This is a genomic window from Aliirhizobium cellulosilyticum (assembly GCF_014198105.1).
GTDB classification, from domain to species: domain Bacteria; phylum Pseudomonadota; class Alphaproteobacteria; order Rhizobiales; family Rhizobiaceae; genus Neorhizobium; species Neorhizobium cellulosilyticum.
On sequence record NZ_JACIGW010000005.1, the window covers coordinates 56,483 to 114,153 of the forward strand.

The window sequence follows — 57,671 nt, forward strand, 5'->3', positions numbered from 1 at the left end:
GGGTGACGCTTCCATCAGTGTTGGACGGTTATGTGTTGTTTTTCTTCCATGACCGTCCTCCGGGTGGATGAACGGCATCAAACTATCCATCACAGAATATCGTAAAGCCTGACAATCCAACTTACCTGATAGGCGATTGCGGCAACGACCAGAACCAGCTGGCCTCGTCTGGACCTGATGAACATCGCAATGATCGATATCGCGACAAACGCCGCCTGGCGAATGGGATATTCCATGCCAAGCGAGTGGAAATAGTCTTCACCCTTGGCCATGGTATCGCCGATATCAAGCAGGGCCGCAAAGGCAAGAAGCCCGAAAAACCAGCGTTTTCTTTGTTCGAAATAATCCTCGAAGCCCCTGTAGTCGGTCATCTGGTCGGGAAACAGCAAGGCTGTCAAAGCGGCGAAAATCATCGTGTAGAAGATCAGGAACCCGTAGAGCGGAAATGTCCAGACGGGGACGAACATCAGGTGAAACTCGTACCACCAGAAATGCACGATGGTGATGAGCAGAAAGACGACCCAGCCGAGATGAACCGGATAGACCTTGATCGTTCCCGGGTGCTGGACGAAACGCGTCAGGCCATTGACGAGACGCGCAAGGCTCAGCGCCAGAACCATGCCGATGATGGTGCGCACATGTCCGAAATATTCAGCATGGGTCGGCGGGAGTTCCATGCGATCGCCCTCTGTTTCAGCCGTCCGGCATGATCGTAGCATTCCCTGCGCCGGGCAAGCGGCGAGACGCGATCAGACATCCCTCGACATGAGAGCCCACGGGCACTCACCGGACGGATCGCCGCAGAGCAATCTTGGAAAGGGCATATCTGCTAATTGATTGCTGATCGCCGATCGATATAACCGGCAAAAAACACTTGCCTATTGTTCAGGAAACAGCGCTCCAAAGTACAAGAACGCGATCCTGACTGCCGTGATGGATTGATGAACGGTGTAGCTTTTTTCCTGGGCGTGAATTTCGTCGTTGCGGTTTGCTTCAGCGCGGTCTTCGCCGTTGTTGCCACCCGAAGCCGCTCGCGCCGGGCTGCGCTCTGGCTGGCGGCGGGGTTCGGCGTCGCATCACTGTCTGCGGTCTGCGAGCTTCTGGTCGCTTATACGGACACCCCAAAGATATGGGCAATTGGTGCATTCGCGACGGTTCTGATCGGCATGATGCTGCTGCGGATCGGAATTGGACATCTCTATGGGCGCAGGCTCGACAAGCGTATCGCTGCGTTTTTCGTCAGCGCAAGCATCATCTTGTGTTATGTGATCTATGACATGCCCCGCGGAACGCTGATACAGGCCGTCTCCTATCAGAGCCCGTTCGCAATCGTGCTTCTCGACAGCGCCTTTGTCATCCTCGCCTCCCGCGGGCGGCAGATGATCGATCGCTTTCTCGGAATGCTCACGCTGTTCACCGGCCTGCATTTCTTTGCCAAGGCCGGTCTGGCAGTTCTGGTCGGCGCAGGCTCTGCCGCCAAAGACTACATTCACACCAACTACGCGCTGATCTCACAGAGTGCCACGGCCATCTTGGTGGTGGCCGTGGGACTGACGCTGCTGGCAGCTCTTGTGCTTGAGATCATGGCGGACCAGCGGAGTGAATCGGAAAGGGACACCCTGTCGGCGATCGCCAACAGGCGCGGGTTCAACCGGCAGGTTCAATCCATCCTAAGTGCAGCATCGCATGGCAAACATGCCGTCATTCTCTGCGACCTCGACCATTTCAAGCGCATCAACGACACGTATGGGCATCATGTGGGAGACATGGTGATCCAGAGTTTTGGGCAATTGATGAACGACAGCGCGCCCAAGAGGGCAGCACTCGGCCGCATCGGCGGCGAAGAGTTCGCGATATTCCTGCCCGACACCGATATCAGCGCCGCGGCGCTGTTTGCTCAGGCGCTGCGGGCCGCAACAATGACATTGCCCGATCTGCCCGATGGCCTGATCGTCACCGCGAGTTTCGGCGTATCTCCCGTGACCTCGGCTGCCAGACTGGCCGAGGCCTACCGGCAGGCGGACCAGGCGCTTTATGCGGCGAAGAATGCCGGGCGTAATCAGGTCAAGCTCACGGGCCTCGACGAGGCCGAGGCAAGTGAACAGCATGGAGAAAGCCGTCTCTAGGATCGGCCTCCACGAACGCTCAGCTCTTTCCGGTCAGCCAAAGTAACCGAGCCTGCTACTGGACGAGTTCGACATCCAGCACACCGGGCGCGGCCTTGAGTGCGGCTGCCATTTCCGGCGAGAGCCGATATCTCTGCGTAAGCTCCACCTCGATCTCGCGGCGGCCGTCTTCCTTGATGACAATGAAATAAACCAGGCCTTCGCCACGCATGTTCAGATGGTTGGCGACGGTCTTCAGCGGTCCTGCATCTCGAACAAAGACACGCAGTGCCTTCTGCATACGGATCGACTGTTCTTCCAGCGACTGAGCCGTCTGGATGCGCAGGCCGATGCCTTCCGGCCGCTCGTCGGCCTGGACGGTGATGACCAGCGACCTGCCGGGTTCGAGCAGGTCTCGGTATTGCGCCAATGCCTCGGAAAACAGCACCGCTTCGAACTGGCCGGATGAGTCCGAAAAAGTGATGATGCCCATCTTGTTGCCGGTCTTGGTCTTGCGCTCCTGCCGACCTGTCACCGTACCGGCCAGACGCCCGGCGGTCGCTCCTTGGCGGACAGAGGCAGCAAAATCGGCAAAGGTCTGCACCCTTAGTTTCGACAGGACGTCCTTGTAGGTATCGAGCGGGTGGGCCGACAGATAGAAGCCGAGAACCTGATATTCGCGCATCAGCATTTCCGACGGCATCCACGGATTGAATGTCGGCAGGATCAGTTTTTCGGGGCCACTGCTGGAGCCGGAACCGAAGAAATCGGACTGGCCTGAGACCTTCTCTTCCTGCGCGCGCTGCGCATAACCGATGATCCGGTCGAGACCGGCGATCAACTGGGCTCGGTCATGGCCGAAGCAATCGAAAGCACCAGCGGAAATCAGGCTTTCCAGAACGCGGCGGTTGATCTGCTTGGGGTCGATCCGCATGCAGAAATCCTCGATGCCGGCGAAAGGCTTGTCGCCGCGAACTTCCGTGATGTGCTCGACAGCCGATTCACCGACGCCTTTGATGGCGGCGAGTGCATAATAAATCTTCGCCTCGCCCGTCTCGAAATGGCGGAACGAGGTCTGAACCGACGGCGGGAAAACCTTGATACCGAGACGGCCGGCATCCTCGCGAAAATCGTTGAGCTTTTCGGAGTTGGCCATATCGTAGGTCATGGTCGCGGCGAGGAACTCGACCGGATAATGCGCCTTCATATAGGCCGTTTGGTAAGAGACGATAGCGTAGGCTGCGGCGTGAGACTTGTTGAAGCCGTAGTTGGCGAACTTGGCGAGCAGTTCGAAAATGTTCTTCGCCTGCGGCTTCGATACGCCGTTCTTGACGGCGCCATCGACAAAGCGCTCGCTCTGCTTGTCCATCTCCTCCTTGATCTTCTTACCCATGGCGCGGCGCAGAAGATCGGCCTCGCCGAGCGAATAACCCGACAGGACCTGGGCGATCTGCATGACCTGTTCCTGGTAGACGATAACGCCCTGGGTCTCCTTCAGCAGGTAGTCGATCGACGGATGAACCGATTCGACCTCCTCCTCGCCATGCTTGCGGGCATTGTAGGTCGGGATGTTTTCCATCGGACCCGGACGATAGAGCGCCACAAGCGCGATAATGTCTTCGATACAGTCGGGCTTCATGCCGATCAGCGCTTTGCGCATGCCGGCACTTTCCACCTGGAACACGCCGACGGTTTCGCCGCGCGACAGCATTTCATAGGTCAGCTTGTCGTCGAGCGGTATTTTGGCCAGATCGACATGGATGTCGCGCTTGCGGCAGAAATCGACCGCCGTCTTCAACACGGTCAGCGTCTTCAGGCCGAGGAAGTCGAATTTGACCAGACCGGCCTGCTCGACCCATTTCATGTTGAACTGGGTGACCGGCATGTCCGAGCGCGGGTCTCGATACATCGGCACCAGTTTCGACAGCGGGCGATCGCCGATGACGATACCGGCGGCGTGGGTCGAGGCGTGACGGTACAGGCCTTCGATCTTCTGGGCGATATCGAGAAGACGGCCGACGACCGGCTCCTTGTCCACCTCTTCCTGGAATTTCGGCTCTTCCTCGATTGCCTTGGAGAGCGGTGTCGGGTTGGCCGGATTGTTCGGCACCAGCTTGCAGATGCGGTCGACCTGGCCATAGGGCATTTCCAGCACGCGGCCGACGTCGCGCAATGCCGCGCGCGCCTGCAGCGAACCGAAGGTAATGATCTGCGCCACCTGCTCTCGGCCATATTTCTGCTGCACGTAGCGGATCACCTCTTCGCGGCGATCCTGGCAGAAGTCGATGTCGAAGTCGGGCATCGAGACCCGTTCCGGATTGAGGAAGCGTTCGAACAGAAGCGAGAAGCGCAGCGGATCAACGTCGGTGATGGTGAGCGCGTAAGCGACGAGCGATCCTGCACCGGAACCACGGCCCGGACCGACCGGGATATTGTGCTGCTTCGCCCATTTGATGAAGTCGGCAACGATAAGGAAGTATCCCGGAAACTTCATCCGTTCGATGATCGACAGTTCGAAATCGAGACGTTCGCGATAATCCTTCTCGGTGAAACCGGCACTCAGCCCAAGTTCTTCAAGCCGATGATCCAGCCCCTCGACCGCCTGGCGGCGAAGCTCGGCGGCTTCCTTGCGTTCGTCCTCCTCCGGATGATCACTGACGCCGGTGAAACGCGGCAGGATGGGATTGCGTGTCTTCAGGATGAAGGAGCAGCGGCGGGCGATCTCGACGGTGTTTTCCAGCGCTTCGGGCAGGTCAGCGAAAAGCTTCGCCATTTCGGCGCGGCTTTTCAGGTAATGATCCGGTGTGAGGCGAAAGCGGCTGTCGTCGGAAACGATCGCGCCATGGGCAACCGCCATCAGCGCATCATGGGCATCGTAATCAGCCTTGGAGGGAAAAAAGGCCTCGTTGGTCGCGACCAACGGGATATCGTGCTCATAGGCGAGATCGACCATGCGATGCTCATGGCGGCGATCATAATTGCCGTGTCGCTGCAGTTCGAGATAGAGCCTGTCGCCAAACAGGGTTTTGAGGCGCAACAGTCTTTCGACAGCCAGTCCCGCATGCCCTTCCTTGAGCGCCCGATCCACCGGGCCGGAAGCGGCACCGGTCAATGCGATCAGACCTGCAGTGCCAAGCTCATCCAGCCAGGAGGCGCAAATATGGGTTTCGCTTACCCCTTCGCCGCCGAGATAGGCCCGGCTGACGAGATCGACCAGCCGTTCATAGCCTTCGGCATTGGCGGCGAGGAGAACGATGGCGGGCAGCTTGGCGAGCTGGTTGCCGCGACGATCCTCTTCCTGGTCCTGCATGTCGATCGACAGCTGGCATCCAATGATCGGCTGCAGACCGTCTCCCGTCGCCTTTTGGGCGAATTCAAGTGCAACAAACAGATTGTTGGTATCGGTGATGGCGATCGCGGGTTGATTGTCCGCGACGGCCTTGCCGAGGACCTTCTTGAGCGGAAGCGCACCTTCGAGCAGCGAGTAGGCCGAATGCAGGCGCAGATGGACGAATTGCGGGGTCTCCCCGAGGATTTCGTCTGCCGATCCTGTCTTTGCCTGTTCCGCCATGTCTATCGCCGTACCTGTGATTCAATCGCTCTATTTTCAAGCGCACGACGGCTCAAGTCCAGTTTTGAATTCACCGGTCAACGGTTTTCGGCAGCGAACTCCAGAGGCGGCAGCGCCCGGTGCGGGCGCCGAAGCAAGGTTACATGGCAATCATCAACATCGACAGCGTGGCGACGAAGGTTGCGATGGACGCGAAAGCGGCAATATCACGAAGAAGGTCAGTCATCGTTGTCTCCCGTGTTCGTTATGTTTTTAATTTGTTCTCTTTTTGTACGGGAGTCAATAACAGAACAAAAAGGAAACGAATTTTGCGCCATATCCCCGCCCCGATAGTAAACACTTTCCTAAAGCGGACAGACTTGAAGGCGGATTTCGCCCTCGGTACCTGGGCTTTTTTGTTTCGGTAGGGGCACGTCGGGTGCCTCGAATTGAATTTTTTTCTATGTGACGCTCGGCGTGTCCCGTTCGGTGTGTTTTTCGGCGCAACTCCGGTCCGTCAGCGGCGGTTGGGCGTCCGGCAGGATTGTGCGACACACGCACGCCTTATTCAGGGGCCGGCCATTTCTGCGCAGCCCGTCTGATCTGCATGCATAAGGGCGGGTCACCCGGTCACTGGTTCCGCCTCGCCTGTTATGCGGACCGGTGTAGCCGAAGCGGCACGGGGCATTGTAGGCACGGGCTTTGAGTGCGGGATGGAAGATTGATAAATGGTTGGGATTGTTGGAGCGGGAGGGAGAAACGTCCCCGGGCGTGAATAGCCCCTCTCTCGCAATTTCTGAAACCTAGTCTTTGGCTAAGATTTCGACATTGCTTTCTCTCCCGCAAGGGGAGGGAAACAATCGCGGCGCTAAACAAATCAACGTCTTAGCCAAAAGGCTAAGTGCTAAACTTCTTAAGGAGAGGCAAGGTCTCCGAGCCGTTACTACCTCACAGTTGATAGCAGGAGCCAAGCAATCCTCAGAACTCCACCACTTTGCCGGCTTCCAGCGTCACACGACGGTCCATACGGGCGGCGAGTTCGTGGTTGTGGGTGGCGATCAGGGCAGCAAGGCCGGACTGGCGCACCAGGGCTTCCAGCGCGTCGAAGACGTAAGATGCGGTTTTCGGGTCGAGATTGCCGGTCGGTTCGTCGGCCAGAAGCACGCGGGGCGCATTGGCGACCGCGCGGGCGATCGCGACACGCTGCTGCTCGCCGCCGGAGAGTTCCGCCGGGCGATGTTCGGCGCGATGGCCGATGCGCATGTAATCTAGAAGCTGTGCTGCCCTCTCCTTCGCCTCGGCCTTGGACAGGCCGCCGATCAGCTGCGGCATCATGATATTCTCGATCGCCGAGAATTCCGGCAGGAGATGGTGGAACTGGTAGACGAAGCCGATTTCCGAGCGACGGATGGCGGTGCGCTGGTCGTCCGGCAAATCGTTGCAGGAGCGGCCACCGACAAAGACTTCGCCACTATCTGGATGTTCGAGCAGGCCTGCCAGGTGAAGGAGCGTCGACTTGCCTGTACCCGAAGGCGCTACGAGTGCGACGATCTCGCCGGTTCTCAGCTCGAAATCGGCGCCTTTCAGAATAGAAAGCGTCGTTTCTCCCTGGCCATAATGACGTTCGACATTTGCAAGCTTCAATACGGATTTACGCGGTGCCATGAGGTGATGGGATCCTATTCGTAGCGAAGCGCCTGGACAGGATCGAGCCTGGAAGCTCGCCATGCCGGGAAAATGGTGGCGATGAAGGATAGGACCAGCGCCATGGTGACGACGGAAACGGTCTCGCTGACACTCATTTCAGCGGGCAGTTCGCTCAAGAAATAGAGTTCCGGGTTGAACAGAACTGTGCCGGAAAGCCAGGAAAAGAACTGCCGGATACTTTCGATATTGAGACAGACGACAACCCCGAGGACGACGCCCGCAAGCGTGCCGACAAGACCGATCGCTGCCCCCGTCATGAAGAAGATGCGCATGATTGCGCCGGAACTTGCTCCCATGGTGCGCAGGATGGCGATGTCGGAGCCTTTGTCCTTTACCAGCATGATCAGGCCGGAAATGATGTTCAAGGCAGCGACAAGCACGATCAGCGTCAGGATCATGAACATGACGTTGCGTTCGACCTGCAGCGCGGAGAAGAAGGTCTGGTTGCGCTGGCGCCAGTCGGTGATGAAGATCTGACGGCCGGCGGCCTCCTCTATCTTCGGGCGCAGCTCATCCACGGCTTCCGGGTCGTTGATGAACAGCTCGATCGACTGAACGATGCCTTCGGCATTGAAATAGAGCTGCGATTCTTCGAGCGGCATGTAGATGATCGTCGCGTCATATTCCGACATGCCGATCTCGAAGATGCCCGAGATCGTGTAGGACTTGACGCGTGGATTGACGCCCATCGGGGTTACATCGCCTTCAGGCGAGATCAGCGTGATCTGGTCGCCGGCATTCAGCCCGAGTTGTGCCGCAAGCCGGGACCCGACCAGAACGCCCTGCCCCGAGGCAAACCCGACGATATCGCCCTGCTTGATATTGCCGGCGACCTCGGTGAGCTTTTCCAGATCCTCGGCGCGGACACCACGGACCAACGCGCCGGAACCTGCGCCACCGCGACCGGAGGCAAGCGTCTGGCCTTCAACCAGCGGCAGGGCCATCTTTACGCCCGGCACGGCTGAAAATTTCTTTGTCAGTTCGGCGTAATCATTCAGCGGCGTGTCGACCGGCTGGACGATCATGTGGCCGTTGATGCCGAGGATGCGGGAAATCAGCTCGGTGCGGAAACCGTTCATCACCGCCATGACGATGATGAGGGTGGCAACCCCCAGCATGATGCCGATGAAGGAAAACCCGGCGATGACCGAGATATAGGCTTCCTTGCGGCGCGAGCGCAGGTAACGCCAGGCAACCATGCGCTCGAAGCCTGAAAAGGCGCCGGCACTCGGAGCCTTTTCGACTTTCTGCTTTTCTTGACCCGCCGCGACGCTTGCCATTCACGTTTCCTCGTCTTGATCGGCGCCGGATCAGGCCATTCCGGCCTGTCCAGCACCCAATTCTGTCATCCGGCCGGAAACCCGAACGGCAGTATTATCAGCCGGTTGCCCGGTTCAGTGCAGCCTCGAGCGTCATCACTTCGCGGGCACCGGTCTTACGGTCCTTGACCTCGACCTCACCTGCGGCTGCAGAGCGCGGGCCGACGATGATCTGGACCGGCACGCCGATCAGATCGGCGGTGGCGAACTTGGTGCCGGCGCGATCGTCGCTGTCGTCGTAAAGCACGTCCTTGCCGGCATTGCCGAGCGAGGCGTAGAGCTTTTCCGAAATATCGTCGCAGGCGGCATCGCCCGGCTTCATGTTGATCACCACGACATCGAAGGGTGCGACCGATTCGGGCCAGATGATGCCGTTCTCGTCATGCGATGCTTCGATGATGGCGGGAACAAGGCGTGTCGGGCCGATACCGTAGGATCCCATGTGGACAGGATGTTCCTTTCCATCCGGTCCCTGCACCTTTGCGCCCATCGGCTCGGAGTATTTTGTGCCGAAATAGAAGATGTGGCCGACCTCGATGCCGCGGGCAGACAGCCGGTCACCTTCGGGAATGGCGTTGAACGCTGCCTCGTCGTGCATTTCCGACGTTGCGGCATAAACCGAGGTCCACTTGTCGAAGATCGACTGCAGGCCTGCGACATCATCGAAATCGGTGTTTTCTCCCGGGATCTCGAAATCGGTAAATGCCTTGTGGCTGAAGACTTCCGATTCACCGGTGTCGGCGAGGATGATGAATTCGTGGCTGTGGTTGCCGCCGATCGGGCCGGTATCGGCGCGCATCGGGATGGCGCGCATGCCGAGCCGCGCAAAGGTGCGCAGGTAGGCGACGAACATCTTGTTATAGGAATGGATCGCATCTTCGCGGGTCATGTCGAAGGAATAGGCGTCCTTCATCAGGAATTCGCGCGAGCGCATGGTGCCGAAGCGCGGACGGATTTCGTCGCGGAACTTCAGCTGGATATGGTAGAGGTTGAGCGGCAGGTTCTTGTAGGACTTGACGTAGGACCGGAAGATGTCGGTGACCATTTCCTCGTTGGTCGGACCGTAGAGCATCGGACGCTCCTGGCGATCCTTGATGCGCAGCATTTCCTTGCCGTAAGCCTCGTAACGACCGCTTTCCTGCCAGAGTTCGGCAGACTGCAGCGTCGGCATCAGCAGCTCAATGGCGCCTGCACGGTTCTGCTCTTCGCGGATGATGGCGTTGACCTTGTCCAGCACCTTCTTGCCGAGCGGCAGCCAGGAATAGATGCCCTGGCTCTGCTGGCGGACCATGCCCGCGCGCAGCATCAGACGGTGGGAGACGATTTCCGCTTCCTTGGGATTTTCCTTCAGGATGGGCATAAAATAGCGGGACAGGCGCATGGTGATTTCCGACTTTTGACTGGCCTCCCGCATCTCGCAGGAATCGGCCGATTTGAAGACCATTTGCGTGGCTTATTACCGGTTCCCAGACGCCAAGGAAACCCGGCTCCTATCGAAAAGCCCGTGGATGACCGAAGCGAAAATCGGCAAGGACTTGCGGAAGATGTGATTTTCGTGAAGGCAGGGGTGCGACAAATGCGCCAAAGGCAATTTTTTCCACACCTGTCACAAAAATACAAAAAAAGAGGATGACAAAGCCCAACCTATGAGCTAGTTTCAGCCCATAAAACAGGCATGAAGTTCAAATTCATGCCAATCGCGGTAAAGTCTTGGGAGGATCAGATCTTAGGCGCGCTAGACGCTGCCCCGGAAACGGTTAGGATCACGCGAAACTGAAAAACAAGGCTTCAATGCCTTGTTTTTTTTTGCCTTTCGACAGGCAACAATGCTTCCAGAGCGCCTTTCAGATTACAGTTTTCCGATGATATCGACGCGATCGCAGGTGCCGGTTGCAGGTATCACATCCAGCTTTTGGCCAATTTCATGGCGGTGACGCCCGCGATCGATCTCCTTTTCCGTCCTGCATGTGACGATCTGGCCGTTTGCCTCACGGGTAAATTCAAGAAGACCGATGATCGCGATGTATGCCCGGATCGCCCGCCATCTCGTTCTTCCTCCCTTATTTCAAGGATCGTCGCAACCGAATGGGGAAGCGTGTGGCGGCGATAGGCCTGAATGCCAAAAAGCATCGCAAAGGCAAGTGCCGCGACAGTGTAGACCATACCCAGAACGATCCGCCGCTCCCTGGTATCCCGAAACTCTCCCACCCGCATCGGCATCGATCCTTACTTGGTACCGCAGGATTATTTGAAGCTCGGCATGATGTTCGGGATGCTGCCGATACCGAAGCCGAAATAAACCGATGCAAAATGATAGGCGAGATAGATCGCTGCCGAGATGACGGTGGTGAGCAGAATGACGCGCCCGCCACGAAATTTCGCAGGCGCACTCTCGACAGTTCCGAGCGTCACCTCGCCCTCGTCACGTTGGCTACGGTAGCCGAGCGGCAGAACCATGAAGAGGACAGTCCACCATAGGATGAAATAGATCGCGACGATTGTCAGGATTGGCATGCGGACGCTCCATCCTGGCGTTTGATCATCGGAACAGGCGGTTGAAGCCGCTGATAAAATGATTCCGATCTTTCGGCAGAGTCATTGATTTTATTCGCCATTGCACGCCGCATCAGACTTCCTCCAGCTCGATCAGCGTGCCGTTGAAATCCTTTGGGTGGAGGAAGAGAACCGGCTTTCCGTGGGCGCCGATTTTCGGTTTTCCATCGCCGAGAATACGCGCGCCGGCGGCACTCAGCTTTTCGGCGGCAGAGAGGATATCAGGCGTTTCGTAGCAGATGTGGTGGATGCCGCCTGAGGGATTGCGTTCGAGGAATGCGGCAATCGGGGATGCATCGTCGAGCGGTTCGAGCAGCTCGATCTTGGTATTTGGAAGCTCGACAAAAATGACGGTGACGCCGTGTTTGGGCAGCGATTGCGGTTCGGAGACTTTTGCGCCGAGCGTGTCTCGATAAATCGCGGCAGCCTCTTCGAGGATCGGGACGGCGATGGCGATGTGGTTTACTCGGCCGAGCATGTGTTCCTCCTCTTTCGGGCGCCTGCTTTCGGCAGGCAGCCGCTCCTCATTCGCCTGCCGGCACCTTCTCCCCTTAGACAATTTAGAGCACGACGCCCGGCTTGACGTCGGGGCGGTGCGGGGCTGAGTGGCGGGACCTGCACTCTGGCCGTCATGCCCGCAAACGTCTCAATCGCCCGATGGCAGGTTGAATATCTGACGGCTGACGATTTTCAGGCTTCGATCTGGCTGTATCCGGTAGCGTTCAACAACGCGGTTACCGAAACTATTGTAAAACTCATGATCGAAGCTGCTGCCGACGGGCGCTTTGGTGAGACGGCTTCTAGGTTGACCGCCGTATGTGATGCTACCCGAGATTGGCGCAATGTCGGATCCGTAGTCGCGCGCGACCAATTCGGGATCGGCAGTAGCACTGCACGCGGTCAGCGTTGCAACGGCCAAGGAAATTAACGTTTTTCTCATCGTGCTCATCTCCTCCTTGGAGGCTGACGGGGCAAAGAACGTCTGCCGAGTTCCACTATGACTGACGCCCATGACCGAGTGAAGCGCTAAAGCATATCGCGATCCTGCGGATCCGCTCGCGGAGTTTTAGGTCTTTGTTTTATAGCATGTCTGTTGCGCAAAACTGCTGCACATTTTTGCGCAACAGGCTCGATATACGCGCACCAGGAAGGTGCCATCGCTAGCGACGTGACATACCTCTCCGGGGGAGATGCGGAGTGCAGCTCGCTACACTCCGCATAAGCACCCCCCCTACTGAACCCTTGTTACGAACACCGTGACCACAGGCTTCTTGCCCCAGGCGATATTGGCGGCCGAGCGGACGGCGCGGCGAACGGATTCGCGTACGGTGTCGAGATCCTTGCGGCGGGCGCGCGGGATGCTTTCAACGGCGCCGAGTACGGCGTCATAAAGACCGTCGTCCATGTCCTCGCCCTCGTCGTCGAATTCCGGCAGGCCGAAGGAGACGAGATCGGGGTCGGCGAGGAATTCATAGCGCTGGTCGAGCAGGATATTGACCGAGACATGGCCGACAAAGGAGAGCTTGCGACGATCGCTGATGCCCATTTCGTCCAGATCGCCGATCAGCTTGCCATCCTTGTAGATGCGGCCGAAGGGAGCGTCGTCGATGACTTCCGCCGGACCGGGCGCAAGGCGCAGGATGTTGCCGTTACGGACGCGCGGGATCTCGCCAATGCCGGCGGATGCACCAAGTTCAGCCTGTGCCGTCAGGTGGGCCGCCTCGCCGTGAACGGGAACGAGGATCTGAGGCCTTGTCCACTCGTACATTTTCAGAAGTTCGTTGCGGCGCGGGTGGCCGGAAACGTGCACGAGCGCATCGGCATCGGTGACGATCTTGATGCCCTGTTCGATCAGCGCGTTCTTGATCTCGATGATCGGCTTTTCATTGCCCGGAATTGTGCGAGACGAGAAGACGACCGTATCGCCCTTGGTGAGTGCCACATGGCGCATCTCATCGCGGGAAATCTTCGCCAGCGCCGCGCGGGACTCGCCCTGGCTGCCGGTCAGGATGACGACGACCTTGTCGCGCGGGATGTAGCCGTATTCGTCTTCGGCGAGGAAGGGTTTAAGGCCTTCCATGATGCCGATGTCCTGCGCAACATTGACGACGCGTTTCAGCGACGAACCGAGCAGCAGAACTTCACGGCCGGCTGCGTTTGCGGCTTCAGCGATCGAGCGGATACGGCCGACATTAGACGAGAAGGTGGTGACGGCCACCCTGCCCTCGGCTTCCTCGATGACCTTCTGCAGGCCGGCAGAGACTTCTTCTTCAGATGGCGAAACGCCTTCGCGCAGGGCATTGGTACTGTCGCACATCAGCGCCAGCACGCCCTCGTCGCCGATGGCGCGGAAACGCGCCTCGTCTGTGAGCGGACCGAGTGTCGGCTTGGCATCGATCTTCCAGTCGCCGGTGTGGACGACATTGCCGAGCGGAGTGCGGATGACCAGCGACATCGGCTCGGGGATGGAGTGGTTGACGCCGACGGCCTCGATCTCGAATGGTCCGACATTGATACGGTCGCCGGCCTTGAAGATGGTGATCGGGATCTCGGCACGGTCGCCTTCATACTTGCGCTTGGCTTCCAGCATGCCGGCGGTAAAGGGCGAGGCATAGACCGGTACGTTGAGGCCCGGCCACAGATCGTTCAGCGCGCCGTAATGGTCCTCATGCGCATGGGTGATGATCATGCCCTTGAGATTGTTGCGCTGCGAGGCAAGGAAACGGATGTCGGGAAGAACGAGATCGACGCCCGGAAGATCGGGACCCGGGAAGGTCACGCCCGCATCGACCATGATCCACTGACGCTTCTGAGGCGGTCCATAGCCATAGAGAGCGAGGTTCATGCCGATCTCGCCCACGCCGCCCAGCGGCAGAAACACCAGTTCGTCTTGATTAGCCATTCTTCTTCTTATTCCGTTTTCATAAAGAATACATCACCTGCCGCGATCGGCAGGTCTTGTCCACCCCCCATGTCGAGTAACAGCAGGCCGCCGTCGTCGATTCCGGCAAATCTGCCCTCCAGCGACCTGTCGGGAAGATTGACGGTAATACGCTCGCCGACGCCGCAGGCGACCTCCCGCCAGCGGCGCACGATTTCGGCGGTGCCCCTTCCCTCATCCCACAAATCGAGCGCCAAAGCCATGGACTGATAAAGATGGGCGAAAAGTTCATCCGGCGAAATCGCCGCACCGTGATCGGAAAGACGGGTGACGCCATAAGGCGCGCTGTCGGGCATATGGCGGATATTGACACCAATGCCAATGACCAGAGCCCGCTTTCCGCCGGCAAGCGGCTCGCCCTCAAGCAGGATACCACAGGTCTTTCTGCGATTGATCAGGATGTCATTCGGCCATTTGACCTGCAGGGCGGCGTCGCCGGGCGGCAGGATCGCCTTGACGGCGTCATGGACAGCGACCGCCACCGCGAGCGGCAAGGAGGCCACGCGCTCCATGGGGGCAGGATCGATCAGCAGCAGCGAGGCGTAGAGATTGCCCGGCTCGGAGGTCCAGGCGCGGCCGCGTCGGCCACGCCCTTCGGTCTGACGGGCAGACGTCACCCACAACAAACCGGGATCGCCCGCGCGAGCGCGGGCGAGACATTCGCTATTGGTTGATCCTATGTCGTCGAAGGCGACATGACGGAAAGCTTCGAGCGAGAAGCGGCTCTTCTCTCCCGCCATTCTCAGAAGAACGACCGTGCAGCCGCATCCGCCGCGGAGCCGATCGGGCCGCCATAGAGGATGTAGGTGGTGATCAGCAGGCCGGAAATGCCGAAGATGAAGCGTAGTTCTCCGGGTGTGCGCTCGAATTCGCCCTTCGGATCATCGAACCACATCAGCTTGACGATGCGCAGGTAGTAGTAGGCTGCGACGACAGACATCAGGAAGCCGATGACGGCAAGCGTGAAGAGACCTGCTTCGACGGCCGCCAGGAATACGTAATATTTGGCGAAGAAGCCTGCGAGCGGCGGAATGCCTGCCATGGAGAACATCTGCGCGGTCAGTACCACCGCCATGAACGGCTTTCTGGCAAAGAGGCCAGCAAGCTCGTCGATCTCCTCGACATAGGTGCCATCCGGGCGGCGCATCGACATGATGCAGGCAAAGGTGCCGAAGGACATCATCATGTAGATGAGCATGTAGAGGGCGACACCGGAAACGCCGCTTTCGCTGCCTGCCGACAGGCCGACAAGCGCGAAGCCCATGTGGCCAATGGAGGAATAGGCCATCAGGCGCTTGATGTTCTTCTGGCCGACGGCGGCAAAGGAGCCGAGCGCCATGGAGGCAATCGCCACGAAGACGATGATCTGGCGCCAGTCGCCGATGAGCGGCAGGAAGGTCTCCGAGGTCAGACGGATGAGGATCGCCATGGCAGCGATCTTCGGGCCGGCTGCGAAGAAGGCGGTAACCGGGGTCGGTGCACCTTCATAAACGTCCGGCGTCCACATGTGGAAAGGAACCGCGGAAATCTTGAAGCAGGCGCCGGCGAGGATGAAGACCATGCCGAAAATCAGGCCGAGGCCACGGGTTTCCGAAGAAAGGACGGACGCGATTTCCTGGAATCCGGTGTTGCCGGTGAAGCCGTAGACCAGCGACATGCCGTAGAGCAGCATCCCGGAAGACAGCGCACCGAGGACGAAATATTTCAGGCCAGCTTCGGTCGAGCGCAGGCTGTCGCGGTTGAAGGCGGCAACGACATAAAGCGCCAGCGACATCAGCTCGAGGCCGAGATAGAAGGCGATCAGGTCATTGGCCGAGATCAAGAGCAGCATGCCGAGCGTCGAGAGAACCAGCAGGACCGGATATTCGATCTTGTCGAGCTGCATGGCCTTGCCCTGAACGGCTGACATGGCGAGCGCGAAAATCGAGCCGGCGATTGCCGCGACCTTCATGAAGCGGGCGAACGGATCGACGATGAAGGCACCGCCGAAGGCTTCGCCATTGCCGGAAGACACCGTGATCAGCAGTCCGACGACGGCGAGAAGCGCGATTGCCAGCCCGGAAATCAGCTGGTTCGCCTTTTCGCCGATGAAAACACCCATCATGAGCAGCACGAGCGCGCCGACCGCCAGAATGATTTCGGGCAGAGCAAACTGCAGACTTTGAGAGAAGAGTTCAGGAGTCATAGTCTTATCTGTCCCGTCATCAATTCGCAGCCTGAGCGGCGGTCGCCACGGCCTGGATGGCCGCATGGTAATTGGTTACGATTCTGTCGACTGTCGCTGCGGAGGCATCGAAGACCGGCGCAGGATAGATGCCGAAGAAGATGGTCACAACGATCAGCGGCCAGACGATGCAGTGCTCGCGGAAAGAAATGTCCACAAGGCCCTGCATCAGCGGCGATTTTGCCTGACCGAAGATCATGCGGCGGTAGAGCCACAGCATGTAGGCGGCGGAAAGAACGACACCCGTGGTGGCGAAGAACGCCGTCCAGACGCTGACACGGAAGACGCCGACCGTCGCCAGGAATTCGCCGACGAAGGCGGAAGTGCCCGGCAGGCCGACATTGGCCATGGTGAAGATCAGGAAGGCCAGCGCGTATTTCGGCATGCGGTGCACGAGACCACCGTAATCGCCGATGTTACGCGTATGGGTGCGCTCGTAGACGATACCGACGCAGAGGAAGAGCGCGCCGGAGATGACGCCGTGCGACAGCATCTGGAAGATCGCGCCGTGGAGACCCTGCTGGTTGACCGCGAAGATGGCCATCGTCACGTAACCCATGTGGGCGACGGAGGAATAGGCGATCATCTTCTTGATGTCGGACTGCATCAGAGCCACGAGCGAGGCGTAGATGATGGCGATGACCGACAGGGTGAGGATCATCGGCGTGAAATAGTCGGACGCCAAGGGGAACATCGGCAGCGAGAAGCGCAGGAAGCCGTAGCCGCCGAACTTCAGCAACAGAGCCGCAAGGTCGACCGAGCCGGCCGTCGGGGCTTCGACGTGCGCATCCGGCAACCAGGTGTGGAACGGCCACATCGGCACCTTGACGGCGAAAGACAGGAAAAAGGCGAGGAACAACCAGAACTGCATTTCCGGCGAGAACTTGTAGGCAAGCAGGACTGGAATGGAGGTGGTGCCGACTTCCGCATACATGACAAGGATGCCGACCAGCATGAAGACCGAGCCGGCCAGCGTATAGAGGAAGAACTTCATCGACGCGTAGATACGACGCGGTCCGCCCCAGACGCCGATGATGAGGAACATCGGGATCAAGCTCGCTTCGAAGAAGACGTAGAAGAGCACGAGGTCCATCGACACGAAGACGCCGACGATCAGCACTTCCAGAACCAGGAAGGCGATCATGTATTCACGCGCATGCAGCGTGATCGCCTTCCAGCTGGTCAACACGCCGAAGGGCATGAGGAAGGTCGCCAGCACGACGAACATGACGGACAAGCCATCGACGCCGATATGGTAACTGATGCCCTTGCCGAGCCAGTAATACTGCTCGACCATCTGGTAATCGGCGCTGGTGCCGTCAAAGCCGTACCAGACGACCAGCGACAGGAGGAACGTGATGATCGTCGTGATCAGCGAGATGATCATGACGTTCTGGCGACCGTCGTCGGTGTCGTCGCGGGTGAACACCAGCAACAGCACGCCCACCATCGGGAGGAAGGTGACCGTGGAAAGAATAGGCCAATCGGTCATCAGACAGAACTCCCGAGCATCATCCAGGTAATCAGGGCAGCGACGCCAAGCAGCATCGTGAAGGCATAGTGATAGAGGTAACCGGTCTGCAGGCGCACGACGCGGTTGGCGGTGTCAACCACCCGAGCAGCAACGCCGTTGGGTCCGAAGTGGTCGATCGTACCGACATCGACCTTCTGCCAGAAGAAGCGGCCGAGAGCCTTGGCGGAACGGACGAACAGGAAGTCGTAGAGTTCGTCGAAATACCACTTGTTGAGCAGGAACTGGTAGAGGCCCGGCTGTGCGGCCGCGAGCTTCTTCGGTGTCTCTGGCGACTTGATGTAGAAGTACCAGGCGGTGACGAAGCCGATCAGCATGGCGATGAAGGGCGACAGGACGACGAGGAACGGCACGTGATGGAATTCGTGCAGCAGTTCGTTGTGCTCGGAGGTGAAGAGCGCGCCCTTCCAGAAGCCCTCGTAGGCGTCACCGTAGAACATTCCTTGGAAGATCACGCCGGCGAGCACCGCGCCGATGGCCAGTACATAGAGCGGGATCAGCATGACGTTCGGGCTTTCATGCACGTGATGCATGACCTCGTGGCTGGCGCGCTCCTTGCCGAAGAAGGTTAGGAAAGCCAGACGCCAGGAGTAGAAGCTGGTGAACAGCGCTGCGATGACGAGCAACGTGAAGGCAAAGCCCGAGACCGCCGAATGCGAGGCATAGGATGCCTCGATGATGACGTCCTTGGAGAAGAAGCCGGCAAAACCGATCGGCGTGAACGGGATGCCGACGCCGGTCAATGCCAGCGTGCCGATCGTCATCATCCAGAAGGTGACCGGTATATGCTTTCTCAGGCCACCCATCTTGCGCATGTCCTGCTCGCCATCAACGGCATGGATGACCGAGCCGGCGCACAGGAACAACAGAGCCTTGAAGAAGGCGTGGGTGAAGAGGTGGAAGATCGCCGCGCCATAAGCGCCGATGCCGAGAGCCACGAACATGTAGCCGAGCTGCGAGCAGGTCGAATAGGCGATGACGCGCTTGATGTCGTTCTGAACCAAGCCGACGGTCGCCGCGAAGAAGGCGGTGATCGCACCGATGATGGTAACTACGGTCAGCGCATCCGGAGACTGTTCGAACAAAGGCGACATGCGGGCGACGAGGAAGACGCCGGCGGTGACCATGGTTGCGGCATGGATGAGGGCCGAGACCGGGGTCGGGCCTTCCATGGCGTCCGGCAGCCAGGTGTGCAGCAGGAACTGCGCCGACTTGCCCATCGCGCCCATGAAGAGCAGCAGGCAGGCGGCAGTCAGCGCGCCTTCGCGGGTCAGCGTCAGGCCGAAGACGTCGAAGATGACGCGAGCTGCTTCCGGAGACCCTTCGGCCGGCAGATAAGTGCCGGCATTGGCGAAGATGGTCTCGAAGTTGATCGAGCCGAACATGACAAAGACGGCGGCGATGCCGAGCATGAAGCCGAAGTCACCGACGCGGTTGACGATGAAGGCCTTCATGGCAGCCGCATTGGCCGACGGGCGATCGTACCAGAAGCCGATCAGGAGATAGGATGCGAGACCGACGCCTTCCCAGCCGAAGAACATCTGCAGCAGGTTATCCGACGTGATGAGCATCAGCATCGTGAAGGTGAAGAGCGACAGATAGGCGAAGAAGCGCGGACGATGCGGATCGGTGTGCATGTAACCAACGGAATAGACATGCACGAGGAAAGACACCGTGTTGACGACGACGAACATGACCGAAGTCAGCGTGTCGATGCGAAGCGCCCAGAAGACGTCGATATTGCCGGATTGGATCCAGCGCAAGACCTCGACGCTCATGGTTTCCTGGGAACCGAGCGCCACCTGGAAGAAGACGACCCAGGAGAGAACCGCGACCACGGCCATCAGGCCGCAGGTGACGAATTCCGAGGCCTTGGTGCCGATCTGGCGACCGAACAGGCCCGCGATCAGGAAGCCGACCAGAGGAAGGAAGACGATAAGCTTGTAGATCATGACCCGATCAGCCCTTCATCACATTGACGTCGTCGACGGCGATCGAGCCGCGGTTGCGGTAGAAGACGACAAGAATTGCAAGACCGATGGCGGCCTCCGCAGCCGCGACAGTCAGAATGAACAAAGCAAAGACCTGGCCGACGATGTCGTTCAGGAACGACGAGAAGGCGACCATGTTGAGATTGACCGCGAGCAGGATGAGCTCGATCGACATCAGGATGATGATGACGTTCTTGCGGTTCAGGAAGATGCCGAAAACGCCAAGCGTGAAGAGGATGGCGCTGACCGTGAGATAGTGGGAAAGACCGATTTCCATTTTACTGTTCCTTTTTCCCGCTTCCTCAGAGCCCTTGGCCCGGCTTGACCTTGACCACCTCGACGGCGGTTTCCGGCGTGCGGGCGACCTGGCGCGAAACATCCTGACGCTTGATGTTCTGGCGGTGGCGCAGGGTCAGCACGATCGCGCCGATCATCGCCACCAGCAGAACCATGCCGGCGATCTGGAAGAAATAGACATAGTGGGTGTAGAGCACGTCCCCGAGAGCGGCAGTATTCGTGCGCTCTGCCGGGTTCGGGATAGGCATTGTTATCGACTGCGCGGCTTCCGGCGACAGCACGCTCGAGCCGATGACGAGGATCAGCTCGGCCGCGACCACCAGACCGACCAGCATGCCGATCGGGGCATATTGCAGGACGCCGGATTTCAGCTCGGCGAAATCGATGTCGAGCATCATCACGACGAAGAGGAAGAGAACCGCCACCGCGCCGATATAGACAACCAGCAGGATCATCGCGAGGAATTCAGCGCCGGTCAAAAGGAAGAGACCGGCCGCATTGAAGAAGACCACGATGAGAAAGAGAACCGAGTGGACCGGGTTCCTGGACGAAATGACCATGAACGCCGACGCGACGGCGATGAACGCGAACAGATAGAAGAATAGTGCCTGCAGACCCATCGTGGTGCCTTCTCGTCCCTCGTCGAGATCGGGCTTTCCGCCCTACCCGCCCGACCGGTGCCATTTAAGCGCCGGTATGAATTTGAATGAGCCGGAAGCATCAAGCCATCCGGCGAATGCGCCTTACCGGTAAGGCGCATCCATTGCGATATTGCGGGCGATCTCCCGTTCCCAGCGATCGCCATTTTCCAGAAGCCGTGCCTTATCGAAATAAAGCTCTTCGCGGGTTTCCGTCGAGAACTCGAAATTCGGGCCTTCGACGATCGCGTCGACCGGGCATGCCTCCTGGCAGAAGCCGCAATAGATGCACTTCACCATGTCGATATCGTAACGCACCGTGCGACGGGTGCCGTCATTGCGGCGCGGACCGGCTTCGATGGTGATCGCCTGAGCGGGACAGATCGCCTCGCACAGCTTGCAGGCGATGCAGCGCTCCTCCCCGTTCGGATAACGGCGCAGCGCATGCTCGCCACGGAAGCGCGGTGAAACCGGCCCCTTTTCGAACGGGTAGTTAATCGTGGCCTTCTGCTTGAAGAAATACTTCATCGACAGGAAGAAGGCGCCGACGAACTCCTTCAGGAACAGCGAGTTGATAGCCTGTGCAATAGCCATCTTATTCTCCAATGATGCCGAGGAACGGACCGGTCATAATCAAGCCCATCCCGTCAGTTTCAGCACGAATGCAACGATGATCAACATGATGAGCGACAGCGGAAGGAAGACTTTCCAGCCGAGGCGCATGAGCTGGTCATAGCGGTAGCGCGGTACGAATGCCTTCACCATGGCGATCATGAAGAAGACCATTGTGCCCTTGAGCACGAACCAGATGACGCCCGGCACCCAGTTGAGGATGGCGATATCGACCGGGGGCAGCCAGCCGCCAAGGAAGAGAATGGTCGTCAGCGAGCAGACCATCAGGATGGCGGCATATTCCGACAGCATCAGCATCATGTACGGAGCCGAGCCGTATTCGACCATGTAGCCGGCGACCAGTTCGGATTCCGCTTCCGGAAGATCGAAGGGCGGACGGTTGGTTTCGGCAAGACCCGAGATGAAGAAGATCACGAACATCGGGAAGAGCGACAGCCAGTGCCAGTCGAGGAAGGAGTTCGGCAGGCCGAGCTTGGTGCCAAGGCCGTCCTGCTGCGACATGACGATATCCGTCAGGTTCAGCGAGCCAACGCAGAGAAGGACGGCAACGATGACGAAACCGATCGAGACTTCGTAGGACACCATCTGGGCCGCGGAACGGAGCGCACCGAGGAACGGGTATTTGGAGTTGGATGCCCAACCCGCCATGATGATCCCGTAGACCTCCAGCGAGGAGATCGCGAAGATGTAGAGAATGCCGACATTGATATCGGCGATGGCCCAGCCTTCATTGAGCGGAATGACTGCCCAAGTGGCGAGCGCCAGCGTCACGGAAACGAGCGGCGCCAGAAGGAAGACGGCCTTGTTGGCACCAGCCGGGATGATCGGCTCCTTGAAGACGAACTTCAAAAGGTCGGCGAAGGACTGGAACAGGCCGAACGGACCAACGATGTTGGGGCCGCGGCGCAGCTGTACGGCGGCCCAGATCTTGCGGTCGGCCAGAAGGATATAGGCAATGAAGACCAGAAGGCAGACCAGCAGCAGAAGCGACTGCCCCAGCATGATGAGCGCCGGCCAAACGTAGGTCCAGAAGAACGAATCCATATTCATATCACTCCGCCGCAGCCTGGAAGTTGTTGCGGGCCAATGCCGAGCACTCAGCCATGACGGCAGAGGAACGGGCAATCGGGTTGGTCAGGTAAAAATCCTTGATCGGCGAAGAGAAGCCGCCCTTGGTCATTTCGCCGGCCTTTTGGCCGAGCGCTGCTACATCGTTGACCGAGCCTGCAGCGATCTCATCGATCTGCGCAAAATGCGGGTGGTCCTGATAAAGCTTGGCGCGTAGAGCCTGGAGACTGTCGAAGGGCAGTTTCTTGCCGAGCACATCGGAGAGCGCACGCAGGATCGCCCATTCCTCGCGGGCTTCGCCCGGCGCGAAGCCGGCGCGGTTGCCCATCTGGACGCGGCCTTCGGTATTGACCCAGGTACCGGACTTTTCGGTATAGGCCGCACCCGGCAGGATGATATCGGCGTTCATTGCGCCATGATCGCCGTGGCTGCCGATATAGATCGTCGTCTTGGCGTACTTGGCCGAGAAGTTCATCTCGTCAGCGCCGAGCAGGAAGAGAACGTCCATCGAGCGCAGCATGGTCGCAGCATCTGCGCCCTTCGCACCCGGAACGAAACCGAGGTCGAGACCGCCGACGCGGGAGGCTGCGGTGTGGAGGACGGCAAAACCGTTCCACTCTTCCGTCAGGGCACCGACCGAGCCTGCGAGCTGCGCTGCAGCCTGAAGAACAGCCAGACCATCCGGACGGGTGAGAGCCCCCTGCCCTACGATAATCATCGGGTTCTTTGCGCCACGCAGCTTTTCGGCAAAGCTGTTTACACCCGAGGCCAGATCGGAAAGCGTTTCCGGACCTGCACCAAGATAGTCGTAAGGGTAACGCAGCTCGTTGACTTCGCCGATCACGCCGATCGGGAAGTTGCCGCGGCGGAAGCGCTTGCGGATGCGGGCGTTGAGGACGGCGGCTTCGAGGCGCGGGTTGGCACCGATGATGAGCAGAGCGCCGGCCTGTTCGATGCCTTCGATGGTCGGATTGAAGAGGTAGCTTGCGCGGCCAAGCGACGGATCAAGCGCCGTCCCGTCCTGGCGACAGTCGAGGTTTTCCGATCCGAGCGAAGACAGAATCTGCTTCAACGCATACATTTCCTCGACGGAAGCGAGGTCACCGGCAATTGCGCCGATCTTGTCGCCCGAGGTTGCGGAAACGGCAGCCTTGACGGCCGCGAAGGCTTCACCCCAGCTTGCGGGCTGCAGGCGGCCATCTTTGCGGACGTAAGGACGGTCGAGACGCTGGGTCTTCAGGCCATCCCAGATGAAGCGGGTCTTGTCAGAAATCCACTCCTCGTTCACCTGTTCGTTGACGCGCGGCATGATGCGCATGACTTCGCGGCCACGGGTGTCGACGCGGATGGCGGAGCCGACGGCATCCATGACGTCGATCGATTCCGTCTTGCCGAGTTCCCACGGACGGGCGGTGAAGGCGAAAGGTTTCGAGGTTAGAGCGCCGACCGGGCAGAGGTCAACGACGTTGCCCTGAAGCTCGGAGGTCATGGCCTGTTCGAGATAGGTGGTGATTTCGGCATCTTCGCCGCGGCCGATCAGGCCGAGTTCGGAAATGCCGCCGACTTCTGTGGTGAAGCGGACGCAGCGCGTGCAGTGGATGCAGCGGTTCATTACGGTCTTGACCAGCGGGCCGATATACTTGTCTTCGACAGCGCGCTTGTTTTCACCATAACGAGACGAGTCGATACCGAAGGCCATCGCCTGGTCCTGCAGGTCGCATTCGCCGCCCTGGTCGCAGATCGGGCAATCCAGCGGATGGTTGATCAGCAGGAATTCCATCACGCCTTCGCGGGCCTTCTTGACCATAGGCGTATTGGTGAAGATTTCCGGCAGTTCGCCGTTCGGGCCGCCGCGGATATCGCGCACGCCCATGGCGCAGGAGGCCGTCGGCTTTGGCGGGCCGCCCTTCACCTCAATCAGACACATGCGGCAGTTGCCTGCCACAGACAGACGCTCATGGAAACAAAAGCGCGGAATCTCGGCTCCCGCTTCCTCGCATGCCTGGAGCAGCGTGAAATGGTCAGGAACTTCGATTTCGTTGCCGTCAACCTTCAGCTTTGCCATCGTATCACTTACGTCCTGTGTTCAACCCGAGCATCCAAGGCCCGGAAATAGTTCATTTCAACAACCGAAACCCTGCGTGTCGCAGGCCTTATTCGGCCGCCTCCATGACGGCGCCTTCAGACGTCGCATTGTATGTATACTGGTCGATCCGAGCTTCGATCTCGGAGCGGAAATTGCGGATCAGACCCTGGATCGGCCAAGCGGCTGCGTCGCCGAGCGCGCAGATCGTATGGCCTTCAACCTGTTTGGAAACCTGGAACAGCATGTCGATCTCACGCTTCTGGGCGTTACCGCGCACCATGCGTTCCATCAGGCGCATCATCCAGCCGGTGCCTTCGCGGCACGGCGTGCACTGGCCGCAGCTTTCATGCTTGAAGAAGGCCGCGATGCGCCAGATCGCCTTGATGACATCCGTCGACTTGTCCATGACGATCATGCCGCCGGTGCCGAAGGAAGACTTGACCTCGCGCATGCCGTCAAAGTCCATGATCGCGTCGGCCATGTCTTCGCCACGCACGATGGGGCAGGATGCGCCGCCAGGAATGACAGCTAGCAGATTGTCCCAGCCGCCGCGGATGCCGCCGCAGTGATGTTCGATGATCTCGCGGAAGGAGAGCCCCATTGCCTCTTCGAAGGTGCAGGGCTTGTTGACGTGGCCCGAAACCATGAACAGCTTGGTGCCGACATTGTTGGCACGGCCGATCGAGGAAAACCAGGACGCGCCGCGACGCAGGATCGTCGGGGCGACTGAGATCGATTCGACATTGTTGACCGTGGTCGGGCAGCCATAGAGACCCATGTTCGCCGGGAATGGCGGCTTCATGCGCGGCTGGCCCTTCTTGCCTTCGAGGCTTTCGAGCAATGCCGTTTCTTCGCCGCAGATATAGGCACCGGCGCCGTGATGGACGACGATGTCGTAATCCCAGCCATGGACCGTGTTCTTGCCGAGTAGGCCTGCCTCGTAACATTCGTCGATCGCTGCCTGCAGGGCTTCACGCTCGCGCATGTATTCGCCGCGAACATAGATGAAGGCCGTATGGGCGCCCATGGCGAAACCGGCAATCACACAGCCTTCGATCAGGGTATGCGGATCGTTGCGGAGGATTTCGCGGTCCTTGCACGTGCCGGGCTCAGATTCGTCGGCGTTGACGACAAGATAATGCGGACGGCCGTCAGATTCCTTCGGCATGAAGGACCATTTGAGGCCGGTCGGGAAGCCAGCACCACCACGACCACGAAGGCCGGATGCCTTCATCTCGTTGATGATCCAGTCCCTGCCCTTTTCGATGATGATCTTAGTACCATCCCAGTGGCCACGGCTCATCGCTCCCTTCAAGGACTTGTCCTTGAGGCCGTAGATATTGGTGAAGATGCGATCCTGATCGTTAAGCATATCTCACCCCTTACCGTGGCTTCTTGCCGAAGACTTTAATGTATTCGGCTTCGCCACCCTTGGCGAGCGCCTTGGCCTGGTTGAGCCAGTCGTCACGTTCAATACGGCCCTTGAAATTCAGGTAGCCGTCCACCCATTCGCGCTCGGCCTTCTTCCACGATGCGACTTGCGCGAAGGTGAATATACCGAGTTCGTGAAGGGTTGCTTCGATCTTCGGACCGACGCCGGAAATCAGCTTCAGGTCATCAACCTCAGCCGGCTTTTCGATGCCCTTAGGGCAGTTCTTGTCTTCCAGCGACGGCTTTTCGGACTTTGCGCCGGGAGCAGCCTTGACGGCTTCAGCCTTTGGGACCTCTGCAGCCGACTTATCTACCGTTGCCTTGGCATTTGCTTCGGCGGCCTTCGGCGCAGTAACCGGCGTTTTCAGCTTGGGATCGGTTTCGGGTGCCGTATCCTTCGGCTTTGCAGCCTCTGCCGGAGGAACCGGGGCTGCGTCGACAGCCGGCTCCGGCTGCGGCTCGAGATTGGTGCGGACCGGCTTGATCTCGTCGTTCAGCGTGACCGCGCCGCCTTCAGGCGCGGAGAGATGGCGTTCGATCTGCGGGCCGGGCTTGATTTCGTCACCCTTGCCTGCTTCGAACGCATCGATGATTTCTTCGAGACGCGCGGGCGTGAGGTCTTCGTAGGCATCCTTGAAGATGATGACCATCGGTGCGTTGACGCAGGCGCCCTGACACTCGACTTCTTCCCAGGACAGCGTGCCGTCGGCATTCGGCTGCAGCGGATCGTGATGGATCTTGTGCTGACAGACCTTGATCAGCTCTTCGGCGCCGCGCAGCATGCAGGGCGTGGTGCCGCAGACCTGGATATGGGCGCGGGTGCCGATCGGCTTCAGCTGGAACTGGGTGTAGAAAGTAGCCACTTCCATGACGCGGATATAGGGCATGTCGAGACGGGCCGCGACATGCTCGATCGTGGCGCGGGTGACCCAGCCTTCCTGCTCCTGCGCTCGCATCAGAAGCGGGATGACGGCCGACTGCTGCCGGCCTTCCGGGTATTTCCTGATCGTTGCCTCGGCCCAGGCCGCATTCTCTTCGTTGAAGGCGAAGTTAGCGGGCTGGAACTGTTCTTCGGCTAGTCGACGAACGGACATTCTTTCTCACGCCTTATCAGTTTATTGACACACGCCGCGAGACCACCGCAAAAGCGGCTTCGCAGGCTTTGGCAGGGATGATCGCAGCGACGGATACCATCAGCGGTCTACCTCACCGAACACGATATCGAACGAGCCCAGCACCGCCGAGACGTCCGCCAGTTGGTGCCCGCGACAGGCGAAATCCATCGCCTGAAGGTGCGCATAGCCCGGAGCACGGATCTTGCAGCGGTAGGGCTTGTTGGTGCCATCGGCCACGAGAAACACGCCAAACTCGCCCTTGGGAGCTTCGACGGCGGCATAAACTTCGCCGGCGGGCACGTGGTAGCCTTCGGTATAAAGCTTGAAGTGGTGGATGAGCGCTTCCATCGAGCGCTTCATCTCACCGCGCTTGGGTGGCACAACCTTGCCATCGGTAGCCGAGAACGGGCCGGCCTTGGCATCGCCGAGCAGGCGGTTGACGCACTGCTTCATGATCTTGCAGCTCTCGCGCATCTCGATCATGCGGATGAGGTAGCGATCGTAACAGTCGCCGTTCTTACCGATCGGGATGTCGAATTCGAGGTCGGAATAACATTCGTATGGCTGCGCACGGCGCAGGTCCCAGGCAGCGCCCGAACCGCGGACCATGACACCGGAGAAGCCGCGTGCCCAGGCATCGTTGATATCGATGACGCCGATATCGACGTTACGCTGCTTGAAGATGCGGTTGCCGGTCAGAAGATCGTCGATATCATCCAGCTTGGACGGGAACTGGTCGCACCACGCGCCGATATCCTCGACCAGCTCATGCGGCAGATCCTGATGGACGCCGCCGGGACGGAAATAGGCTGCGTGCATGCGCGCGCCACATGCACGCTCGTAAAACACCATCAGCTTTTCGCGCTCTTCGAAACCCCAGAGCGGCGGGGTGAGCGCGCCGACGTCCATGGCCTGGGTGGTGACGTTCAAGAGATGCGACAGGATACGGCCGATCTCGGAATAAAGGACGCGGATGAGCTGGCCGCGGATCGGAATTTCCAGACCGAGCATCTTTTCGACGGCCAGAGCAAAGGCATGCTCCTGATTCATCGGCGCGACGTAATCGAGGCGGTCGAAATAGGGAACGGCCTGGAGATAAGTCTTCGTCTCGATGAGCTTTTCGGTGCCGCGGTGCAGAAGACCGATATGCGGGTCCACGCGCTCCACAATTTCGCCGTCGAGTTCCAGCACAAGACGCAGAACGCCGTGCGCTGCAGGATGCTGCGGCCCGAAATTGATGTTGAAGTTACGAACGTTGTGCTCGGTCATCTGCGGCTCCATGCCAGTACTCAAGCGTACCGGGCGGGAAAAACTTGGCGTCAAACCGGCGCTTATGCGCCAGTTTCAGATTTCGGCGTCAGGTATTAGCCTTCTCGTCCCCGGGAAGGACGTATTCCGGTCCCTCCCACGGACTCAGGAAGTCGAAGCTGCGAAATTCCTGGCGGAGCTCAACCGGTTCGTAGACGACGCGCTTGAGGCTGTCGTCATAGCGAACCTCGACGAAACCGGTGGTCGGGAAATCCTTGCGCAGCGGATGACCTTCAAAGCCGTAATCGGTGAGGATGCGGCGAAGATCCGGATGGCCTGTAAACAGGATACCGTACATGTCCCAGGCTTCGCGCTCGGCCCAGTCGGCACCCGGATAAACGGAAGTGACAGACGGAACGGGCTCTTCCTCAGCCGTTGCAAGCTTCACGCGGATGCGCTGGTTCTGCTTCGGCGACATCAAGTGATAGACGACATCGAAGCGCTTGACGCGCGCCGGATAGTCTACACCACAGGCATCGATGAAATTGACGAAGGCACAGCGGGGATCGTCGCGCAGGAAAGTCAGAAGATCGACGACATTTGCACCGGTTGTGAGGAGCGTCAGTTCGCCATAGGCAATCAATGCGTCCTCGACCAGCGTGGGGCGCGCTTCGCGGATATAGTTGGAAAGTTCGCTCAAGGCTTCAGTCATGATATCCTCCTTGAAGCCTCAGCGTTCGATCGTGCCGGTGCGGCGGATCTTTTTCTGCAGCAAAAGCACGCCGTAAAGCAGCGCCTCTGCCGTGGGGGGACAGCCTGGCACATAGATGTCGACCGGCACAACGCGGTCACATCCGCGCACCACCGAATAGGAATAGTGATAATAACCGCCGCCATTGGCGCAGGAGCCCATCGAGATGACGTAACGCGGTTCCGGCATCTGATCATAGACCTTGCGGAGCGCCGGCGCCATCTTGTTGGTCAGCGTGCCGGCGACGATCATCACATCGGACTGGCGCGGAGAGGCGCGCGGTGCAAAACCGAAGCGCTCTACGTCATAACGCGGCATGGAAAGCTGCATCATCTCGACGGCGCAACAGGCAAGACCGAAGGTCATCCACATCAGCGAACCGGTACGGGCCCAATTGATCAGCTCGTCCGTCGACGTGACGAGAAACCCCTTGTCGGCGAGCTCATTGTTGATCTCGCCGAAAAATGCGTCATCGCTGCCGATCGGCTTACCGGTATTGGGATCAATGATGCCTTTCGGCTGAGGTGCAACGAGGGTGCTGCCGCTATCGACTACTCCCATTCCAGAGCTCCTTTTTTCCATTCGTAGATAAAGCCGACTGTCAAAACAGCAAGGAAGACCATCATCGACCAGAAGCCGAACCAGCCAATTTCCCCGAAGGACACAGCCCAGGGGAAGAGGAACGCCACTTCAAGGTCGAAGATGATGAAGAGAATCGACACGAGATAGAATCGAATATCGAACTTCATGCGCGCGTCATCGAATGCGTTGAAGCCGCATTCATATGCCGACAGCTTCTCGGAATCGGGAGCCTTATAGGCGACGGCAAACGGCGCGATCAAAAGCGCCAGGCCGATAACCATGGAGATTCCGATAAAGATCGCGATCGGGATGTAAGAAGCGAGAAGTTCACTCATGATATCCAACCCCTGCCTGCAAGAAGCGCCGAACGACGCATTTTTAGGCAATGCGCGGGCAAGCGAACGTGCATTGCAACAAGCCGTGACTATCGCAGCCGCGTTTCCCACGCAAGTGCTTTAACAAGCCACCCCACACGCATAGAGGTGCGAAAGACGACAAAATGTCGCGGAGGGTGACGGAAAGCCTGAAACGATTGAAAAACGACAAAGCGATAGAGCCGGGAGCATCGCAAAAAGTTATTAACAGGAGCAAAAATATCAACGTTTGCAGTGAACTTGCGCTTTGCCAAGTCTACGCACGAAAAATCACCCCTGCGACAATTGTCCGCACGGCACGAGCCCCACAAAAACAGTCGCAGCGGTTGCAGGCAACTCCGAAAACACAGGCAAAACCCTCCGCACCGGAAAGCCATCTCGCGCATTACGGGAAATCCGCGCCACCCCGGACAGCATAACCGAAACCGACACAAAACTGCCCACACGAAAAAGGTCGATCACGCAATTGCGAACGGGCAACCACCCTCCCCCGAAGATAAAGAGAGGAAACAGCAGCCGAGCGATCAGCAGGGCCGCGAAATGCAGGATGGAAGGAACAGGGCGACGTAAGTCTAAAAGCGACCGTCATGCGGTGTTTGAAACCGCATAGGTGAATAGAAATATGGAGGATAGAGAGAATGGCGCGAGTGACGGGGCTCGAACCCGCGACCTCCGGCGTGACAGGCCGGCACTCTAACCGACTGAGCTACACCCGCGCATTTGCCTTTTACGGCGGATTAACCGGGGTCAACCGATTAATCAATGAGAGAAGAATGGCGCGAGTGACGGGGCTCGAACCCGCGACCTCCGGCGTGACAGGCCGGCACTCTAACCGACTGAGCTACACCCGCACTTTCTTCAAGAAATCCACCTCCTGGAAGGGAAACCTCTTGGCCGGGCGACCTCAATCGCTCGGTTGGCGGCTGTCTAAGAGGTTCGGGATCGGGTGTCAAGCAGGTTTCAAGACAAAAGGATGACGCCTTCAATGTTTTATCCACAGCCGCTCTTTTTTGCGCATATCCGACGAAAAATTCAAAAAAACATCACGAAGGCTCTTGCGGTTTTTTTCCGATCCGCATAGATCACGGCCACCGACGCGGCGGACACGATCCGGTCTCGCGAAGGGCGATTAGCTCAGTTGGTAGAGCGCCTCGTTTACACCGAGGATGTCGGGAGTTCGAGTCTCTCATCGCCCACCATTCTTTTCTTCTCCTTTATTATGGACTGATAAGCGATTTGATTTCGCGGGTATTTGAGCCGTGCTCGCACAGATCTGCCTACTCGTTGCAAAATCCGCGCTGCCGCTCCCCCAAGCCTGTGATATGCAAGGCGTGAGCAACAGGCTGCGAACCGTGTTCTTTCTGCAGCCACATCAAATTTGTGAGAGAGCCGACCCGATGCGCTTCGCCTGCCTCCCCCTTCTCTTCGCCGCAACATTCTGCGTTTCGCCAGCCGCGGCAAAGGACACAGCAAAGCTTCGTCCCGCAACGGCAACGGAAATTCGGCAGACGCTGACAAAGACGTCCAATCTAAAAGATGCCCCAAATGGCTACCAGTATCGGGAAGGCGGCAAGATCGGCTACAGGATCGACAACGGGAAGATCTGCGTGCTCCAGCAGCGCAAAAGCGAATGCGTCACGGTCTATACCGACGGTAAGCGGCTTGAGACGATCGATCGCCGTGGAAATCGCAACTTCCTGAATTGATTCGAACGGAGTGCGGCAGAGGCGCGAATTCAGCCACGCCCTTAAAGATCTGACATTGCACATCGATCGACCGTTTTGCGACGGCTTCGGCACAATAATCTCTCCACAGGCGCCGATCTGAAAAGATTCGCGGAGCAAACTGCTCCGCCTCGTGCAAAACGGGGAAGCGACGAAGCGCTTCACGCACATGTTCGCCTTCAAAACCTTTCAGAATCAACATCCCGACTTTTTCACATCGCCGAAGACTTCGCTTTTGCCGGACGCTTTATCCCCGCCATCCCAACACCTTCTAGAATCAAGGCCCGCGCCAACAGCGCAGTGACCAGAAGGAACGGCAGGATGAAGAGAAGAATTACCCCACGACACAAGCCTTGCAGACCAGTGCGAGGTGGCAGTCATGCTTGACCTTTGCCTCTCCACCACAAGTCTGGCGACAATCCTGGGGAACAAGGTAGCCATCGTACCGCCCTACCCGGCGCCTTCGGGCTATCGCTGGAAAACAGTCACCGAGAGCGGTGCCGTCGTGCGCGAAAAGAATCAATCCGTTATCGAACTTGTAAGGACCGCGGCATGAGCGAACTTCTTTCCATTCGTCCAGCCGCGATGCGCCAAGCCGCCACCCGCTGCTTTCCGTCACTCAACTGGAATGCGACACTTCCCTGGCTGAGAGCCATTACTGTCCATACTGCACGTAGAAGGCTGATCAATCCGCGCGTCGTCTATCCGAACTGGAGGATGAGCGGTTCGTCCGAAGCATCGAGCGGTGCCGGGACGCTGAAAGTATCGCTTGAATATCCAGCCGGTGTCTTCACGCTCGCAAATGAGTGTATTGCGGTAGGCGGCTCGGCTGTCGCATTTCCCGTCGGCAATCTAGCGCTTACATTCAACGTCACGGTTCCACGCGGGGCAAAATTCTGGCTGAGGCCGCTCGTCAACATTCCCTCAGGCGTCAACTGGACACAGATGGCAGGCGGCAACGAGTCCAATTACGGCATTGCATCCGGCGATTTCATGGACATCAGCACGAGCGCCGTTGCCGACCACACCGGGGGCGGAAGCGTAGGCGCGGCTAACGGCAGTCTCTATCTTCCCATGGTCATCGCCACGGAGCATAGGGAGGCCGCGCCGATCATCTTCGGCACCAGCCGTGCTGCCGGCGGCACCTATATCAATGACAGCAACGGTAACGCCGGAATCGAGTGCGTCATCCTGGGCAGAAACCACGGCTACACCAACCACGCCATCGCAGCCACGCTTCTGGCAAGCTGGAATGCCGGCACGCATACCTATCTCGGGCAGTTGATCACAGCGGGCTACTGGACACATGTGATCAACGAATATGGCATCAACGATACCGGTGACACCGCCGCTGCCCTTGCCGGGCGCCGAACAACCTTTGCCAGCTGGGTGAAGGGACTTCGTTCGGATATCGTCGTTATCGGCGAAACGCTCTATCCACGGACCAGCAGCACGGATGGCTATGCCAGCAAGGCAAACCAGACGATTTCGAGCCAGCCGATCGCGGAATTCAACAATCTGGTACGCACCGGGATTTCCGGCGAGGACTACTGCTGGGATGCCGCTGACGGGCTCGACCCGACTCGCGAGGGGAAATACCCGGTTACACGCAATCCCAACGACGCATCTTATACGCCGACACTTTTCACCGCGGGGCTTTCCGGCACGACGCTGACAGTTTCATCCGTAACATCCGGCCCTGCACTAGGTGTGGGCGTGCCGATCAATGCCACCGGCGCTGCGCCCAGCCTTTGGATCGTAAGGCAGTTGAGCGGCACAGCGGGAACTGTCGGCACCTATGAAGTCAATCGCGCCCATAACGGGTTCCCGAACAAACCTGCCCTCGCCGCCGGGACAAGTTTCACGACCGCGGGTTACACGACAAGAGATGGCCTGCATGCAGAATGGCTCGGGGCAGAAATGATCGTCAACAACAAGGGACCAGCGCTGCTGGACCTGCTGGCGGCTTGAATACAGCCCTGCGTCACCCGATCATCCCGCTCCATTGGAGCGGGATTCTTTTTAACGCGATTGCCATTTCAAGATTCCAGGCAATGCGACGATGACTTGATACAACTTTCATGCCGATGCCAAGAGTGAGAAATCAATGGAAAAGGGCAGCGGTACTCTCCGGCATTCATCAGTTATATAGAAGACTATGCTGGAAAGACTTATTGCATATTCAAAGTACAAAGACGAAAGATCGATCCGACGATGTCTCTTCCAAAGGAAAACCTTGTTATAGTCCAATATGCGGGCGATTTTCGTGAGGCGGCATTACGGCTTTCCGAGGGTGGGGCAGAAACCTACCGGGCACAGCGCTACACGGTCGACTATGTGCAGTCTCTTGCGAGCCGCTATCATGTGACCACGATTACCGGCTTTACCGCCGAGCCTTATGACATCATTCTTCCAAGCGGCGCACGTGCCATCGGTGCCGGTTTCACTGACCGCTTCCACGCCCCGACAATTCTCGATCTCGTTCGAAAGACCAATCCCGATCGCCTGATCCTGCGTCTGCCCAACCCGATTCTGCTGAGATGGGCAGCCCGCAAAGGGGTACCGACACTGGCACTTCTTGCCGACTCGTTTCCTGCCAAAACCCTCAAAGAGCGCTTCAAGCGCCGTGTTATCGCGCACTATCTCAAGTCTCCCAACGTTACGCTTGTGGCGAATCACGGAAGAAGGGCTGCGCGCCAGCTGGTCGATATCGGCGTGCCTGCAAATAAGGTCGTCGCATGGGATTTTCCGGCACAGGATACGCCTCACGACAGAGAGGCGAAGCTTTCGGCGCAAGGCCGCAAAATCCTGTATGCCGGTCTACTGAGTGCAGCGAAGGGTGTCGATGATCTTTTGCATGCGACGGCCAGCCTGAAGCGGGACGGCAAACCGATCACGGTCGATCTTTATGGCAAAGGGGAAACCGACAGGCTGACGCAACTGGCGAAGACGCTCGGGATAGAGGCTGAAGTAACCTTCAGGGGACTTGTTGCCAACAGCGAGATGGTTCCGGCCATGTCCGCCGCAGATATCATCGTCGTGCCAAGCCGCCACGATTATTCGGAAGGGCTGCCGCTTACGATTTATGAAGCGCTTTGTTCCCGAACTCCGCTGGTGGCCTCCGACCATCCGATGTTTCTGGAGAATATCGAGGACGGTTTCAGCTGCGTCATGTTTCCTGGCGGCAACGCGAGTGCGCTCGCGACAAAGATCGACGGGGCGCTGACCGATGCCGCTCTCTACTCCAGGCTCTCGGCCAATGCCCCGGAGGCATGGGAAAAGATCCAGATTTCGCTAAAATGGGCGGACGTTATCGAAGGCTGGCTGGCCAGCCGTTAAACGAATTGGTGCATAGCAAACGCCAGGACCGAAAGAGCGATCAGCAGAATCGTAAACATGCCCTGGCGGCGAACGGGATAACCGCACATTTTCCAGAGGATGATGTAATCCGCATAACTGCGCAGACCATAGGCGACGGCTGCACCGAGCGTGCCGTAATGGTATGTCAGCAGCACCAGCGCCACCAGGTAGAAGGGCATTTCGAGAAGATGCACTTTCAGGATCGTGGTGGAGCGCCCCCAGGCTTGCAATGCGGTGTAGGGAAGTATGCCGAGGCAATTGGCCCAAAGCCCGACCGCATAGATTTTTGCGACCGCGCTGACTTCGACATAGATGGGGTCCTTGAGCCACAGGTAATAGACGAGATCGCTCGCCACGATGGCTGCACCGCAAATGCCGAACCAGATCCAGATGATCTTGCTCTTTGAGGAAAACAGCGCTTCGCGGTGGTCATCGGCGGTTCCGGTCGAGAGTTTCGGAAAGATCGATCTGGACATCGCCATAGGCAATATCCCCAACCGGCCAATCGAATTTACCGCGATACTGTAGGCGGCAACATCCGAGGCACCGGCGAAACGGGCAATGATGACCTGATCGATGCGGGTGAAGATCGGATCGAGGATATTTACGGCGGCGATCGAAGAGCCGAATTTCAGCAGCGAAATCATGGTGGACTTCGACACGGAAAACAGCGCCACTAGATCGAACAGGCGGCCGACCACAATGGCGTACAATACCAGCAGCACGAAGCGGCACAGGATGACGGCGATGATCAGATCGGGCAGATGATCGGAGACATAATAGGCCGTGAACAGCGGCACGAGCTGATAGAGTATCGACCCGACCAGCTGCAGGCTGTTGGCCATCTTGAAGCGCTCCTCGCCATCGAGAGCACCGTTCAAGGTGGACGTGATCATCAGCACCGGAATGCCAAACATCATCCAGGGGAGCGCGGTTGCAACGTCCTTGACCATCTCGCTTTCACTGTGGCCGGCATAGAGGAAAAAGGCTCCTCCCCCGACAATCGCGATCAAGGCCCCCCAGGCCATATTCAGCGCAGCGGCCGACCAGATGATATCGGCCTTCGCCTGCCTGCCCTCGGCTCGGCTGATCGCTGTCGTTACCGATCTCGAAATGCCGAAATCGAGAATGCCGAAATATCCGAAGACGATCCAGACAAGCGACAGCGCACCGTATTTCTCAGCCCCAATGGCGTGAAGATAAAGCGGTACGGTAATGAGGATGATGAGTATCGGGAGAGCCGACCCTAGAAGATTGACGGCAATATGCCTTAGATTGAACACACGCGCCCCGCGATGCAGTTAGTGAACCGACGCGGCATTGGCACCGCGCCGGATAAGATCGACAATCAGCCCTCGAGCACCTTTGCCCGCAGGTATTTTCCATAGGCGCTCTTGCCATAAGCTTCGGCCAGCTTTGTAAGGCCGGCCGCGTCGATGAATCCCATTCTGTATGCGATTTCCTCGGGGCAGCAGATCTTGAAGCCCTGGCGGCGTTCGAGTGTCGCGACGAATTCGGAGGCTTCGAGCAGGCTGTCCGGAGTTCCGGTGTCGAGCCAGGCGTAACCGCGGCCCATCTGTTCGACATTGAGAGCACCGCGCTCGAGATAAGCGCGGTTGACGTCGGTGATCTCGAGTTCGCCGCGCGGCGAAGGCTTGAGGTTGGCAGCGATTTCGACCACGTCCTTGTCGTAGAAGTAGAGCCCGGTCACGGCCCAGCTGGAGCGCGGAGCTGCCGGCTTTTCCTCGATCGAGACGGCCCGCATCGACTTGTCGAATTCGACGACGCCGTACCGTTCCGGATCGTTGACGTGATAGGCGAAGACGGTTGCTCCGTCGGGCCGCTTCATCGCGTTTGTCAGAAGATCGGTGATGCCGTGGCCGTAGAAGATGTTGTCGCCGAGGATCAGGCAGGACGGGCTGTCACCGATGAAATCGGCGCCGATGATATAAGCCTGCGCCAGACCATCCGGTGACGGCTGGACCGCGTAGCTGAGCGAGATCCCCCATTGCGAACCGTCACCGAGGAGGCGTTCGAACAGCGGCATGTCGGCCGGGGTCGAGATGATCAGGATCTCGCGGATCCCGGCCAGCATCAGCGTCGACAACGGATAAAAGATCATCGGCTTGTCGTAGATCGGCATGAGTTGCTTGGAGACGACCCGGGTCATCGGGTGAAGCCGCGTGCCGCTGCCGCCGGCGAGAATAATGCCCTTCATATGTATCGCCCCTGATCCTTAAGCTCGAGCCAGTCGCTCGACGATGATGGAAGTGGACTGTTTCCAGTCGGGAAGTCGTATGCCGTGGCGGGCCTCAAGCAGGCTGCAGTCGAGCCGTGAGTTGGCGGGCCGTTTCGCCGGGGTCGGATAGGCGCTCGACGGGATGCGGCCGACTTCAGCGGTCGGGCCTCCCATGTCGGCGGATCGTGCGAAAATCTCGATGGCGAAATCCGCCCAGCTGCCCTCACCCGTTCCGGTCAGGTGGAAGGTGCCGCGCAGGGCCGGATCGTCACTGTCGAGAAGATTGGCCGCGATGACCAAGACTGCATCGGCGATATCGAGCGCCGAGGTCGGGTTGCCGACCTGATCGTCGACCACATTCAGACTGTCGCGCGTTTCGGCGAGCTTGAGCATGGTCTTCAGGAAATTCTTGCCGAACGGGCTGTAGACCCAGGCGGTGCGCAGGATGGCGTGGTTCGGGGTTGCAGCCGTGACGGCGTTCTCACCGGCCAGTTTGGAGCGGCCATAGGCACCGATCGGCGCCACGGGATCGCTTTCGACATAGGGAGCGGCCTTGGAGCCGTCGAAAACATAGTCGGTAGAGATGTGGATGACCGGTACGCCAAGTGCAGCCGCCGCTTCAGCGATCTTGCCGGCGGCGACACCGTTGACGACGGTTGCCGCCTCCTCATCGCCTTCCGCCTGATCAACGGCCGTATAGGCCGCAGCCGAGACGATCAAGTCCGGCCGGGCCTTTTGCAATGCAGCCTCGATCGTCTCCGGTGCGGAAAGGTCGAGTTCCGGGCGACCGAGTGCGATCACCTCGAAACGTCCGTCCTTTGCGCCACGCTCCAGCAGGGACAGAACGACCTGCCCTTCCCGGCCTGTGACGACCATGCGTTTGAGAGTGCTCATGCGGAGGCTTCCTTGGCGGCAGCCTGCTTGCCGGCATCGAGCAGACCGAGACGGTTGCCTTCATAGCCTTTGCGTAGCGGTGCCCACCACCACTCGTTTTCCAGATACCAGCGCACCGTCTTTTCGATGCCGGTGTCGAAATTCTCTTCAGCCTTCCACCAAAGTTCGGTTTCCAGCTTGGTCGCGTCGATCGCGTAGCGGGCATCATGGCCCGGACGGTCGGTGACATAGGTGATCAGGCTGGCATGGGATTTGGCCTGCGGACGCAAGCCATCCATCAGCTCGCAGATGCGGGTGACGACATCGATATTACGGCGCTCGTTGCGGCCGCCGACATTGTAGGTCTCGCCGATCCGGCCCCGTTCGGCGATGATATCGAGAGCCCGGGCGTGATCCTCGACGTAGAGCCAGTCGCGAATGTTGGCGCCATTGCCGTAAACCGGCAGCGGCTTGCCATCGAGAGCGTTGAGGATGATCAGCGGGATCAGCTTTTCCGGGAAATGATAGGGACCGTAATTGTTCGAGCAGTTCGACACCACGACCGGGAAACCATAGGTGCGCGCCCAGGCCTTGGCCAGGTGATCGGATGCCGCTTTCGAAGCCGAATAGGGAGAGCTCGGATCGTAGGGGGTTTCTTCGGTAAACAGGCCGTCATCGCCGAGCGAGCCGTAAACCTCGTCGGTCGAAACATGCAGAAAGCGAAATGCCTGCTTCTCGGCCGCATCAAGCGTCAGCCAATACTGGCGGGCGCATTCGAGCATGGTGAACGTGCCGATGACGTTGGTGTCGATAAAGTCCTTGGCGCCGGTGATCGAGCGGTCGACATGGCTTTCGGCGGCGAGATGCATGATTCGGTCGGGCCGGAAGCTGGTTATCGCCTGTTCGATCGCGGCCCGGTCACAAATATCCGCCTGCAGGAACCGGTAACCGGGACGGTTGCCGATGGCCTTCACCGAGGTTTCGGTGCCCGCATAGGTCAGCTTGTCGATGTTGAGGACCTCATAGCCCTTGTTAAGGACGAGATGCCTGACGACTGCCGATCCGATGAAACCTGCTCCACCTGTCACCACTACGCGCATCTGAACAATTCTCCGTACATCATCGCGGATCACGGCCGCGGCAGGAAAGTCGAGGAAGGCAACCGAAAAGCTGCCGTCCGGGCAAGATCAGGTATGCCTCAATAGGTGAAGACGGTGCCAAGGTCGGCCAGCGACGGCTGCTTCCTGTCCTTCTCGGAAAGCGCTGCCTTATCCGCATCGACCGGCCAATCGATGCCGAGCGCCGGATCGTTCCACAACAGGCCACGATCATGTTCGGCGCTGTAATAGTTGGTCACCTTGTAGCTGATCTCGGTATTGGGTGCGAGCGTGCAGAAACCATGGGCAAAACCGGGCGGTACCCAGAGCTGCCTGCCGTTCTCGGCCGTCAGTTCGACCGCGACATGCTTTCCATAGGTCGGTGAACCGGTTCGGATGTCGACCGCAACGTCGAGCAATGCGCCTGCGATGCAGCGCACCAGCTTACCCTGCGCCATCGGATCCAGCTGGAAATGCAGCCCGCGTACCGTGCCGACTTCAGCCGAAAGCGACTGGTTGTCCTGCACGAACTCGAAGTCACCGACATGCTCGGCAAACAGCGACTGGCGGAACGTCTCCATGAAATAGCCGCGGCTGTCGCCGAACTTCTTCGGTTCAATCAGCAAGACGTCAGGGATAGCAAGCTTTGCGAAATTCATTTCGTCCGACAATCCTCAAATTTAAAGTGAGCTTCGGCACATCGCCGCTGCAGGGAGTGACCGGCATTTCGAGTGCCAGTCCCGCCTTCCCTTATCAATGCTCGTCATTGTCAATCCGACGGATATAGTTAGCAATACCGCGGCCGAGCTTGGACCCCGTTCCAGTCGACGCCGGTTCGGCGGCGACAGCGTCCAGATCGGTACGCAAAAGATCTCTCAATTCAGTTTCGTCATAGGCAACGGAAAGACCCGGCGCGCCATCCAGCTGCTGGCAGGTCGCAAGTTGGTGGTCATTGCGGTGCTCGCCCAAGGATGCCCTGCGAGGAAAAAGAATGATCGGCTTGTTATACCGACGCGCAGTCAGGACACTACCCGTCCCGGCATGAGAAACGATACGGCTGGCACTGGCGAACCTCTCGGCAAGCTCTTCAGGCAGAGCCATACGGCAAAATTCGAAATTGCGCGGGATATATTGACCGTGACCGATCTGGGCAAATATCGTTTCGGAAAGATCCGGCGCGATCGTATCCATGATTTGCACCAGGCGATCGAAGGGCAACTGCGTACCCACAGTCAGCAAGATCACAGGATACTACCCCAATAAAGAGGTCCTTTCGGACGGGACAGATGCTGCCATTGCGTGAGCCACAGATCAGCAAACTTGCCTGCAATGCGACCACTCATGGAAAGCTCGATCGAATTCGCGACGCTCTCCACCCATATGGTCCTGCAGCCGAACATCTTTCCGATCATTATCGCGATAAGCCCAGGTGCTGCGCCCGTCGAGATGACAAGATCCGGCCGCTCCCTGCGTATCAGCAAGAAGATATCTCGGGCACACCTGACCACAGACATGGGGGTATCCCGGTTACAATCTTCAATGATGTAACATTTCTCCAATCCGGCGTTTTCTGCCAGCCCCGGAAAGGTGTTTGCATAGATCATTTCGACTCCGGTCAGGTCCTCCCGCAAGACCATCATCTCATCCCAATGGCCCCCGCCAGAGGTTATTGCGAGTACCCTAGTCAAAATTGAACGCCCCTATATTCAACTCAGTTCTTACAATAACGAACCGATAACATTATTTGCCATCGAACTATGTCTACAGCAACGCAATTGAAACTCACTTACATGCTTTTTTAATTTATTATTAACGCTGATGATGTGGTTTTTCTGCCACGAGCGTTCCGGACGCCTCTACTCCCGAGACAAGCTCAATCAGCAAACCCGTGAAGCAGCTTCAGAAGTTCGACCAATCCAACCAATTTGGCATGATTCATCAAATGTGAACCCCACCTCTCGTAACGTTGCTCACTCATCCCTGGTATTGGCACGTTAATGAGGCATTGCTTGGCTACGAATAACGGGCATCCCTCAATCCGATCGGCCCTTGCCGCAACACGGCAGGCATTTGTCGGCGTTGCCATCTTGAGCGCCGTCAGCAACATCCTGATGCTGGTCAGCCCGCTATTCATGATGCAGGTCTATGACCGGGTCCTGACAAGCCATAGCATACCCACGCTTGCAGCTCTTTCGCTTCTCGCTGCCGGTATCTATGCCGTTCTGGCAATCATCGAGATCCTGCGCTCGAAAATCCTGCTGCAGATAGGGCGCCGCCTCGACGAGCAGTTGAACATGCCGTCGATCATGGCGACGCTTGCCGTACCTGTCGCCGGCCAGGAAGGCGCTCAATCTGCTCCGCTTCGTGATCTGGACCAGATCCGGCAGTTCATGAGCGGTCCCGGCCCGATCGCGATCGCCGATCTGCCATGGATGCCGATATTCGTCTTCCTGCTTTACCTCTTCCATCCGCTATTCGGCCTTGCCGTCGTCGGCGGTGCAATCGTCCTGTTAAGCCTGACGCTTTGCAGCGAGTTGCTGCTGAGAAAACCGAGCAGGCAGGCGGCGCAGCGGTTGGCCAGTCGCTGGGAGCTTTCCGAAGCGGGCCGCCGTAACGCAGACAGTCTGCGTGCAATGGGCATGCAGACCGGATTTGCGAAGCGGGTTGAAACGGCCCATGAGCAATATTCAGCGGAAAACCTCCGCAGCAGCAATCTGACTGCCACCTTCACCGCCATCGCGAAAATCTTCCGGCTCGCGCTTCAATCAGGCATGCTGGCGCTCGGTGCGCTCCTGGTCATCGACCAGCTCGCCTCGGCCGGCGCGATCATCGCTGCATCCGTTTTGACCTCCAAGGCGCTTGCCCCGATCGAAATGGCGACCGGACAATGGCGCAACTTCATCTCGGCTCGCCAGTCCGCTCGACGTCTGCAGGACACTTTCAACCGGATCAGGCCGGAAGCCACAGAAATGCGATTGCCCGTGCCAAGCAGGTCGCTTTCGGTGGCAGGCCTTGCCGTCGCGGCACCGGGCGATGGAAAAATGCTTGTCCAGAATGTCTCCATCAGCCTGTTTTCCGGCCAGGCCGTCGGAATAATCGGGCCGAGCGGCAGCGGAAAGTCCAGCCTCGGCCGTGCGCTGACCGGCGCCTGGCCTGCCCATAAAGGCACGATCCGGCTGGATGGCGCCGAACTCACGCAGTGGGATAGCGATAGGCTCGGACCTTCGATCGGATATCTGGCACAGAATGTCGAGCTTTTCGCCGGCACAGTCGCCGACAATATCGGGCGATTTTCGCCCTCGGCAACGCCGGAAAAGATCATGGAGGCTGCCAAGCTCGCCAATGTCCATGAGCTGATCCTTTCGCTGCCAAACGGCTACGATACGCAGGTCGGCACTGGCGCCAGCACGCTTTCGGGCGGACAGCGCCAGCGCATAGGGTTGGCGCGCGCGCTCTATGGCAATCCATTCCTCATCGTGCTCGACGAACCAAATTCCAATCTGGACGCTGAAGGCGAGGAATCGCTGACATCCGCAGTGATGGCTGCGCGGCAGAAAGGGGCAATCGTCATCGTGATCGCCCACCGCGCCAACATGCTGAAGGTCGTCGACCATGTGCTTGTGGTCAACAACGGTACCATGACCGCGTTCGGACCGCGCGACGAGGTTCTGGGAAAGCTGAAGACCAGGCCAGACGAGACCCGGAGGATCGCGTAATGGGAGCGGTATCGCAGAGCCCGGCCAACAAAGCTATCAGACGATATATGCTGCTCGCCGGGGTGACGCTTGGCGGCTTGGTGGCTGGCGCGGGCGGGTGGGCCGCGACAATGAACATCAGTGCCGCGGTGATCGGCAGCGGTGTGATCGGCGTCGAAGGCAACACGAAGAAGATCCAGCATGGTAAGGGTGGCATCGTTCGCGAGATACGCGTCAGCAACGGCGCACTGGTTCGCGCCGGCGACATAGTTTTGCGCCTCGACGGCGTGGAGGTCTCCACCACTCTGGCTGCGACGATCAAGGAAATCGATCAGCTGGACGCACGACGCTTGCGGTTGATTGCCGAGCGCGACGGTGTCGAAGAACTTATCGACCCGATGCAACAGATCGCCCGACTGGAAGACAGGCAGTTCATCGAAGGCTTGAAATCCGAGACCTCGCTGTTCAAGGCGCGACGCGAACAGATCGATAGCAAGACGGCGCAGCTGAAAGAGCAGATTGCACAGATAGAACAGCAGCGGGATGGCACACGCCAACGGCTTATTTCCAATGCGGAAGAAGCTTCGTGGAGTGAGCAGCAGGCGCAGAAGATCGAAAATCTTGCCAAGGAAGGGCTGGTACAGTTCTCACGGCTGGCGGATTCCAAGCGCATGGTCGCACAACTCAGCGGCGAGCGCAGCCAGCTTCTGTCGGATGAGGCCACGGCCGGAAAACGGATCACTGAAATCGAGCTGCAGATCGGGCAGCTCGACAAGGATCGCCGTGCCGAAGTCCTTACCGATCTACTCGACATGAACGGTAAACTTGCAAAACTCGCCGAGCAGCGGCTGGCACTCGAAGACCAGATAGAACATCTCGATATTCGCGCTCCGGTCGATGGCATCGTCCATCAGTTGGCGACACATACGATCGGCGGACTTCTCAGCCCCGGCGAAACCGCAATGAATATCGTTCCGACCCGGGACATGCTGACTGTCGACATGCGGATCAAGCCGAACGATGTCGACCAGGTTTCAATCGGACAGGCTGCACGGTTGCGCTTCTCGGCGTTCAACCAGAGAACCACGTCCGAGATCGAGGGCCGGGTTGAAAGCCTGTCGCCAGATGTCAGCGTCAACGAGCAGACCGGCGAGACCTGGTATTCCGCAAGGATCGCGATCTCGCCACAGGAACGATCAAAGCTTGGCGAGCTGGCGCTCATTCCCGGCATGCCGGTAGAAGCTTATATCAAAGCGGAGCCTCGAACTGCCCTCGCCTATATTATCAAGCCAATCAGCGACCAGATGGAACGGGCAATGCGGGAAAACTGAATTCGTCGGCGTTACTAGATGCCGGGACCTCGTGCGTTAACTGAGAATAGTCGTTTCCCCTGCACAAAGAATAATAGACTTTCCGCTAAGGCGAACGGATAGTATATCCCGTTTCATAACCATCCCTTCCACTTCTCGGCCCAAACCGGGATCACCTTTATTTCGGGGCTTCAAGATATGAAGTATAAAGGGATGCTCGAAGCATCGCTTCAGGACGCCGAGGTTACTCTTGTCGGACCAGCGCCCCGCGGCGTGGTGATCGTCTCGACCGGCGGCGTGAAAGGTGGCGGCGGCATCGGCTCCGTCACACGTATGATGACCCGATGGATAAGAGACAATCGCCGAGATATTCACGTAGAACCCATCGACCCACGGGGTGAAGGTTCGATCGCTTGGTCACCGCTCTACATTGCCGCTGGACTTGTCAAAATCCTTGCGCTCAGGCTTTCGGGAAGAGCAGACATACTTCATCTCCAGGTCTCGGAACGGATGAGTTTTCCTCGCAAGGGGATCTTCCAGATATTCGGCCGGCTGATCGGCATGCGGGTTGTGCTTCACCATCACGGGGCGGAACTGGTGCCGTTTTATCGTGAGGCCTCGCCACGGATGAAATCCCTCGTGCGCCGGATGGTTCATGGGGCAGATATCAACATCGTGCTCGGAGAGGTCTGGCGCAAACTGCTGACAGACGAGATGGATCTCGACGCTAAAAAGGTGACCGTGCGCTTCAACGCGGCGGAGAATGTCGGGGCGGGAGCGGATACCGCCGACCCATGGCATTTCCTGATCGTTGCGAACCTCTCCCCCCGCAAGGGCGTAGGCGAGTTGCTGCGGGCTGTGGCACGACTGAAGGCTGACGGTCATCCGATCCGCCTCACTCTTGCCGGCGGCGGGCAGATCGACCGCTATAAGGCAGAGGCCGAGGAACTTGGCATTACCGGGCGTGTCGACTTCACCGGCTGGGTGTCCGGCAAGGATGTACACGGGCTTTTACGCTCTCGCAGCGCGCTCGTGCTGCCGAGCTATCAGGAAGGGTTTCCGATGGCGATCATCGAATCCCTTAGTGCCGGCCTGCCGGTTATCGCGACACCCGTCGGCTCGATCGGCGAAATGATGAAGAACGGTGACGACTGCCTGCTCGTTCAACCCGGCGATGTCGACGGGCTGACTGCCGCACTGTTGACGATGGCGACCGACGCGGCCTTGCGCGACCGCCTGAAGGAAAATGGCAAGGCGCTCTATGCCCAGCATTTCGACATCGACGGCTACATGCAGCGCATGATCGCGCTTTACGGAAAGCTGCTGGCTGCCTGAAAACCACCGACCAGATCAGGACTTTTTTCACTATGGCTTTTCACATCGTCCTCAACCGCCCCATGGACCTCACCGCCATTGCCCGAAGTGCCGAAGAAGGTTTGAACCCCGGCAACTCCATGGCGGAGCTGCAGCATGAACTTGGCGCACGCGTCCATGACGGCTCGGATGTCACGCCGGACTGGCTCGACAAGAGCGTCGGCAAACTGACACGCATGTCTCCCCTCTGGTGGGCGATCGCGCGCAAGCTGCGCCGCGAAGTGCGCCCCGGTGACGCAATATTCTGCACCGGTGAAGATGTCGGCCTTCCCGTTGCAGCACTTTGCGGCGGCGCGCCCGATGTGTATGTGACGATCATGAACCATTTGGTCGACAGCAGAAAAAAGCAGCTTGCTCTCACGCTTTTGAGGGCGCGCAACAGGGTTTCGGTGTTTTTCGCCGTCTCCAAACCCCAGGTCTCGTTTCTCCGCCGCTATCTGCAACTGGGCGAGGACCGGGTCAAATTCGTCTGGGACCAGACGGATACGCAGTTTTTTACCCCCGGTCCGGTTTCGCCCGACAAGGCACGCCCCCTGGTGATGAGCGTCGGCCTGGAAAGACGCGATTACAGCACACTTGCCGCTGCCACTGCCGACCTTGATATCGACGTCAAGATCAGCGGCTATTCGGCCGACACGCGCGTGCTCTCTCGCGCATTTCCGGCGACGCTGCCGGAGAACATGACGCGCAAATTCTACTCCTGGCCGGAGTTACGCCAGCTTTATCGCGATGCCGATGTCGTGGTGGTCAGCCTATTCCCGAATACCTATGCCGCAGGGGTGCAGGGGTTTATGGAGGCCCTGTCTTCCGGACGTCCAGTTGTCGTTACCGGGACAGAGGGACTGGAGGGCTATCTGGAGGATGGCGGGCCTGTTCGTCTTGTCGCGCCGGGTGATACCATCGCAATGAAGAAAGCGATCACCGACCTGATAGCAGAGGCAGCGAACGCCCCTTCCATCTCCGGCCAGGCGAGAAGTCTGGCACAGGAGCGCCATAGCTGTGAGGGCTATGTTTCGACGATAGCCTCGACACTCCGTGCGCTCACGGTCGGCGCGGAGAAACGCTAAAACACGTCGCGATCTTTCAGATTCGCGTGCCGTGCTTTAACTCTTTACTTGCGCATGTCTTTATCCCGAAAGCTGCGACACTTTCAGGAGACATGCTGTCGGATCCGTGTCGGCAGGCGATCCACTTATTTCGCGGGAACAAACGGCAGGCCAAAAAGGGCGCGCATCAGCGTGACCAGTCGTTTGGTCTGTTTTCTACGCAAAGAACGAATGACATTACGACCGATATCGAGGACCACGAAGGGCAGCGAAATCCTGGAATATCGCGCGCAAAACCGAAGCTGGTTACGGATCATGTAATATTCGGACAAAGGCGATGATTGCCCTTCGGTGTCGTGCGTGCCTATCGATGCGCCGACCTTGTGATAAACCACGGACCTGGGTGCATACCCCAACCGGAACCGCCCTTTCGCACGCGTCGCCCACTCGATTTCCTCCCAATAGAGGAAATAGTCTTCCTTCATCAGACCGACCTGCTCGAGAAAAGTCCTGCTGACGAACATGGAAGCGCCGTTCACATAGGTCATTTCCGCCTCGACGGCTGTGGCATCGATCGGATCGTCGCGTTTGGCGAAAGCACCGAGTGCAAAGGCCCAGCCACGCAGTGGCCTGAATTTGGACCCACCCCATGTCTGGATCGTATCGCGCTGTCCCGCATAAACAAGCGTCGACCCGCAGATACCGATCTCGGGGTCAGCCTCCATCCGCTTGCACAACCAGGTCAGAGCGTCCGGCTCGACTTCAGTGTCATTGTTGATAACCCAGAAATAATCGCAGCCGTCCTTCAAAGCGCAGCGCATGCCGACATTGTTGCCGAAAGCATATCCGCCGTTTCGCCCAGTCTGAAGGAGCGTCAAACTGTTTTTGCCGTCGACTTCGGGAATGCTGCCGGTATCGACGCTGGACGGCAGGGCGAACAGATCACGCAGCTCAAAAGCCGTTCTGCCAGATGCTTCGCGAAGCATGTTCAAGCGATCGAGGGACAGACCAATCCAATCCCGTATCTGGCGCACCGAATTGTCGGAGGATGCATTATCACAGACGTAGATGTGCAAATTCTCGTTCTCAAGTCCGATCAGGCTCTCGATGCAAGCATTCGTATCGGACCAACCATTCCAGTTCAAAACGACGACAGCAAGTTTTGTCATAAGATATCCATTGAGCTATTCCCCAGTATTACCATGAGAGAATAAATTGTCTCGAAATAAGTCCCGTGATTGTTAATTCCGAACGGCATCAATGGATGCGATAAACGTGGATAGGCTTTCCAAAAGACGCTAAAACGCGCTTGCTCGGGTAATTAAACCTTATAGGCGGTGTCTCTCACAGCCTTCTTATGCTTATATGCCTTGCCGAAAGCCGCCAGATACCATCATCATGAGCCGAAACGAGAACTTGCGATTTCCTTTCCCGGTTGCGCCAAGCGCTATTTTATAGACAAGTAATTCAACACAGAACGGAATTCTGCCATGCTCATATCGGTGCAATATGCTCGCGCAGTAGCCGCTCTACTTGTGGTTACCGGGCATGTTTCCGGTTTTTCGGCATTTCAGGCTGCTTCCACGACCCATTTCGGCGGCGTTGGTGTCGATATATTCTTTGTCATCAGCGGCTTCATCATGTGGGAGACATCGAAGGATCAGTCCCCAGCTGATTTCCTCCGTCGACGCATAGCGAGGATCGTCCCACCCTATTGGTTCTATACGACACTGCTTGTGCTCATGGCGCTTGCTGCTCCAGCATTCACGCCGAATATAGAACTGAGCACGAAGGCATTGCTCGGCAGCTATTTCTTCATTCCGTATACGGATCACCGTGGCTTGATGAACCCAATCCTGCTGCAGGGATGGACGCTCAATCTCGAAATGTATTTCTACATCGCTTTCGCGTTCAGCCTATTTCTTGCAGATCGCCGAGCACGCTTTCTCGCCGTTTCGGCCTTCTTCGCGATTGCAATACTGATCGGTCTTTTCGCTGACAGTTCATGGGCGGCCGTCAGCCGCTTTACCAGTACAATTCTTCTCGAATTCGTCATGGGAATGGCAGTTTCAGCGATATGGCAGCGCTGGAAGATCAGCTTTTCGGCTGCATTGACAATCTTGCTGCTCAGCGTAGCAGCTCTTCTCTACGCAGAGATCAGACTGCAGAATTCCGGCATCAACTTCATCGTCTTTGGTATTCCCGCTGCTTTTTTCCTGCTGGGATTGCTGAACATGGAAACGTCCCTGGCAAAACGGCCACTACCCTGGCTGGTCGCAACAGGCGATGCATCATATTCACTTTATCTGGTGCACCCATTCATACTGAGCGCAGTTCACATCATCTTTCAGCGCTGGCTGCAAAACTATCTGGGATCGGATAGCATGATCTTGGCCATCACCTTCGCCCTGACCGCAATAGTCACTTCCGTAATCATCAGCTATCTTTCCTATATGTTGCTGGAAAAGCCTGCAGGGCGATTTGTACTCAAGCAACTTTCCGGAGGTCGGAACATTGAGCGGAAGCGCAAAATGGCTACGGTCTGAGGCGGTTGTTCAAGCCGCTGGCCTGTTTCAATTGGCTGCAATATTAAATTGATACACTCGTCCAAATGCGACCACCCCTCACAAATATACAACAAGGATAGGTAGTATATATTTACCATCTTCGGGCGTTTCCCGACATAAAACCGCGTAAATTCCCAAATAAAGACCAGATAGATAAAATTCTAAATTTTATTTTTTCCTGAAAGTGAAAGCGGATCCGTAAAACACCCCCATACTTAAAAGGGGTATCGATGATGGATCTTGGTATTAATCTTTGGGGAGCAGACTGGGTCTTCGATGGCACCTACATGGTGCCAACCACATCGCAGATCGACTATTTCGCTTCTAAGGGTTTCACAAACATCCGCCTGCCCTTCAACTGGGAGACGATGCAGAGTTCGCTTGATGGCCCCCTCAACGCTGATCTTCTCAAAAGCATCCATCAGGTCGTCGACTATGCGGCTTCCCAAGGCATCAGCGTCATCCTGGACGTTCATAATTATGGAAGATACAACGACCAGCTGATTGGCAGCCCGGAGGTCCCGGTCTCGTCATTCGTCGACCTGTGGAGCAAGATCGCCAGCGAATTTGCGGATGACAGCAACGTTCGCTTCGGGCTGATGAACGAGCCGCAACAGGAGAATGCCAGCGACTGGCTTTCCATCAGCAACGCTGCGATCGCCGCCATTCGCGAGACCGGCGCCACCCAGCAAGTGCTGGTGCCGGGTATCGGCTGGACCGGCGCGTGGAGTTGGACGAGCGGCGACAACGCCAAGATCATCGGCGCCGAGGGCGCCATCGTCGACCCCGCCAACAACTACGCAATCGAGGTCCATCAGTATCTCGACGACACTTCCGGCCAGCATGAGTGGGTCGTTTCGGCAGATATCGGCGTGGAACGACTGACTGCCATTACCGAATGGGCACGTGCAAACGGCGTTTCGCTTTATCTCGGCGAATTCGGCGTAGCGGACAATCCGCAGGCGCTCGAAGCACTCGACAAGATGATGGCTTATCTGCAGGCCAATGACGACGTCTGGACCTCCGCATCCTACTGGGTCGCGGGAATGGCGAACCCGACATATATCTACACTGTACAGCCTGACCTCGGTGTTCTGGACGTACCTCAAATGGACGTGCTGGAAAAATATACCGGTGCGGTCGTTACAGAGACGGTCCTCAAGGATGGGACCGTCCGTCACGATGTCTATGCCCAGGATGGCAAAACAGTCACGCTCAGCGACGTCCTCACCAAGAACGGCGAGCTTTTGTCTCGCAGCATTTTCGATGCCGATGGCAACCTGAGCTCAAAAGCGGTCATTGCGGTCGATGGAGGCATAACCGTTACCGTTTACGGCGAGGCTGGCAAGGCCTACCCGGCGACCGAAACGGTCTACAATTCCGATCACGAACACATTCAGGAAAGCGTCACCGATGCGGCCGGCATCACGATCGAAAAGCTCTATGAGCCCGGTGCCCATGAAGCCTATCAGGAGACCAGCTATCACGCGGATGGCAGCCTGAATTATGTAACCGAGCATATCGACGGAAAGCATATAAGCGAGACTTACGAAAATGGCGTTCTGACCAAGATCGAGGTCTATAACAGCTCATGGACGCTCGTCAGCCGCGACAGTTTCGATGCCTCCGGAAACCTGACCGGGCGGCAGGTCGACAACGCAGACGGCAGTCACGACCTTTCAACCTTCAACGCCAAGACCGGCATTATCCAATCCGTGACGGAATATGCGGCGAACTGGACGGTTTCGGGTACGACGAGCTACGATTCCAAGGGATATCCAACGCGGCAGGTTTCCTACGAAGCCGATGGCAGCCGGACGATTACCTCCTACAAAAGTGGAAGCGATGCGCTGTCGCAGTCGCAACATCTGACTGCGGAAGGAAAGCTCGCCTCGCTCACGACCTATAGCGAGGCCGGACAGACGACGAGCACATATGCGCCACCGGGTTCCGCGCTCGTGGATTCCACCGTCGTCATCGAAAATGGCGTGGTGGTTTCATCGGTCCAATATGCCTATGACGCCAAGGGGCTCATCACTACGGTCGAGCATGTCGAGGCAGACGGCAGCCGGACGATCGAGAACTATGACGACACGCACCAGACCAACCCCGTTTCCACCACCGCTTACGATGCATCATGGAAGCTGATCAGCGTCACCTATTTCGACGAGAATGGTCGGGTTAGCGTCATCAACGCTGCCGGAGACAATGGCGTCAATACGCTGACGAGTTTCGTTGCCGGCACCAATGCCGTTTCGCAGGTCGAGGTCTATGTCGACTGGAAGCTGCAGTCTCGCACCAATTACGACGAGAACGGTTCTATCTCGAAAATCCAGACGGATCATGGCCAAGGCACGCATGAAGTTCAGACCTTCACGCCTGAACAGCAGGATCATCCAACATCCACGACCCTCTATGATGCGTCATGGAAGCTCGTCAGCGTCAGCTACTTCGATGAACTCGGCCACACGACTGTTGTGAACGTCGCTGGCGAGAACGGCCTCAACACCCTCACGAGTTTCGTTCCAGGTACCGACGACATCAAACAGGTCGAAGTCTATGTCGATTGGAAGCTGCAGTCCCGCACCGATTATGACGCGGATGGCAAGATTTCGAAGATCCAGACGGATAACGATGACGGAACGCACGAGGTTCAGGTTTTCACAGCCGAGCAGCAGGGTCATCCGTCATCGACCAGCCTCTATGATGCCTCCTGGAAGCTGGTCGCGTACACCACGTTCGACAGTCATTCCAATGACGGTGCCGGTTCAATGAGCTTCCTGGTGGCCGGCGACAGCGTCGATGCCGCCTATTTCGAAAGCGCAGCGGCGGGCGACGAAACCTCCCCCCACACATATGCCTTTGCACTCGACGATCAGGCCGGTGCGAATTTCGGCGACGAAACCTTCTCTTTCGCGGAGGCCGGTTATGCTGATGAGGTCTTTTCCACCGCTAACCATATATTTAACGCCTTCGACGACACTACTGTCGTATCCCCGCATTATGATTTAGTGTAGTCGTGATATGCGAGCCTGAAGACTGAAGAGGGTGCCTCATCCTTTCCGTGTTATTGGGACCATTGAAATATATTCACGATTTTAATCTCGGGGCACGCCAAATATGACTGGCAGACTGCATCTTTCACCTGCGGAATGGCCAGCACGCTCCGGAAATGTCCCCTCTCTCGACGGCGTACGTGGATGCAGCATATTGCTGGTCCTGATTGGCCACATGCTGCTTCCTTCAAGCCTTGTCGGAATAAGCGCGATCGGTCTGAAGGTCTTCTTCGTACTCAGCGGCTTCCTGATCACAAGACTGCTGCTGGCCGAGAACAAGAATTCGGGCGGTATCAGCCTCAAAAACTTCTACATCCGCCGAGTGCTGCGCCTCTATCCCGTCCTCATCGTCTATGTCTGCGTCACCGCGACCACCATGATGCTTCGCGGACAGCCTGTCGTTCCAGTCGAAGTCGCATCGGTCTTTTTCTACTTCGTGAACTATCTGATTATCCACTACGATCATATGGGTTACCCGCTGACGCTGCCCGTCGGGATACTCTGGTCGCTATCGGTGGAAGAGCACTTCTATCTTTTTGCTCCGCTCGCACTGGTTCTGATGCGGGGTGAGGCCAAGAAAATGCTGATGCTGGCTTTGGCGATCTGCGTGATCGCGCTCTGCCTGCGGCTCATCTATGCCTATAACGAGCCGGGCATCGTCAATACGCTCGAACTATACCAGCGCTCAGAAACAAGGTTCGATTCCATCGCCTTCGGCGCGATCCTTGCCTGCCTGCCGGAGTTTGACTGGGGCCGCCGCCTGATCACGTTCATGACCAGAAGGTCCGTGTTCTTCGTCTCGGTGGCCATCATGCTGGCAACCTTTGCCCTTCGCGACAGCTATTTCCAGAATACGTGGCGGTTTACCTTCCAAGGCCTTGCGCTCATGCCGATCCTGGCATCGGTTATCTTCGCCAAGCCGGTTCCGCTTTTCAACCGCGTCCTCAATCTTCCGGTTATGATCTGGGTCGGGGCTTTGAGCTATTCGCTTTATGTGTGGCATGGAGCCGTCGTTTTCTTCTTTTCGGCCTGGCTCGAATTGCTACCCCACGCAATCATTTCTTGGGTTGAATTCGCGATCGCCTTCGTTTTTGCCATCCTGTCCTATTATCTGCTCGAGAAGCCCATCATGGGGCTTCGCAAGCGGTTCGGACATCGGATCGCTCCGGTGGAGGCCACACCGTCACGCCTCCAGACTTCCGTGCAGACGAGTTCTGCCGCGAGCCCAAGCTGATCAGGCGCCGCACGGGTTTCTCCTTCCCACCCTGCCCTAATTTCAAGACATTGAAGATCGCAGCGATATAAACCCAAGTCGAATTGAACCCTATTGCCGAGGACCTGCATGCCTGAGATTTGCCTGATGACCAAGGCCTGGAGATCAGGTGCCGCATGGGTTGCCCAGATGCTGGCTCAAGCGATTGCCGAGCAAGGTGCAACCATCGCCTTCGTCGCGCCACTTGCAGATCCCGCTGAACGTGATCCCAGACACCCTAATCTTACCCGCATCGCCCAGCCACGCGAACTAGTGGGAGATCACCCGAAGATCAAGAGGATCGTCGCGTCCCTCTCCCGCATCGGGCTCAGCGTCTTTTCCGTCCTGAAGCTCAGGTTCACCACACGCAATTTCATCTTCACAATTCCTGAGCCGCTGCTCTTCACGCTGCCGATGCTTGCAATCCTGCGCCTGACGGGCGCGAAAGTGATCTTCATTGTGCACGATGCGCAACCACACGCCTGGGCACTTCCCAAAGCACTTCGCGGGATCGAACGCGGCGCCCATGCGCTATCATATCGTCTGTCGACGATGCTGGTTACTCTGACGCCGGCGGCAAGAGACGCGCTAATCCAAGATTTCGGCATTCGCGACAGCAAAATTCACGTGATCCCGCACGGTCCATTTACCGTCGGCAAGGCAACACCGCTTCCCGGCTCCGGCAGGTTGCTCATCTTCGGTTCGCTGAGGCGGAACAAAAGCGTGCTTGAGGTCATTCGGGGGGTCGCTCTGGCGCGTCGTGCCGGATCGGATGTAACCCTTGTGCTTGCAGGCGAGCCGCTTAAACAGGAGCCTGGCTACTGGGACGAATGCCTTGCGGCCATCGCCGAAGACCCTGCTGGCTTCGATGTCCGAGAAGGTTTCCTGCCGGATGAAGCGCTTCCCAATCTCATCGCGACAGTCGACTGCTTCATGCTCGCCTATCAGAATTTCAACTCCCAGAGCGGCGTCGGAGTTCTGGCCGCACTTGCGGCAAGACCAGTGATCGGCACGAGATCAGGCGGTCTCGATGAGCTTTTCGAGCGAGGGCTCGCCGGCCAGCTGATACAGGATGCGGTGACACCCGAAAGCATTGCCGCGGCTATCATCGAGTTCCGCCGCGAAGACCTCAGCGCATGGCGACGGAAAGCCGAAGATGGCGCCATCAAGGTCGCTGACACGCTTCGCTGGGATACTATCGCCGACGATTACATAGCACTCTGCCGCAAATCCTGAACGGGTTTGCCCAACGAGATGCCTGTCTCTGGCATACCATATACCGGGCAGGAACAGGTCGTTGTTTACCATCAATATATTGCAAGCGCGGAACAAACGCGCATCCATTGATTGTGACCGTCAATTACATTATGACTTACTAATAAAAATACGGGAGGCATCAATGGCGGTGTTTCACCTCGAAAGAGCATCCGCTAACGGCAATAAAAAGAAAGCAGGATCGAATTTGCACGGGTGGCCACAGCGGCTTAGTGCGGCGATCATGGTTCCCCTTGTCATTGGGCTTATTATATTGAAGCCGACATGGTTTGAGCCAGACGAGTAGCATCTCGCAAATTCGGCTCCACGTATTGGCCCGGTCCGAATTGATACCATTAGCAACCGTTCGCTAAAATTCGAGCATTGCACTTAAACAGACAGAAAATCGCAGGTGGTACACCCTTGAGAAGGCGGGATCAGATAACGATCCCAGGTACTTTTCGTCGGAGAGCATCATGCTTGCCAAGACTGTTCTGGCTGCTTTGCTGATATCATCGGCCCTCGGTGTGGGTAGCGCTTTCGCCGGCCCTGCCGCGGGACTTGCGCGCCCTTTGCGCAGCGCGCCTCCCAGCCAGTTTATCACTGCGACAAAGTTTACCCTGGCACCCTTCGCTTTTGTGCGCTTCTGCAAGGACAATAGTGGAAGCTGCGATGCAGGCCGCGGCGATGCGGAAGTCACATTGACCCCTGCGTTACGGGCCGAACTGCTGCGCATCAACTCCACGGTGAACAGAACGATCATCGCGCAGAATGACGATGACGGCGACGACGTGTGGGCACAGGACGTCACGGCGGGCGACTGCGAAGACTTTGCGCTGACAAAACGTCATCAGCTGATCAAGGCCGGATGGCCGACCAGAAGCCTTCGTATCGCAGTTGCGAAAACCCGTGCCGGAGAAGGCCATGCCGTACTTGTCGTTCGCACATCCGAGGGGGATCTGGTGCTCGACAACCGGAGCTCGGCGGTCAGGGCCTGGAACCAGACGGATCTGAAATGGATCAAGATCCAGTCCGGTGACAATCCTCGCCTGTGGTACGACATCTGACGCCTTCAACGTCCATTCGGATTCGCTCGCAAGGTCTTGGCGGGCTGTTTTCACGCCTGCACTCATCTCGTAACGGATTGCAAGTTTCGGGCAGGCCCTTCAGTTTTTGACCCAGTCGCGCCTGCTGAGCAGGCTTCAGACCGGCTTCCTCGGAACAACACACTGGGGCTGCACGTCGTTGATGACGCGCTGAACCGCCTGTGAAGGCGGAGCCAGAAAACGACGCATATCGTTGCCACTGGCAGAACATATCGCCCGGACATCATTGGCAATAATTTCGCCGACGAGTTGCAGGCTTGCCTCCGTGAGATGTCCATAAAAAGCGTAACGCGCAGCCAGAACCTGTGGCTCCGCCGGTGCGTATAGCTGGGAATTGTTCAGAAACTGAAGCATTTCGCCCGGCTGTTCGCCGGTCGCCTGATGCAATCTGGCCAACTTAAGCCAGAAGTCCCCATTCGTAGGTAAACAACCCAGTGCGTGGCGACCAAAGGCTTCGGCGCGCTCCATGGCCATCACCCAGCTATCATAACCGGTATCCTGGTTTTCAGTATCAAGCTCCGCCAGCAAAATGGTGTAACCGCTTTTGACGAATATCCCCTGACAGATGCCGGCTTCCCTTACACCCTCCGCAACAGGAACCAGCTCCCTGACCGCCTGTGTTGCCGTTGGCGTGCCGCTTTCAAGGCGGTGAGCCATCGGCAAAAGCGCACCGAAGCGGACAAAACGCGAGATCTGTGTCGCGGAAAGCCACAAGACAAAGATCGACAGCGCGAGGAGGATGCCGACAAGCGCAGGGCTTCTTCCACGATGCATGTGGTTTAATTAGACTCGTGATAATAGCGGGAGTAGCGGGAGTAGTAGTAATCGTTGGAGCCATAGTCGTGGTACAGCTTCAATCGATCCTGATCGACTTTGTTGAGGATCACACCGATGCATTTGTCCCGTACCTGCGGATTTGCATTTAGGACTTCGATCGCAACCCGGCGCGCCGTCGCGCCCCATTCCGCCACGAAGATGAAGCCATCGATGCGATCTGCAATTGCGCGCGCATCCACGACAGGGCCGAGCGGCGGCAAATCGACAACAATATAATCGTACTGTTCGCTCACCTTCTTCAGCAGCCCTCGCATGCCTGACGAAGCCAGCAGTTCGGAAGAGTGCGGCGTTCTCTGGCGCACTACGGCCGGCAATACCGACAGGCCGGTTGCATCGTCGCTCAAGAGCAGGCGATCGAGGTCCTGACCGTCCAGCAGCGCTTCCAGCAAGCCTGCTTCGGCATGCCGTGCAATGGCTCGCGTAGTACCCGGATTGCGAAGGTCAGCATCGATCAGAAGCGTTTTGCTGCCCTGGCGAGCAAGAAGTTCGGCGAAGTTGATCGAGATCGCAGACTTTCCTTCGGCCGGCAGTGACGACACGATGCCGATCACCTTGCAGGGCTTATCCGAAAAACGAAGATCAGCGGCAATCTTTGCGCTTCTGAGAGTTTCGGCAAACGGTGACAACGGGTGCTCAACCACATAAGTCACGAGCGGGCTTGTTTTCTGAATGAGCCCCGGCTTTTGCTGGACGCCGCTCTTGGCAGGGTTTGCTGCATTCGGAACAAGCGGCGTCAT

The 57,671-nt window shown here is 57.9% G+C and carries 48 protein-coding genes and 3 tRNA genes (1 of these 51 cut by a window edge); 15 read left to right on the top strand and 36 right to left on the bottom strand.

Features of this window, described 5'->3' with window-relative positions:
- Positions 1-89: 89 nt before the first annotated feature.
- Positions 90-677 (bottom strand): hypothetical protein, encoded by a 588-nt coding sequence (locus tag GGE33_RS19615; protein ID WP_148147982.1) that lies wholly within the window; start codon positions 675-677, stop codon positions 90-92.
- Positions 678-941: 264 nt separating this feature from the next.
- On the opposite strand from GGE33_RS19615, the gene GGE33_RS19620 reads away from it, so the two are divergent.
- A complete protein-coding gene (locus GGE33_RS19620) occupies positions 942-2,126 on the top strand; it encodes a GGDEF domain-containing protein (protein ID WP_183826911.1) in 1,185 nt (394 codons plus the stop codon).
- Between the two features lie 55 nt (positions 2,127-2,181).
- On the opposite strand, the gene dnaE is transcribed toward GGE33_RS19620, so the two are convergent.
- The 25 genes from dnaE to GGE33_RS19745 form a co-directional block, all read right to left on the bottom strand.
- On the bottom strand, positions 2,182-5,676 hold the full coding sequence (gene dnaE, locus GGE33_RS19625) for a DNA polymerase III subunit alpha (RefSeq protein WP_183826914.1): 3,495 nt from the start codon (positions 5,674-5,676) through the stop codon (positions 2,182-2,184).
- A 957-nt stretch (positions 5,677-6,633) separates the two neighbouring features.
- Positions 6,634-7,320 (bottom strand): ABC transporter ATP-binding protein, encoded by a 687-nt coding sequence (locus tag GGE33_RS19630; protein WP_148147979.1) that lies wholly within the window; start codon positions 7,318-7,320, stop codon positions 6,634-6,636.
- A 14-nt stretch (positions 7,321-7,334) separates the two neighbouring features.
- Positions 7,335-8,642: a lipoprotein-releasing ABC transporter permease subunit gene (locus GGE33_RS19635; protein ID WP_148147978.1), complete on the bottom strand. Its 1,308-nt coding sequence runs from the start codon at positions 8,640-8,642 to the stop codon at positions 7,335-7,337.
- Positions 8,643-8,739: 97 nt separating this feature from the next.
- Entirely contained in the window at positions 8,740-10,062 is a 1,323-nt protein-coding gene (proS, locus tag GGE33_RS19640) for a proline--tRNA ligase (protein WP_183826917.1), read from the bottom strand.
- Positions 10,063-10,925: 863 nt separating this feature from the next.
- On the bottom strand, positions 10,926-11,195 hold the full coding sequence (locus GGE33_RS19645) for a DUF1467 family protein (RefSeq protein WP_148147975.1): 270 nt from the start codon (positions 11,193-11,195) through the stop codon (positions 10,926-10,928).
- Positions 11,196-11,307: 112 nt separating this feature from the next.
- Positions 11,308-11,712, bottom strand: coding sequence for a methylmalonyl-CoA epimerase (gene mce / locus GGE33_RS19650; RefSeq protein ID WP_148147974.1), 405 nt, complete (start codon positions 11,710-11,712; stop codon positions 11,308-11,310).
- 168 nt (positions 11,713-11,880) lie between these two features.
- Positions 11,881-12,174 carry a hypothetical protein gene (locus GGE33_RS19655; protein ID WP_148147973.1) on the bottom strand — a complete coding sequence of 98 codons (294 nt, stop codon included), beginning with the start codon at positions 12,172-12,174 and terminating at the stop codon, positions 11,881-11,883.
- Positions 12,175-12,465: 291 nt separating this feature from the next.
- Positions 12,466-14,136: a ribonuclease J gene (locus GGE33_RS19660; protein WP_148147972.1), complete on the bottom strand. Its 1,671-nt coding sequence runs from the start codon at positions 14,134-14,136 to the stop codon at positions 12,466-12,468.
- A gap of 8 nt (positions 14,137-14,144) precedes the next feature.
- Complete coding sequence (locus tag GGE33_RS19665; protein WP_183826920.1) at positions 14,145-14,915, bottom strand: biotin--[acetyl-CoA-carboxylase] ligase; 771 nt, start codon at positions 14,913-14,915, stop codon at positions 14,145-14,147.
- 2 nt (positions 14,916-14,917) lie between these two features.
- Positions 14,918-16,360: an NADH-quinone oxidoreductase subunit NuoN gene (nuoN, locus tag GGE33_RS19670; protein WP_148147970.1), complete on the bottom strand. Its 1,443-nt coding sequence runs from the start codon at positions 16,358-16,360 to the stop codon at positions 14,918-14,920.
- Between the two features lie 19 nt (positions 16,361-16,379).
- The gene (locus GGE33_RS19675; RefSeq protein ID WP_148147969.1) at positions 16,380-17,891 is read right to left on the bottom strand and encodes an NADH-quinone oxidoreductase subunit M; all 1,512 of its coding nucleotides are present in this window, start codon (positions 17,889-17,891) and stop codon (positions 16,380-16,382) included.
- Positions 17,891-19,882 (bottom strand): NADH-quinone oxidoreductase subunit L, encoded by a 1,992-nt coding sequence (gene nuoL / locus GGE33_RS19680; protein ID WP_183826923.1) that lies wholly within the window; start codon positions 19,880-19,882, stop codon positions 17,891-17,893. The genes GGE33_RS19675 and nuoL overlap by 1 nt, the downstream gene beginning before the upstream one ends.
- Before the next feature lie 7 nt (positions 19,883-19,889).
- A complete protein-coding gene (gene nuoK / locus GGE33_RS19685; RefSeq protein ID WP_112511603.1) occupies positions 19,890-20,198 on the bottom strand; it encodes an NADH-quinone oxidoreductase subunit NuoK in 309 nt (102 codons plus the stop codon).
- A 25-nt stretch (positions 20,199-20,223) separates the two neighbouring features.
- Positions 20,224-20,838: an NADH-quinone oxidoreductase subunit J gene (locus GGE33_RS19690; RefSeq protein ID WP_148147967.1), complete on the bottom strand. Its 615-nt coding sequence runs from the start codon at positions 20,836-20,838 to the stop codon at positions 20,224-20,226.
- A 123-nt stretch (positions 20,839-20,961) separates the two neighbouring features.
- On the bottom strand, positions 20,962-21,450 hold the full coding sequence (nuoI, locus tag GGE33_RS19695; RefSeq protein WP_139672471.1) for an NADH-quinone oxidoreductase subunit NuoI: 489 nt from the start codon (positions 21,448-21,450) through the stop codon (positions 20,962-20,964).
- Positions 21,451-21,489: 39 nt separating this feature from the next.
- Entirely contained in the window at positions 21,490-22,533 is a 1,044-nt protein-coding gene (nuoH, locus tag GGE33_RS19700) for an NADH-quinone oxidoreductase subunit NuoH (RefSeq protein ID WP_148148033.1), read from the bottom strand.
- A gap of 7 nt (positions 22,534-22,540) precedes the next feature.
- Positions 22,541-24,622, bottom strand: a complete 2,082-nt coding sequence (nuoG, locus tag GGE33_RS19705; RefSeq protein ID WP_183826926.1) for an NADH-quinone oxidoreductase subunit NuoG — start codon at positions 24,620-24,622, stop codon at positions 22,541-22,543.
- An 88-nt stretch (positions 24,623-24,710) separates the two neighbouring features.
- Complete coding sequence (gene nuoF / locus GGE33_RS19710; protein ID WP_183826928.1) at positions 24,711-26,015, bottom strand: NADH-quinone oxidoreductase subunit NuoF; 1,305 nt, start codon at positions 26,013-26,015, stop codon at positions 24,711-24,713.
- A 10-nt stretch (positions 26,016-26,025) separates the two neighbouring features.
- Complete coding sequence (locus tag GGE33_RS19715; protein WP_183826930.1) at positions 26,026-27,168, bottom strand: NADH-quinone oxidoreductase subunit E; 1,143 nt, start codon at positions 27,166-27,168, stop codon at positions 26,026-26,028.
- 99 nt (positions 27,169-27,267) lie between these two features.
- Complete coding sequence (locus tag GGE33_RS19720; protein WP_148147963.1) at positions 27,268-28,458, bottom strand: NADH-quinone oxidoreductase subunit D; 1,191 nt, start codon at positions 28,456-28,458, stop codon at positions 27,268-27,270.
- Between the two features lie 88 nt (positions 28,459-28,546).
- A complete protein-coding gene (locus tag GGE33_RS19725; RefSeq protein WP_183826934.1) occupies positions 28,547-29,149 on the bottom strand; it encodes an NADH-quinone oxidoreductase subunit C in 603 nt (200 codons plus the stop codon).
- An 18-nt stretch (positions 29,150-29,167) separates the two neighbouring features.
- Positions 29,168-29,749 (bottom strand): NuoB/complex I 20 kDa subunit family protein, encoded by a 582-nt coding sequence (locus GGE33_RS19730; RefSeq protein ID WP_148147961.1) that lies wholly within the window; start codon positions 29,747-29,749, stop codon positions 29,168-29,170.
- On the bottom strand, positions 29,740-30,105 hold the full coding sequence (locus tag GGE33_RS19735) for an NADH-quinone oxidoreductase subunit A (protein ID WP_112457281.1): 366 nt from the start codon (positions 30,103-30,105) through the stop codon (positions 29,740-29,742). The genes GGE33_RS19730 and GGE33_RS19735 overlap by 10 nt, the downstream gene beginning before the upstream one ends.
- 678 nt (positions 30,106-30,783) lie before the next feature.
- Positions 30,784-30,860 (bottom strand) — tRNA-Asp (locus GGE33_RS19740).
- Between the two features lie 58 nt (positions 30,861-30,918).
- Positions 30,919-30,995: transfer RNA gene (locus GGE33_RS19745), tRNA-Asp, on the bottom strand.
- Between the two features lie 272 nt (positions 30,996-31,267).
- On the opposite strand from GGE33_RS19745, the gene GGE33_RS19750 reads away from it, so the two are divergent.
- From GGE33_RS19750 to GGE33_RS19770, 5 genes are all read left to right on the top strand, one after another.
- A tRNA-Val gene (locus tag GGE33_RS19750) sits at positions 31,268-31,343 on the top strand.
- A gap of 198 nt (positions 31,344-31,541) precedes the next feature.
- Positions 31,542-31,850, top strand: coding sequence for a hypothetical protein (locus GGE33_RS19755; protein ID WP_183826937.1), 309 nt, complete (start codon positions 31,542-31,544; stop codon positions 31,848-31,850).
- Positions 31,851-32,247: 397 nt separating this feature from the next.
- Positions 32,248-32,424: a hypothetical protein gene (locus GGE33_RS19760; protein ID WP_183685040.1), complete on the top strand. Its 177-nt coding sequence runs from the start codon at positions 32,248-32,250 to the stop codon at positions 32,422-32,424.
- Complete coding sequence (locus GGE33_RS19765; RefSeq protein ID WP_183826940.1) at positions 32,421-33,839, top strand: hypothetical protein; 1,419 nt, start codon at positions 32,421-32,423, stop codon at positions 33,837-33,839. Before GGE33_RS19760 ends, GGE33_RS19765 begins: the two co-directional genes overlap by 4 nt.
- A 243-nt stretch (positions 33,840-34,082) precedes the next feature.
- Positions 34,083-35,207, top strand: a complete 1,125-nt coding sequence (locus tag GGE33_RS19770) for a glycosyltransferase family 4 protein (RefSeq protein WP_183826943.1) — start codon at positions 34,083-34,085, stop codon at positions 35,205-35,207.
- Here GGE33_RS19770 and GGE33_RS19775 read toward each other — a convergent pair.
- The 7 genes from GGE33_RS19775 to GGE33_RS19805 all read right to left on the bottom strand — a co-directional run bounded on the left by GGE33_RS19775 (position 35,204) and on the right by GGE33_RS19805 (position 41,041).
- Positions 35,204-36,511: an oligosaccharide flippase family protein gene (locus GGE33_RS19775; RefSeq protein WP_183826948.1), complete on the bottom strand. Its 1,308-nt coding sequence runs from the start codon at positions 36,509-36,511 to the stop codon at positions 35,204-35,206. The two genes, GGE33_RS19770 and GGE33_RS19775, sit on opposite strands and share 4 nt — an antisense overlap.
- Before the next feature lie 65 nt (positions 36,512-36,576).
- Positions 36,577-37,446 carry a glucose-1-phosphate thymidylyltransferase RfbA gene (gene rfbA / locus GGE33_RS19780; RefSeq protein ID WP_183826951.1) on the bottom strand — a complete coding sequence of 290 codons (870 nt, stop codon included), beginning with the start codon at positions 37,444-37,446 and terminating at the stop codon, positions 36,577-36,579.
- Positions 37,447-37,464: 18 nt separating this feature from the next.
- Entirely contained in the window at positions 37,465-38,361 is an 897-nt protein-coding gene (gene rfbD, locus GGE33_RS19785) for a dTDP-4-dehydrorhamnose reductase (RefSeq protein ID WP_183826955.1), read from the bottom strand.
- Positions 38,358-39,440, bottom strand: a complete 1,083-nt coding sequence (rfbB, locus tag GGE33_RS19790) for a dTDP-glucose 4,6-dehydratase (RefSeq protein ID WP_183826958.1) — start codon at positions 39,438-39,440, stop codon at positions 38,358-38,360. Before rfbB ends, rfbD begins: the two co-directional genes overlap by 4 nt.
- A gap of 98 nt (positions 39,441-39,538) precedes the next feature.
- The gene (gene rfbC / locus GGE33_RS19795; protein WP_183826961.1) at positions 39,539-40,096 is read right to left on the bottom strand and encodes a dTDP-4-dehydrorhamnose 3,5-epimerase; all 558 of its coding nucleotides are present in this window, start codon (positions 40,094-40,096) and stop codon (positions 39,539-39,541) included.
- Positions 40,097-40,190: 94 nt separating this feature from the next.
- Complete coding sequence (locus tag GGE33_RS19800; protein ID WP_183685038.1) at positions 40,191-40,682, bottom strand: glycosyltransferase; 492 nt, start codon at positions 40,680-40,682, stop codon at positions 40,191-40,193.
- A complete protein-coding gene (locus GGE33_RS19805; RefSeq protein ID WP_206829484.1) occupies positions 40,679-41,041 on the bottom strand; it encodes a glycosyltransferase family protein in 363 nt (120 codons plus the stop codon). The genes GGE33_RS19800 and GGE33_RS19805 overlap by 4 nt, the downstream gene beginning before the upstream one ends.
- A gap of 405 nt (positions 41,042-41,446) precedes the next feature.
- Here GGE33_RS19805 and GGE33_RS19810 point away from each other — a divergent pair, with 405 nt between their 5' ends.
- The 4 genes from GGE33_RS19810 (at position 41,447) to GGE33_RS19825 (ending at position 46,883) form a co-directional block, all read left to right on the top strand.
- The gene (locus tag GGE33_RS19810) at positions 41,447-43,153 is read left to right on the top strand and encodes a type I secretion system permease/ATPase (protein ID WP_246436294.1); all 1,707 of its coding nucleotides are present in this window, start codon (positions 41,447-41,449) and stop codon (positions 43,151-43,153) included.
- Positions 43,153-44,463 carry an HlyD family type I secretion periplasmic adaptor subunit gene (locus GGE33_RS19815; RefSeq protein WP_183826967.1) on the top strand — a complete coding sequence of 437 codons (1,311 nt, stop codon included), beginning with the start codon at positions 43,153-43,155 and terminating at the stop codon, positions 44,461-44,463. Before GGE33_RS19810 ends, GGE33_RS19815 begins: the two co-directional genes overlap by 1 nt.
- 177 nt (positions 44,464-44,640) lie before the next feature.
- The gene (locus GGE33_RS19820; RefSeq protein WP_183826970.1) at positions 44,641-45,777 is read left to right on the top strand and encodes a glycosyltransferase family 4 protein; all 1,137 of its coding nucleotides are present in this window, start codon (positions 44,641-44,643) and stop codon (positions 45,775-45,777) included.
- Between the two features lie 32 nt (positions 45,778-45,809).
- Positions 45,810-46,883 (top strand): glycosyltransferase family 4 protein, encoded by a 1,074-nt coding sequence (locus GGE33_RS19825; protein WP_210303790.1) that lies wholly within the window; start codon positions 45,810-45,812, stop codon positions 46,881-46,883.
- 125 nt (positions 46,884-47,008) lie between these two features.
- Here GGE33_RS19825 and GGE33_RS19830 read toward each other — a convergent pair whose 3' ends face one another.
- Entirely contained in the window at positions 47,009-48,031 is a 1,023-nt protein-coding gene (locus tag GGE33_RS19830) for a glycosyltransferase family 2 protein (protein WP_183826973.1), read from the bottom strand.
- Between the two features lie 321 nt (positions 48,032-48,352).
- On the opposite strand from GGE33_RS19830, the gene GGE33_RS19835 reads away from it, so the two are divergent.
- The 5 genes from GGE33_RS19835 to GGE33_RS19855 all read left to right on the top strand — a co-directional run bounded on the left by GGE33_RS19835 (position 48,353) and on the right by GGE33_RS19855 (position 56,058).
- Positions 48,353-49,408: an acyltransferase family protein gene (locus GGE33_RS19835; protein WP_183826976.1), complete on the top strand. Its 1,056-nt coding sequence runs from the start codon at positions 48,353-48,355 to the stop codon at positions 49,406-49,408.
- Positions 49,409-49,659: 251 nt separating this feature from the next.
- The gene (locus GGE33_RS19840; RefSeq protein ID WP_183833780.1) at positions 49,660-52,446 is read left to right on the top strand and encodes a glycoside hydrolase family 5 protein; all 2,787 of its coding nucleotides are present in this window, start codon (positions 49,660-49,662) and stop codon (positions 52,444-52,446) included.
- Positions 52,447-52,549: 103 nt separating this feature from the next.
- On the top strand, positions 52,550-53,719 hold the full coding sequence (locus GGE33_RS19845) for an acyltransferase family protein (RefSeq protein WP_281388843.1): 1,170 nt from the start codon (positions 52,550-52,552) through the stop codon (positions 53,717-53,719).
- Between the two features lie 108 nt (positions 53,720-53,827).
- Positions 53,828-54,973 (top strand): glycosyltransferase family 4 protein, encoded by a 1,146-nt coding sequence (locus tag GGE33_RS19850; protein ID WP_183826985.1) that lies wholly within the window; start codon positions 53,828-53,830, stop codon positions 54,971-54,973.
- A gap of 494 nt (positions 54,974-55,467) precedes the next feature.
- Positions 55,468-56,058 carry a transglutaminase-like cysteine peptidase gene (locus GGE33_RS19855; protein WP_148147943.1) on the top strand — a complete coding sequence of 197 codons (591 nt, stop codon included), beginning with the start codon at positions 55,468-55,470 and terminating at the stop codon, positions 56,056-56,058.
- 135 nt (positions 56,059-56,193) lie between these two features.
- Here GGE33_RS19855 and GGE33_RS19860 read toward each other — a convergent pair whose 3' ends face one another.
- Positions 56,194-56,811 carry a hypothetical protein gene (locus GGE33_RS19860; protein WP_183826988.1) on the bottom strand — a complete coding sequence of 206 codons (618 nt, stop codon included), beginning with the start codon at positions 56,809-56,811 and terminating at the stop codon, positions 56,194-56,196.
- Positions 56,812-56,876: 65 nt separating this feature from the next.
- Positions 56,877-57,671: the 3' end of a polysaccharide biosynthesis tyrosine autokinase gene (locus GGE33_RS19865; RefSeq protein WP_183827487.1), read on the bottom strand. Its footprint extends 1,419 nt past the window's final position; the window shows 795 of its 2,214 coding nt (coding positions 1,420-2,214); its start codon lies off the right edge, out of view; it ends in the stop codon at positions 56,877-56,879.

Bases quoted from the DNA above. Each gene is read 5' to 3' on its own strand.
- rfbC (WP_183826961.1), bottom strand. From the start codon at position 40,096: ATGAATTTCGCAAAGCTTGCTATCCCTGACGTCTTGCTGATTGAACCG.
- GGE33_RS19630 (WP_148147979.1), bottom strand. From the start codon at position 7,320: ATGGCACCGCGTAAATCCGTATTGAAGCTTGCAAATGTCGAACGTCAT.
- GGE33_RS19725 (WP_183826934.1), bottom strand. From the start codon at position 29,149: ATGACTGAAGCCTTGAGCGAACTTTCCAACTATATCCGCGAAGCGCGC.
- GGE33_RS19615 (WP_148147982.1), bottom strand. From the start codon at position 677: ATGGAACTCCCGCCGACCCATGCTGAATATTTCGGACATGTGCGCACC.
- nuoN (WP_148147970.1), bottom strand. From the start codon at position 16,360: ATGACTCCTGAACTCTTCTCTCAAAGTCTGCAGTTTGCTCTGCCCGAA.
- GGE33_RS19850 (WP_183826985.1), top strand. From the start codon at position 53,828: ATGCCTGAGATTTGCCTGATGACCAAGGCCTGGAGATCAGGTGCCGCA.
- dnaE (WP_183826914.1), bottom strand. From the start codon at position 5,676: ATGGCGGAACAGGCAAAGACAGGATCGGCAGACGAAATCCTCGGGGAG.
- GGE33_RS19660 (WP_148147972.1), bottom strand. From the start codon at position 14,136: ATGGCTAATCAAGACGAACTGGTGTTTCTGCCGCTGGGCGGCGTGGGC.
- GGE33_RS19760 (WP_183685040.1), top strand. From the start codon at position 32,248: ATGCTTGACCTTTGCCTCTCCACCACAAGTCTGGCGACAATCCTGGGG.
- nuoF (WP_183826928.1), bottom strand. From the start codon at position 26,015: ATGCTTAACGATCAGGATCGCATCTTCACCAATATCTACGGCCTCAAG.
- GGE33_RS19845 (WP_281388843.1), top strand. From the start codon at position 52,550: ATGACTGGCAGACTGCATCTTTCACCTGCGGAATGGCCAGCACGCTCC.
- rfbB (WP_183826958.1), bottom strand. From the start codon at position 39,440: ATGCGCGTAGTGGTGACAGGTGGAGCAGGTTTCATCGGATCGGCAGTC.
- rfbD (WP_183826955.1), bottom strand. From the start codon at position 38,361: ATGAGCACTCTCAAACGCATGGTCGTCACAGGCCGGGAAGGGCAGGTC.
- nuoH (WP_148148033.1), bottom strand. From the start codon at position 22,533: ATGGATTCGTTCTTCTGGACCTACGTTTGGCCGGCGCTCATCATGCTG.
- GGE33_RS19735 (WP_112457281.1), bottom strand. From the start codon at position 30,105: ATGAGTGAACTTCTCGCTTCTTACATCCCGATCGCGATCTTTATCGGA.
- mce (WP_148147974.1), bottom strand. From the start codon at position 11,712: ATGCTCGGCCGAGTAAACCACATCGCCATCGCCGTCCCGATCCTCGAA.
- GGE33_RS19635 (WP_148147978.1), bottom strand. From the start codon at position 8,642: ATGGCAAGCGTCGCGGCGGGTCAAGAAAAGCAGAAAGTCGAAAAGGCT.
- GGE33_RS19805 (WP_206829484.1), bottom strand. From the start codon at position 41,041: ATGATCTATGCAAACACCTTTCCGGGGCTGGCAGAAAACGCCGGATTG.
- GGE33_RS19825 (WP_210303790.1), top strand. From the start codon at position 45,810: ATGGCTTTTCACATCGTCCTCAACCGCCCCATGGACCTCACCGCCATT.
- nuoG (WP_183826926.1), bottom strand. From the start codon at position 24,622: ATGGCAAAGCTGAAGGTTGACGGCAACGAAATCGAAGTTCCTGACCAT.
- GGE33_RS19715 (WP_183826930.1), bottom strand. From the start codon at position 27,168: ATGTCCGTTCGTCGACTAGCCGAAGAACAGTTCCAGCCCGCTAACTTC.
- GGE33_RS19645 (WP_148147975.1), bottom strand. From the start codon at position 11,195: ATGCCAATCCTGACAATCGTCGCGATCTATTTCATCCTATGGTGGACT.
- GGE33_RS19720 (WP_148147963.1), bottom strand. From the start codon at position 28,458: ATGACCGAGCACAACGTTCGTAACTTCAACATCAATTTCGGGCCGCAG.
- GGE33_RS19840 (WP_183833780.1), top strand. From the start codon at position 49,660: ATGATGGATCTTGGTATTAATCTTTGGGGAGCAGACTGGGTCTTCGAT.
- GGE33_RS19730 (WP_148147961.1), bottom strand. From the start codon at position 29,749: ATGGGAGTAGTCGATAGCGGCAGCACCCTCGTTGCACCTCAGCCGAAA.
- GGE33_RS19835 (WP_183826976.1), top strand. From the start codon at position 48,353: ATGCTCATATCGGTGCAATATGCTCGCGCAGTAGCCGCTCTACTTGTG.
- GGE33_RS19820 (WP_183826970.1), top strand. From the start codon at position 44,641: ATGAAGTATAAAGGGATGCTCGAAGCATCGCTTCAGGACGCCGAGGTT.
- GGE33_RS19655 (WP_148147973.1), bottom strand. From the start codon at position 12,174: ATGAGAAAAACGTTAATTTCCTTGGCCGTTGCAACGCTGACCGCGTGC.
- nuoL (WP_183826923.1), bottom strand. From the start codon at position 19,882: ATGATCTACAAGCTTATCGTCTTCCTTCCTCTGGTCGGCTTCCTGATC.
- GGE33_RS19765 (WP_183826940.1), top strand. From the start codon at position 32,421: ATGAGCGAACTTCTTTCCATTCGTCCAGCCGCGATGCGCCAAGCCGCC.
- nuoI (WP_139672471.1), bottom strand. From the start codon at position 21,450: ATGGCTATTGCACAGGCTATCAACTCGCTGTTCCTGAAGGAGTTCGTC.
- GGE33_RS19755 (WP_183826937.1), top strand. From the start codon at position 31,542: ATGCGCTTCGCCTGCCTCCCCCTTCTCTTCGCCGCAACATTCTGCGTT.
- GGE33_RS19815 (WP_183826967.1), top strand. From the start codon at position 43,153: ATGGGAGCGGTATCGCAGAGCCCGGCCAACAAAGCTATCAGACGATAT.
- rfbA (WP_183826951.1), bottom strand. From the start codon at position 37,446: ATGAAGGGCATTATTCTCGCCGGCGGCAGCGGCACGCGGCTTCACCCG.
- GGE33_RS19690 (WP_148147967.1), bottom strand. From the start codon at position 20,838: ATGGGTCTGCAGGCACTATTCTTCTATCTGTTCGCGTTCATCGCCGTC.
- GGE33_RS19620 (WP_183826911.1), top strand. From the start codon at position 942: ATGAACGGTGTAGCTTTTTTCCTGGGCGTGAATTTCGTCGTTGCGGTT.
- GGE33_RS19770 (WP_183826943.1), top strand. From the start codon at position 34,083: ATGTCTCTTCCAAAGGAAAACCTTGTTATAGTCCAATATGCGGGCGAT.
- GGE33_RS19855 (WP_148147943.1), top strand. From the start codon at position 55,468: ATGCTTGCCAAGACTGTTCTGGCTGCTTTGCTGATATCATCGGCCCTC.
- GGE33_RS19665 (WP_183826920.1), bottom strand. From the start codon at position 14,915: ATGGCGGGAGAGAAGAGCCGCTTCTCGCTCGAAGCTTTCCGTCATGTC.
- nuoK (WP_112511603.1), bottom strand. From the start codon at position 20,198: ATGGAAATCGGTCTTTCCCACTATCTCACGGTCAGCGCCATCCTCTTC.
- GGE33_RS19675 (WP_148147969.1), bottom strand. From the start codon at position 17,891: ATGACCGATTGGCCTATTCTTTCCACGGTCACCTTCCTCCCGATGGTG.
- proS (WP_183826917.1), bottom strand. From the start codon at position 10,062: ATGCGCCTGTCCCGCTATTTTATGCCCATCCTGAAGGAAAATCCCAAG.
- GGE33_RS19830 (WP_183826973.1), bottom strand. From the start codon at position 48,031: ATGACAAAACTTGCTGTCGTCGTTTTGAACTGGAATGGTTGGTCCGAT.